This window comes from Enterobacter soli (assembly GCF_964208575.1).
Lineage (GTDB): Bacteria > Pseudomonadota > Gammaproteobacteria > Enterobacterales > Enterobacteriaceae > Enterobacter > Enterobacter soli_A.
On sequence record NZ_CAXOFU010000019.1, the window covers coordinates 57,672 to 99,630 of the forward strand.

Here is a 41,959-nt window from a genome sequence, read left to right on the forward strand (position 1 = left end):
TGCACGCCTGGGATCACCACGCGTGGCAGGCCTGGGCGGGCGTCTGGGACATCAAGCGTCTGAGCCGCGAGGTTGAGCGCGGGGTGATGGAGCTTGAGGCCATTACCGGCCAGCCCGTGCAGTGTTCGGCGGTGGCCGGGTGGCGGGCGGACCAGCGGGTCGTGAAAGCCAAGCAGCCCTTCGCGTTTCGCTACAACAGCGACTGTCGCGGCTCGGGGCCGTTTTTGCCGCAGCTCAGCGAACGCCAGACCGGGACGGTGCAAATTCCGGTCACGCTGCCCACCTGGGACGAAGTGGTCGGGCGCGAGGTGACCGCAGAGGGCTTTAACCGCTATATTCTGGACTGCATTCACCGCGATACCGGCACGCCGGTTTACACCATTCACGCCGAAGTAGAAGGGATTGCGTATCAGCACGACTTCGACGCGCTGCTGACGATGGCCGCCGAAGAGGGCATTCAGTTCTGCCCGCTCGTTGAGCTGCTGCCCGACGATCTCAGCACCTTGCCCGTCGGCAAGATTGTCCGTAAAGAAATGGCTGGCCGGGAAGGCTGGCTTGGCTATCAACACATTTTGAGCCCGGTATCATGAAAGCAGCCCGTTATGGCTTTGCGCTTTTCGCACTGTTTGTCATTTACTACCTTATTCCCGTCGACCTTCGCCTGCTGTGGCAGCCTGATGAAACGCGCTACGCGGAAATCAGCCGCGAGATGCTGGCATCAGGCGACTGGGTCGTGCCGCACTTCCTCGGACTGCGCTACTTCGAAAAACCGATAGCCGGATACTGGGTCAACAGTATCGGGCAGCTGCTGTTTGGACACACCAACTTTGCCGTGCGCGCGGGGGCGATATTCTCCACCGGGCTGGCGGCGCTGGTGGTGATCTGGCTGGCCTGGCGCATCTGGCGCGACAGGCGCGTGGCGCTGCTCTCCGGCGTGATCTTCCTGACCCTGTTCCTCGTGTACGGCATTGGCACCTATGCGGTGCTGGACCCGATTATCACCCTGTGGCTGGTGGCCGCAATGTGCAGCTTCTGGCTGGCGTCGCAGGCAAAAACCCTCACCGGGAAAGCGGGCGGCTATCTGCTGCTGGGGCTGGCCTGCGGCATGGGGGTGATGACCAAAGGGTTCCTCGCCCTGGCGGTGCCGGTGATTGGCGTGCTGCCGTGGGTGATTGCCCAGAAGCGCTGGAAAGAGGTGCTGCTGTTCGGCTGGCTGGCGGTGCTCAGCTGCGTGCTGATCGTACTGCCCTGGGGGCTGGCGATTGCCCACCGCGAGCCGGACTTCTGGCGCTACTTCTTCTGGGTTGAGCATATTCAGCGCTTTGCCCAGAGCGACGCCCAGCACAAAGCGCCGTTCTGGTACTACCTGCCGTTCCTGATTGCCGGAAGCCTGCCGTGGCTGGCGCTGCTGCCCGGCGCGCTGCGCGAGGGCTGGCGCGGTCGCCAGAACGAGGGCGGCGGCCTGTACCTGCTCGGCTGGGTGGTGATGCCGCTGGTCTTCTTCAGCATTGCTAAAGGCAAGCTGCCTACCTACATCCTGCCGTGCTTTGCGCCGCTGGCGATGCTGATGGCGCACTACGCCTGCACCGTGGCGGAAAAAAGCGGCAAAGCGCTGCGCGTCAACGGCGGGATCAACCTGGCGTTTGGCGTGCTGGGCGTGGTGGCGGCGCTGGTGGTGTCGCCGTGGGGGCTGAGCAAGCATCCGGTCTGGACCTCCGTCGAGCTGTATAAAGTCTTCTGCGCGGTCGTCGCCTTCCTTATCTGGGCGATTGTCGGCTGGGTGACGCTGCAAAAAAGCCAGCAGCGCTGGTGGCTGGCGGCGCTATGCCCGCTCGGCCTGACGCTGCTGATTGGCTTTGCGATCCCGAACCTCGTCGTGGACTCCAAGCAGCCGCAGTCGCTGGTGGACACCGTGCGCGAGCCGCTGAGCGACAGCCGCTATGTGCTGGCGAACAACGTCGGGGTGGCGTCTGGCCTGGCGTGGGAGCTGAACCGTAACGATATCGTGCTGTTCGGGCAGAGCGGCGAGCTGCGCTACGGGCTGGACTACCCGGACGTGAAAGACCGCTTTGTGGGCAAAGAGGATTTCCCGGAGTGGCTTGAAGCGCATCGCCAGCAGGGGCGCATTTCGGTGGTGATTTTGCTGTCGAAGAACGACGATCTCGAGCGCCTGAAGCTGCCAAAACCGGACAGCCTGTATATTCAGGGTCGTCTGGCCTACCTGCAGTATCTGCCGCAATGATGGCCTGGTTCTGGCTGATACTCGCCAGCCTGCTGAGCTGCGCGGGTCAGCTGTGCCAGAAGCAGGCGACCCGCCCGGCGAAATCCGGGCGGCGCGGGGCGCACATCGCGCTCTGGCTGGGGCTGGCGCTGATGGCGCTGGGCCTCGGGATGCTGGTGTGGCTGGTGGTGCTCCAGCGACTGCCGGTGGGGATTGCCTACCCGATGCTGAGCCTGAACTTTGTCTGGGTGACGCTGGCGGCGAAAACCCTCTGGCGTGAAAAGGTCGCGGCGAACCACTGGCTGGGCGTCGGGCTAATCATGGTCGGGATAATCCTGCTGGGAGGCAGCCTGTGAAAGGGACGTTCTGGGCGCTGTGCAGCGTCGGGCTGGTCAGCGCGGCGCAGCTGCTGTTGCGCTACGCGATGGTGACGCTGCCGCCGGTGGGGGAAGACTTCGCCTTCGTTATCGCCCTGTGGCATTTTGCGCCGGGCAGCGGGGCGTTGCTGCTCGGGCTGATGGGCTACGTCGCCTCGATGGGCTGCTGGTATCTGGCGCTGCACCGCATGGCGCTGAGCCGGGCCTATGCGCTGCTCAGCATTAGCTACATTCTGGTGTGGGGCGCGGCGATCGTCCTGCCCGGCTGGGGAGAGCAGTTCTCCTGGACCGGGCTGGCGGGGGTCGGATGCATTATCCTGGGGGTGCTGGTGATTTTCAGGCCTGCTGCATCCCGTGACGGGAAATCGACTCAGCGGTAAGGGTAAACGGCGTGGGGGTACACACGGCGAGGCTCAGCGAACCCAGCCGCAGCTGGCTTACCGAGTGGGCCTGCGCGGTGCTGTCGATGCTGACAATCTGCCAGGCGCTGCCGCCGCGCTGCTTCACGATGGCCTCTTTGCGCGTCCAGATGCGCCAGAAGGCGGCAAGCTGTCGCTCCGGGGATTCGTTTTCCAGCTCCTGATGCTCCGCCACGCTAAACACCGCGTTAGCCAGCGCCTGCCAGTTTTCCCGCGGGCGGATCACTTCGATATCGCAGCCCACTTCCCCTTCATCGCTCACCAGCAGGGCAATATCGTCCCCGCTGTGGCTCAGGTTAAACCAGAAAGGATGCGCGTCGATGAACGCCGGTTTCCCCTGTTCGCCAAAGACGATTTCCGGCAGCGGCGAAGGGGACAAGGTTCTGGCGAGCAGCGTCCGGCCTGCGAGCCAGGAGGCGTTTCGGGCACCCTGAGGTGCCTTGTCAGCGAGCGTTGACGCCAGAGGGTCCGCGCTAAGGGTGGAGATTTTTCCCAGTATAAACTGGTACATAGTTACGCCCAGCGTTTGATGATGATCGAGGTATTGATGCCACCGAAGGCAAAGTTATTGCTTTGCAGGTATTCGCAATCAATCCGGCGTGCTTCCCCCATAATATAATCTAAAGCGCCGCATTGCTCATCCGGTTGTCTTAAATTGAGGGTCGGGGCGAACCAGCCTTCGCGCATCATTTGCAGACTCATCCACGCCTCCAGCGCGCCGCACGCCCCTAAGGTGTGGCCAAAATAGCTTTTCAGCGACGAGATCGGCACGCTGTCGCCGAAAATCGCGGCGGTGGCCTGGCTTTCGGCGAGATCGCCGCGATCCGTGGCCGTACCGTGCGCGGAAATATAGCCGACGTCCGTCGGGCTTAGCCCCGCCAGCGCCAGCGACTGCTCCATGCAAATCTGCATGGTTTCGCGCTGCGGCTGGGTGATGTGCGCCGCATCGCAGTTGGTGGCAAAGCCGACAATCTCGCCGTAAATGGTCGCCCCGCGCGCCTTCGCGTGCTCCAGATCTTCCAGGATCAGCGTGCCCGCGCCTTCGCCAATCACCAGCCCGTCGCGCCCTTTATCGAAGGGGGACGGCGTGGCCTTCGGCGCGTCGTTGCGCTGGCTGGTGGCGAACAGGGTGTCGAAAACCGCCGCTTCCGACGGGCATATCTCCTCCGCGCCCCCGGCGACCATCACCGTTTGATAGCCGTGGCGAATCGCTTCCCAGGCGTAGCCGATCGCCTGGCTGCCGGAGGTACAGGCGCTTGAGGTGGGGATCACGCGCCCGCGCAGCCCGAAAAACAGCCCGGTGTTAACCGCCGTGGTGTGCGGCATCATCTGCACGTAGGTGGTGCCGGTGATGTTGTGGGTGTGCTTTTCGTTGAGCATGGTGGCGAACTCGCTCACCGACGCGGTGCTGCCCGTGGACGAACCGTAGGCAATGCCGGTCTGGCCGTTGGTTAATACCGCGTCGTCGATCAGCCCCGCCTGCTCCAGCGCCAGCTCCGTGGCGCGGGTGGACAGCAGCGACACCCGGCCCATGGCGCGGATACGCTTGCGCGTGTAGTGGGCGGGCAGCGTGAAATCATCAATCGGCGCGCCCAGCAGGGCGTGCAGGCCGTCATAAATCTGCCACTCCGGCATGGCGCGCACCGCGTTTTCATAGCCCAGCAGCCCGCGGGACACGGACTGCCACGTTTCGCCAAAAGCGGTAACGCCGCCCATGCCGGTGATCGCCACGCGACGGGTCATAGCATTCCTCCGTTAATGGAAATCACCTGGCGGGTGACGTACCCCGCAATGTCCGACATCAGGTAGCTGGCAAGCCCGGCGACCTCCTCGGCCTGGCCCATTCGCTTCATCGGGATGAGGGACATGGCCTCTTTCAGCGCGGCCTCTTCCATCTCGATCATTCCGGTATCAATCAGCCCCGGCGCAATGCAGTTGACGGTGATTTTGCGCTTCGCCAGCTCCATCGCCAGCGCCTTGGTGGCGCCGATAATGCCCGCCTTCGCCGCGCTGTAGTTCACCTGGCCGCGATTGCCCATCACGCCCGACACCGACGACAGGGTGATAATGCGCCCGCCCCGGCGGGTGCCGATCATCGGCATAATGCAGGGGTGAATGACGTTGTAAAAGCTGTCGAGGTTGGTGTGGATAACGCTGTCCCAGTCATCTTCGCTGAGCGCCGGAAACGCGCCGTCGCGGGTAATGCCCGCGTTGCTGACCACGCCATACCACGCGCCGTGGGTTTCTATCTCCCGTTCCAGCACCTCCCGGCACTGTTCGCGGTTGCCCACGTCGAATGCCAGCAGGCGGCCGGAGCCGCCTGCGGCGGTAATCGCGTCCAGCGTCTCCTGCGCGCCGGCGGCGTCGCGGTGATAATGCACGCCGACGGTAAACCCGTCAGCCGCCAGTTGACGGGCGATGGCCCGCCCGATGCCTTTGCTGGCCCCGGTGACCAGTACGGAACGACTCATGCGTGAGATCCCTGATTAAAGAGCGAGGTTAATTCTTCCGGGTCCGGCTGGAAGGTGTTGACCCGACCCGTAGCAAGGGTGGCCGCTTCGTCGGCAATTGCGCACTCGAAGCTGGCAAAACGTTCGTCCTGCATCAGCAGCTTAACGGTAATGGTCAAACTGCTGCCCGCGGGGAAACGCCCGGCGGCGCAGACAAGCTCGCGCGCGCCCAGCACCATGCCCAGCGCGATATGGCGCTGTCCCTGCTGATGTCGATGCCAGCCCGACCAGACGCCCACGGTCTGCGCCATTAGCTCCAGCGCGTACCAGCCCGGCAGATCGCCGCTGGCGTCCAGGAAGGGGGCGAGCACGCCCGGCCCGTTCACCGCTACGCGGCACGTCGCGCCGTCGTCGGTGACGCGCTCGACGGACTCCAGCAGCAGCATGGGCGCGTCGTGGGGAAGGTAGTCGACGGGTGATAAATAGCTCATGGCGCTCTCCCGAGCAAAATGCTGGCGTTATTGCCGCCAAACGCGAACGAGTTGGACAAAATCACCGGCTTTTTCAGCGGGACGCTTTCATGCAGCACGCCGCACGGCGGCAGCGCGTCGTCCGGCGCGTAGCGGGAAAAATCCTGCGGCGGCAGCGGCAGGGCGCGGGTCAGGATCAGCCAGCTGAGCGCCGCCTCGGTAACGCCCGCCGCCCCCAGCGTGTGGCCGGTAAGGTGCTTGGTGGAGCTGCACGGCACCCGCTCGCCAAAGAGGTCATGCACCACCTGCGACTCAATCCGGTCGTTCAGCGGCGTGGCGGTGCCGTGCAGGTTGATATAGCCGATATCGTCCGGCGTCAGGCCCGCGTCGTTCAGCGCCTGGGTGATGGCGCGAATGGCGCCTTCTCCCTCCGGGTGCGGGGCCGAAATGTGGTACGCATCGCTCGACTCACCCGCGCCGAGCAGCGCAACGCTGGCGGGCTCGCGGGTCAGCACCATCAGGGCGGCGGCTTCACCAATGGTGATGCCCCGACGGTCGCGGCCAAACGGCTCGCACAGGGTCGGGGAGAGGGATTCCAGGCTGTTAAAGCCGTTGACCGGCATCCGGCTCAGGGTATCCGCCCCGCCAACAAGGGCGATATCCACCAGACCCGCCTCTATCAGGCGGCGTCCGCTGACGATCGCCCTGGCGCTGGACGAGCACGCCGTCGACAGGGTATAGGCCGGGCCGTCAAGCGCCAGCCAGCTGGCGAGGAAGCGGGACGGATCGCCGAGCTCCTGCTGCGGATACTGCCAGCGCGGGCTATCCTCGCCGTTCAGGGTGCGGCGAACGTGCTCGTCACCCTCGTCCAGCCCCGACGTGCTGGTGCCCAGCACCACCGCCACGCGGTCGCGCCCGACGCGGGCAATGGCCTCATCAACCTCGGGCCGGATCTGCGCCAGCGCCGCCAGCAGCAGCTGGTTATTGCGGGTGCGATGCGCCGAATGGCTGTCCGGAATGGTCGGCAGTTCGCCTTCCACGCCGCCCAGCACGGCATCGGGCAGGCCCTGCAGCCAGCCGCTTCTGCGGTGCATCCCGGGGGCTCGCCCTGCGGTCAGGTTGGCGGCTATCTCGTCAGCGGAATTGCCCAGCGCGTTGACCATGCCAACTGCGGAAATGTAGATCATCTCAGTCACCCAGATATTGAATGGTGATGTGGTAGCGGAAGACGTGCTGCTCGATGCTTATCGGCTCGCGTTTGCCCCTGCGCTGCAGGTAGACAATTTCCGTCACCAGCCTGCCGCTGGCGTTACGCAGCTCGCGGCGGTCGGCGATGTCCTTCAGCGTCCAGCCCTTCGGCAGCTGCGGCTGCCAGGCGCTAATCGGCCAGTGGCTTAACATCACGTCCGCCAGCACCTGGCCGGCAGGCGGCAACTGCGGCACCACAATCGACTGCTCGGTATGAATGCCGGAGGCGTCGTAGGTGGCGAGAAACAGTCTGATCCCCACTGAGGATAGCCCGGCCAGCGTCAGTTTGTGTTCATCGGCGTTGAGCATCACCAGCAGCGACTGGGTTTGCCCGTTAAAGCGCCCGGTTAGCAGCTGCTGCGAGCTGAACGCCGGCGTGATGCCCGGCGGCGGAAGCGTCACCCGGGTTCCCGGCTGGAGCCAGGCCTGTGGGCGAGTGCTGTCGCCGCTGTTTGAATGGCTACAGCCTGCCAGCAGCAGGGCGGCAATCAGCGCCGCCGCGCGGTAAAAAGGGGTCATGCGCGTTTTCTCTCTTTTTTAGACGGCATCGCCAGCGGGGCGAGCAGGAAGGCGGTGAAAATACCGCTCACCAGCACAATGCCGAAGCTGCTGATGGCCTGGGTGGCGCTGAACACCAGCATGCCGAGCGTCAGCAGGGTGGTGAGCATCGCGAGGGTAATCGCGAGCATCGACGTCAGCGGCGTACCGCGCGGGTTGCTGAAAAACAGCGTGTAGTTAACGCCGATCCCGAGCACCAGCACCAGCGCCAGCAGCGAAAACAGGTTCACCGGATGCCCGGTCAGCGCCAGCGCCGCCAGCCCGCCGCTCAGGGAGAGCAGCGACGGCACCAGGCTAATCAGCCCCCGGCGCCAGCCCAGGCGCACCGTCGCGCCGCAGGCGATGACCGCCAGCGCCACCAGCAGCAGGCCGGTAAGCAGCGTGCGGTAGAGCGAGAATAAATCGTCGAAGCTGGCCTTGCGATCGACCCACGCCACGCCCTGATGCTTCGCCGCCAGGGCGCCGAGCGCCGCGCTGTTCTTCACGCCGTCCACCGGAACCAGCACGCCGCTCTGGCCGTCTGGCAGGGTCAGCCACAGCAGGCGCCAGCCTTCGCTGGCCGGGCTGGCAAGCCACGCCTCCACGTCAACCGGCATGGGGTTCAGATCCGGCGCAACGTTCGTTAGCCCCGCGGTTTGCAGCACCTTCGTCACCGCCGGAGCGGCGGCGCGCAGCAGCGCCAGATCGCGCGTTTGTTGCGCCAGCGAGTTCAGCGGCAGCGTGCGCCAGCCTGCCAGGTCGCCCGCGTGTTGCGCCCGGGCCAGCGCCGGGGTAAAGGCCTCGAGCCGCGCCAGCGTTTGCTGGGCCGACGCGCCGTAAACCACGAACCATTTCTGATCGAGGCTCTGCCCGGTGAGGGCGGTGATGCGCTTCTCCTGCGCCAGAATATCCTGCGGCAGCGCCTGCAGCTGGGCGATATCGTCGTCCACCCGCAGGGTCGCGATCCCTGCGGCAGACGCCAGCGCCAGCGCGACGGGCAGGCCGACGGAGAGCGTTTTGCCCCGTTGCCACGCGGCGAGCCAGCGCAGCATCAGCCCCTTCGCCGGCACCGGACGCACCGGCAGGCCCCGGCACAGCCACGGATGCCAGAATATCACCGTCAGGCACGAGGCGCTGAGCCCGGCGGCGGCGAAGACCGCCATCTGGCGGATCCCCGGGAAGGGCGCGAGCATCATAATCAGGTACGCCGCCACGGTGGTGAGTAGCGCCAGCAGCAGGGCGGTACGCACTTTGGCGAGGCTTTGCCACGGGGAGTGCTCCGCGCCGTGAACCATCCGCTCGGTCAGGTAGTAGAGCGTATAGTCCGCCGAAATGCCGATGATGCTCATGCTCATCACCAGCGTCATCAGGTGCAGTTCGCCAAACAGCAGCAGCGTAGCCACCGTTCCGGCAAGCGCGCCCACGGCGATCGACAGCAGGCACAGCAGCAGCGGGCGCAGGGAGCGGAACACCGCCACAATCAGCAGGATCACCCCGAGAACGGTGGCTACGCCGAGGGTCGACACATCGCGTTTGGCCTGCTGGCTGGCGTAATCGCTGTAAAACACCGTCCCGCGCGAGAGCAGCTGCGCCTGCGGATAACGGCTTACAAGCTGCGTGTTGAGCGCGTCGAGGGTGGTCACCAGCCGGTGGGTTTGCTGCATATCAAAGGAGGAGCCGCGGGTCTCGCCGTGCAGCAGATACCAGTAGTTGCCTGCCTGGTCCTGAGTGACCAGCCAGCCGTCCATCAGCCGCAGCTTCTGGCCGTTTTGCGCCAGCGCCAGCTGGGAACCGCGCATCAGCATCAGCGGATCGTTTTGCAGCTCCCTGCCGCTCACGCCGGAAAAGGCGGAGTAAAGCTGGGACAAAATCCACTGCGCCTGCGCGTCGCCGCCGTTTTGCAGCCGGGCGCGGGTCGCGGGGTCAATCAGACCGTTGCGATGCTGCCAGAAGAATTCGCCCCAGGCTTTTTGCCCGGCGGCGTCCATCGGACCTTTTACCTCTTTCAGCGCGCTGCTTTTCTGAAGCTGTTCCAGCCACGCCTGCGCCACGCGCGGGTCGGGCGTTTTGCCGGGGCTGACCAGCCAGACGAGCTGGCGGTCGAGGCGCTGCATAAAGCCGTCGTTTAACGCCGGTGGAATCGCCCCCAGCGTCTGCTTTGGCAGCATGGCGAGCACGCTGCTGTTCAGCCGCGCGCCGGGCAGCAGCGAGAGCAGCACGCCCGCGAGGATCGCGCAGGCTAACGCCCACAGCAGCGCCGGGCGCAGCGCGTTACGGTGCGGCAAAGCGTTGGCGTTCGTCATCGGTCAGGCTGGCGGGCGTGAGCTGGTGGCGGGAAAGGGCGATATCCGTGCGGTCGCCCTGCTTATCGTTCAGGCGGATGGACTCCAGATAGGTCGCCCCGCCCAGATCGAGAGAGGCAAAAATCTTGTCCAGCGGCGTGGTCATCGGGGTTAACACCAGCGACCAGCGGCCTTCGCCCAGGTCTTTAAAATCGATGCGGAAGTTCGCCTCCAGCACGCGGCGGTCGGCCTGGAAGAGGGCGCGCAGCAGATGGTTAAACTGGAACATCTGCGGATTATTCTCGGCGGTGACGGTCTGCGGCGGCTGGCCGTTAACCACCTGCACCATCCGTTTGTCGTCCAGCAGCAGCGTCATCGGGAAGGGGGCTTTTTGATCCCACAGCAGGCCGTTGTCCCGGGCGATCAGCATCTCGCCCTGCGAGCGCAGCGGCTGCGGCATCCCCTTGATGGTGCGCGTCTGCTCGAAGTGGGCGCGCACGACGGGCTGTTCGGTAAAGCGCTGCTGCAGTTCGTCCAGCGTGACGGCGCTGGCCAGCGGGCATATCAGCAGGGCAAGCAAAGGCAACCACTTCATGGCGTGACTCCCATACGTTCAAACAAAATCGCCGGGCTGACGAAGCACATTTCGCGCGTGGCTTCCTCCACGGCGACCTGAATGGTGTAGCCGGTGGTGGTGCGTTTGCCCGTCTGCGCGTCAAAGATCTGGTAGGCGATGCGCAGGCGGTTTTCGAACTCCTCGATGTGCGCCCGCACGCGGATGCGCTGCTCAAAGGTCACCGCATCGCGGTATTTCACCCGGGTATCCACCACCGGCCAGACGTAGCCGGAGGCCTTCATCTGGCGATAGCCATAGTTAAACTGGTTGAGCAGCGCCTCGCGGGCAATCTCAAAGTAGCGGAAGTAGTTGCCGTGCCAGACCACGCCCATCATATCGACGTCGTGGAACGGGACGGTGATCTCTACTTCGGTCGTAAAGCGGGGATCGGTCAGCACCCTTTACTCCTTCTCTTTGGCGTCCGGCAGCTGCCAGAAATCGAAAAAATTAAACCAGTCGAGCGGCGACATGAGCGCGTAATGCTCAAGCCGCTCGGCGTAGCGATCGACCGCCTGCTGGAGCGCCCGCTGGCGGTCGCCGCGCGGAAGTTCCAGCGGGTCGGCAAACGGCTCGCAGTAAATTGTGAGCGCCTGCCGCTGGCGCAGGGCGTAAATCAGCACCACCGGGCAGCGCAGAATCGACGCAAGGATAAACGGCCCCTGCGGGAACGGCGCGGGCTGGCCCATAAATTCGCTCCAGATAACCCGCCAGTCGCCGCCGCGCTGCGGGGTCACGGCGATGCGATCGCCGACGATCGCCACCCACTCGCCGCGCTCCAGCTTTTGCTGAATGACGATGGCGGTTTCCGGGCCGATATCGGTGACGGGCATCAGGTTCACGCCCGCCTGCGGCGCCATCTCCTGCATGATCTGCTTGAAGCGCCGGGCGTTGTCGGTAAACACCAGGGCGGTAATCACTTTGCTGCCGTCCTGCTGCGCCAGCGCCCGGCAGGCCTCCACGTCGCCCAGGTGCGAGGCCAGCAGCAGCTTGCCCCGAGGGGCATCGACGTCTAACGCCTCGCGCGCGCCGGGGGCAAACACCACGTCGCGGTTGAGCTTAAACTCCCCGCGCCAGCCGGCGACCTTGTCGAGCATGGCGTTGCCGAAGCGCATAAAGTGGAAAAAGCTGTTCAGCCGCGGCGGCTCGGGCATCTGTTTTTGCGCAAGCTGCTGCTTAACGCGGGCGATCCACCGCTGCGAGGCCTGCCGCGCCGGGCGGGCCGTCAGCCAGTAAACGCCAATCACCGGCCACAGCAGCGCGCTAAAGGCCTTGCGCCCGAGAAGCTGCCAGACGCGCAGCATCAGGCGCATTCCCCACAGTCCCTTTACCTCCTCCTGCTGCGCCCAGTGCCGGGTGCGGCGGCGGAAAAGCAGGGCCGGAATGCGCGGCAGCATGCCGAAGAACAGGCGGGTGTGCATCAGCGAGATCCGCACGTTGTCCTTCAGCGCATCAAAATGGGATATACCGTCCGGCGGGTAGGTGACGCGGGTCGGCAGGAAATAGCTGGTATTGCCCTGCCAGTAGAGGCGCACCATCACCTCGGTGTCGAAGTCCATCCGCTTGCCGAGCGGGGCGCGTGCCGCCAGGTGCAGCGTGGGCGCCACCGGATAGACGCGAAAGCCACACATGCTGTCTTTGAGCTGGAGGGACAGGGTTTCAATCCACACCCAGACGTGGGTGATCCAGCGCCCGTACAGGCGCGCGCGGGGAATGGAGTCGTCATAGATGGGCTGGCCGGAAATAAGCGCCTCCGGGTGGCGTTCGGCCAGCGCCAGCAGCTTCGGGATATCCTCAATGGCGTGCTGACCGTCGGCGTCCACCTGCACGGCGTGGGTGAAGCCCGCGCGGGCGCACGCTTCCAGACCGCGGATCACCGCCGCGCCTTTCCCGGCGTTGTGCGCCAGGCGCACCAGCGTAACCTGCGGATGCTCTGCCGCCAGGCGTTCAAGCTCCAGCCGCGTGGCCGCTTCGCTGCCGTCATCAACCACCAGACAGGGCAGGGCGAACGGCGCCAGGCGCGACAGCACCTTTGCCATCATCGGGCCGTGGTTGTAGCACGGGATCAGCACGCAGGGGCGGAACGTCACTGACATAGCCGGATTTTCCCGCTGCTGGCCGTGTGGCGTTCTTCCCCCGCATGGCGCAGGAAGCTGAAGGTCAGCACGCTGCGCTCGGCGTTCCACATCAGGCTCAGCGTGACCGTGCTTTCGGGCAGCAGCGGCGCCTGAAACTTCACGTTCTGCACGCTGTGAAAGCGAAAGCCCGGCGCCAGCAGCGCGGTAGCGTAGTGCATCACCCACTCAAGCTGGGCGACTCCCGGCAGCAGGGGCTGCACGGCGAAATGCCCCTGAAACCAGAACAGGGACGGGTCGAGGTAAAGCACCACCTCGAGGCTTTCTGGCCGTGCCTGATGGCGCTCGATTTCATGAATTTTCATGAAACAACTCCTGTAACTGCGCATAGACACGCTTGTTCATACTGTTCACCGGGATCTCATCGACGATGCGCCAGTAGCGCGGCACGGCGACCGGCTCCAGCCACGGCAGCAGGGCGCGACGCCAGGCAAACTCCTGCGCCTTTTTTCCCTGCTGCTGCCAGCGCCTGCGGGCATCTTCGCTGAGCACCAGCAGCGCGCCGATCCCCTGACGACCGCCGCGCGACATCGGCAGGGCCACGGCGTCACACACGCCGTCCAGCTCCAGCAGGCGGCGCTCGATTTCGGTCAGCGAGACGCGTTTTTCTTCAATTTTAACCACCCGACCGCGACGCCCGGCAATGTGAAAGCCGCCGTCCGGGTCGAAGACCAGCAGGTCGTCCAGCGGCAGACCGTCCGCGTCGGGAATGAGCGGCGAGGTTGCCCACAGGGCGTCCTCTTCGGCGCGAAACGCCACGCCGGGGAACGGCCGCCACGGCAGGGCATCGTCGTGACGATGGCGCCAGGCCATGATCCCGGTTTCCGTGCTGCCATAGATTTCATCGGGCCAGACGCCGAGCCAGCCGCGCGCGGCAATCGCATCCTCCCACGGCAGCACGCCGCCCGCGGAAACCAGCAGCGCGACGTCGGGCGGCGCGAGTTCGGTATCCAGCCGTTTTAAAAACGCCGGGCTGCTGATGAACAGGTAGCGTCGGTCGTGCGCCAGCGCGGCAAGCTGTTCCGCGTAGCTGAGCATGGCGGCGTGCAGCGGCAGGCCGAGCGACATCGGTAAAAAAATGCGAAACGTCAGGCCGTACAGGTGGTGCGGCACCACCGAAGCCACCACCGTACAGCCGCTCAGGCGATCGCCGAAACGTTCATGCAGCAGGCCGGCTTCGCGCTCCAGGCTGGCGATGGGCTTCACCACCCGGCGCGGCGCGCCCGTGGAGCCGGACGTAAACAGCTCAACGTAGCGCGACCCGTCAACGTCGGGCAGCGGCGAGAACGGGCCGGTGCGGTGCGCGGAGTCGACCACCATCACCCTGCCCTTAAGCCGGAGCGCCCTGTCGCTCAGCACGCCGCTGAACAGCGTTTGCTGCTCCTCCAGCAGCGACACCCGGCTGTGGCCGGGGATCACCGGCGTTTTACCCGCGTGGAGCGTGGCCAGCAGGGCGACAATAAACAGATAGCTGTTTTCGAAGCACAGCGCCCAGCGCTCGCCCTCCTGCTGGCGCAGCGTGTTGACCAGCCGCGTCACGTCGTGGCGCAGCTCGCCGAGCGTCCAGGTGCGGTCGTCAAGCCAGGCGACGGGCGTATCGTCAGGGCGCGGCGCGTTTAGCCACTGGGTCAGGGGAAGGGGACTATGCATTGCGCTTCTCTTTTTTGATCGTCCGTTGACGCACCAGCCACTCCGCGGCCATCAGCGTGCCCATCAGGATGTAGGAGACCATGCCGTTCCATAACGTCCACAGCCGCACGTCCCCGTGCAGCACGGTAAACAGCGCGATGGCCCCGTTGCCGATGAAAAAGACGCACCACACTTTAGTCACCCGGCGGGTGTAAGCCACCCCGGCAGGCGAGAGTTCCGGCTCGCGCAGGCGCGCCAGCCGTTCAACCAGCGGCATCGCGGTCCACAGCGAGCCCGCAAACACGGTCAGCATCACCAGATTGACGACCACCGGGTAGAGCAGCAGCCACCGGTGGGCGTTGAGCACGTAGCTCGCCGCGCAAAGCGCCACGCCCGCCACGGCAACGCTCTGGACGACGTAGCGCATCGGCCCGGCGTGACGCCGCGTCTGCCGCAGGCGCAGGAGCAAAACCAGCGCCATCAGCGGCAGCAGCCAGTGCAGGCTGTTGTGCGCCAGGCCATACCCAATCAGGAACGGCCAGGCCAGCAGCATCAGCCCCGTCAGCAGGGGGATAACCGGAACAGAGCGTCCACCGCGCACGGCGCGTTACTCGTCGTTTTGCAGAAGCTGTTCTACGGCGTCCACCACGTCCTGAACGGTGCGTACCGCTTTGAACGTTTCCGGCTTGATTCTTTTCCCCGTTTTCTTTTGCAGGTGAACAACCATGTCGACGGCGTCAATGCTGTCCAGCTCCAGATCTTCGTAGAGCCGCGCCTCGGGGGTAATGTCCGCCGGGTTGAGTTCAAACAGCGTGATAAGAAGCCCGGAGACTTCCTGATAAAGAGTGTCTTTTTCGTTCATAGCGGATCGGTTCTCAGGCGCGTTGGGCGTGGATAAATGAGGCCAGGGTGGCGACGGAAAAGAAGTGCTGACGCATCTCTTCACTTTCGGCCGACAGCACGACGCCGTACTGGTTCTTGACGGCCAGACCCAGCTCCAGAGCATCGATAGAGTCCAGACCCAGCCCGTCGCCAAACAGGGCCGCATCGGTATCGATATCCTCTGGCGTGAGTTCGTCCAGATTCAGCGTGGAGATGATGAGATTCTTAATTTCAAGATAAAGCGCTTGCATCATTAATTCCTGACAAAGATTGAAGGCCTGCTGTTAATCGATGCTGCAAATGCCGGTTAAGCTGCCGCGCTGCCAGCGCCGGTTCTTGTTGGCTCGCATCGTAAAAATCGTGGATGTTGACGCGCTCGCGAACGTCCACGGTAAAAACGGGTTTGTGCGCAGGTACGTCGTACCAGCGGCTATTTTTATCCAGCAAATGTTCGCTGCAGTGGATAAGCACCACGCGCAGATCGCGCTGGCAGCGCACGGCGATGTTCGCCGCCCCGCGCTGAAGAGAGAGGGGCTCTCCGGCGCGCGTGCGGGTGCCTTCCGGAAAAATCAGCAGGGTATCGCCCTGCGCCAGACGCTGCTGGCTGGCGCCAAGCAGCGCCTCGGCTTCGCTGTTAATCAGGTAATCCGCCGCGCGGATCGCGCCGCTGACGAACGGGTTACGCAGCAGGGCGCTTTTCACCAGGCAGTCGGTTTCGGGCATCACCGAGGCCAGCAGCACGTAATCGATCAGCGTGGGATGGTTCGCCACCACCAGACAGCCTTTATCCGCACGCAGCGCCTCCAGATTGTTGAAGCGGTAGTCCAGCACGCCGGTGAACCGCGCCACGTTTAAAAAGAGGCGAAAGCTGGCGGAAATGCTGCGGCGCGACAGGCTGCGGCGTTTGGCGCGGTCGCGCTGGAAAATCAGCAGCAGGTTAAACCACACCAGCGAGAGCAGCAGGCCGCCTGCGCCAAACAGCGCAAAGCAGAATCCGGTCGCGATCAGGCGCCAGAGCCAGCCGAGGCGGGAAGCAATGCGGCTCATCGGCGCGTCCACTGCCATAACAACCGCTCGCCCGCGATCGTAAACTGCGGTTCGTCGCGCAGATAGCGTTGCAGGAACATCAGGCTTTGCGGGAGCGGTGGCTCGCTGCCGTCGCTGCCGCTGCGGGTTTCGCAGGTCAGGGCGTCACCGGCTTCGATAACCAGCGCCAGGGCGAACGGCCAGACGGGCATCTGCGGCGGCAGGGCCGGGTGGTAAAACTCGGGCAGCGCGCCGTCAAAATCGACCAGCAAAATGCGGCTGTAACCCGCATGGAGCAGGCTCAGCGCTTCGCATAAACCCTGCTGGAAGGTGTCCAGCCCGGCGGACACCGACGAAGAGACAATCGGCTGTCGCGCGGTGATGGTGAGATTGCCCACGGCAGAGTTATGCACGGACATGGCGAAGTCAGTCGGGGAGACGGCCTGTTCCGTCGCCAGCGCCTGCAAAATGCGGTAGTTGCGCTCCAGCTCGCCGTGGCGGCTGCAGTAGACCACCGCATCAATGCGGTGCTTGCGCAGCATCGACAGCCCGAGATCCACCGCCAGCTTGCTGCCTGAGTTAAGGCGGCGGGCGGTCATCATCGGCAGCTCGGACAGCGTTGCCAGCGGCGCGGCAGGGTCGATGCTCAAAGACTGGCGTGACCATGCCTGCCACGCTTCGGCATCGCTAAGTCCAGGCGCTCTGGCCTGCCAGTCGAGAATGTTTAGTGTAAATTTCATCTGCGCGCGTTCGCGATAAACTCGTAACCCGCGGCGAGCGAACCCGCCGCTTCGAATTTCTGGGCATCCCAGAAAACTCCATGATGCACAGCCGTGCGCCAGGCTTCATGACCTGCGTAACGCGGGCCAGGGTGGCGACGTCTGCCCCGGAGAAAAACAGTCCAGGAACTGGCTCAACCCCCGGAGATCGGCGCCACCTGACAGCGCCGCGGTGCTAAGCATATCGACAGGATAGAACCCAATGCGATGAGAAAAACCTTCATTTGCGATATTTTCCGTCGCAAGCGCAATTTGTTCTGGTAAATCAAGGAGGGTGATGGCGACATTTTCGTCATGGCGACGGCAGCGTCGCGCCCATTCCCCGCATTGCCGCCGACATCGTACAATTTTGTCGGCCCGGTAGCGAATATATGTGGCGGCGCGGCGCTGTTATGTGTTTTAAGTCAAAAGCTATCCCATTGATATTCGACCAGTCGTTACCCGGGAAGCCGACTTTTTGGTCGCCCAGGCCCCAGCAGAATGGCCAGCTTGCTGCCGCCTTTGGTGGTTTCCATCCAGATTTTACAGACGCTGGTGAGCGGCACCGACAGCAGCATCCCGACCGGCCCCAGCAGCCATCCCCAGACAAGCAGGGACAGGAACACCACCAGCGTCGACATGCCCAGGCGGTGGCCCATCATGCGCGGCTCGAGAATATTCCCCAGCACCATATGCACGACCAGGAACAGCGCCCCCACCAGCATACATTCGTAGAAGCCGTTAAACAGGAACGCCTGGATCATCGGCGGCACGGCGGAGAGCACCGCGCCAATATTCGGCACGTAGTTGAGCAGAAACGCCAGCACGCCCCACATCAGGGCAAACTGCACGTCCATCAGCACCAGCCCCAGCCAGACGATGACCCCGGTCCACAGGCTTAGCAGCGTTTTCAGCGCCAGATATTTGGACACGCCCTTCAGCGCGCGGTGCAGCCCGGCGATGTGGATCTGCGGATTGTTCAGCGCGAAACGCAGCTTGTAGGGGACGTGGCGCACCTCGAAAAGCATAAACACCACCGTCATCACCAGCAGCAGAATGCTCGCCATCGCCCCGGAAAGCCCGGTCATCAGCGTGGTTGCGTAGGTCATCACTTTCTCGGAGTCCATGCGGCGCAACATCCGCTCCGGCGAGATATGCAGGTTGATGAACGGCATCATTCGCTGCAGATCGACGATTTTACGCGTCAGCTCTTTGTTGTACTGCGGGAGCATCGTGGAGAACTCGCTCAGCGATGCCGCCAGCACGCCGAACAGGGCGGTGAGCACAATTAACATCACGATGACCACGATGGTGATGGCGACCGGGCGGCTGATGCCCCGGCGTAAAAACCAGGTCACCAGCGGGTTGAGCACGATGGCGAAAAAGAGCGCCAGTAGAAGCTGAACAATAATGTCGGCGGCGGCGTGGATACCTGCGAGGATAACCACCAGGCAGGCGAGTTTTAATAAAATGTGGAGTCCTGCTTTATCGGGCTGGCTGGATGTCATACGAATTCCTTTTTCCGGGGGCTTGTTAAGTGTAGTGCGGCGCACCCGCTGCGCCTGGTGAGTTACTCTGAAAGTCGCTGCTGATTTTATTCGCGCATCGTGGTAATAGTGAAACACTGTTGCAAAAATCCAGGTAAAACCCATGCCCGAACCGGCCGCCGAACCGGCACTCAGCGGATTACGTCTTAATCTGCGCATTGTCTCCGTCGTCATTTTTAACTTTGCCAGCTACCTCACCATTGGCCTGCCGCTGGCGGTGCTGCCGGGCTATGTCCATGACGTCATGGGCTTTAGCGCCTTCTGGGCGGGGCTGGTCATTAGCCTGCAATATTTCGCCACCCTGATGAGCCGCCCGCACTCGGGGCGCTACGCCGATCTCTTTGGGCCGAAAAGCATCGTAGTGGTTGGGCTGTGCGGCTGTTTCCTCAGCGGTCTGAGCTATTTCCTGGCCGCCTCCACCAGCCAGTGGCCGCTGTTGAGCCTCGCGCTGCTGTGCCTGGGAAGGGTGATCCTCGGCATCGGCCAGAGCCTGGCGGGCACCGGTTCCACCCTGTGGGGCGTGGGCGTTGTCGGCGCGCCTCACATCGGGCGCGTGATTTCGTGGAACGGCATCGTCACCTACGGCGCAATGGCGGTGGGCGCCCCGCTTGGGGTGGTGTGTTACGCCTACGGCGGATTGTACGGGCTGGCGGGCACCATTATGGCGGTGGCGCTGCTGGCGATTTTACTGGCGCTGCCGCGCCCGAAGGTGAAGGCGAGCAAAGGCAAACCGCTGCCGTTTCGCGCCGTGCTGGGGCGCGTGTGGCCCTACGGCATGGCGCTGGCGCTTGCGTCGGCGGGGTTCGGGGTCATCGCGACCTTCATCACGCTGTTTTATGACGCCAAAGGCTGGGACGGCGCGGCCTTCGCCCTGACTCTGTTTAGCTGCGCGTTCGTTGGCGCGCGCCTGATGTTCCCGAACGGCATCAACCGCCTGGGCGGGCTGAACGTGGCGATGATCTGCTTTAGCATTGAGATTGTCGGGCTGCTGCTGACCGGGATCGCCACCGCGCCGTGGATGGCAAAAATAGGCGTATTTCTCGCGGGGGCGGGCTTCTCGCTGGTCTTCCCGGCGCTGGGCGTGGTGGCGGTGAAGGCCGTGCCGCAGCAAAACCAGGGCTCCGCGCTGGCAACCTATACGGTGTTTATGGATATGTCTTTGGGCATCACCGGGCCGCTGGCGGGGCTGGTCATGGCGTGGGCGGGCGTACCGGTTATCTATCTGGCGGCGGCGGGGCTGGTGGCAGTGGCGCTGCTGCTGACGTGGCGGCTAAAAAAATGGCCCCCGGTGCAGGCACCGGAGGCCACGTCATCATCGTAATGGGTTACTGGATCACGATGGTATTAATGATGTTTTCAGCGGCGGTCTGCGCTTTCTGCTGGTCGTCCGCTGGCAGGGTGATTTGCAGGGTCAACAGCTTGTTGTCAACCTTGCCCAGCACCACGGAAGAGTAAGCCGTCTGGCCTTTCGCGGAGATGATGCTGTCGAGTTGCTGCATGGTATGGCCTTTCAGCTCGATGGATTTGTTGGTCACCACCTGCAGCTGCGGGTCGCGGCTGCGCTGCTGATCTTCCAGACGTTTGGACAGCACGGCCAGATCTTCGCTGGTGTCGTCGCCCACAATCACAATCACCGCTTTCTGCCCGGTTGCGTCGGAGTACACGTGCATATTGTTGGCCTGCGTCCCCAGCTTACCGCTCTGATCGGTCATATCCGCCGGCAGAGAGAAACTCAGCTTGCCGTCCAGCAGGTTCACCGGCTGACCGGTCGCATTGCTCTCTGCTGACGCGCCCTGAGCAGGTGCTTTCGTGTCGCTGTTATCACAGGCGGCAAGACCTACAACCAGCAGGCCAATCCCGACATATTTAACCAGATTGCGCATTGACTTCTTCCTTTCGATAAACGGCCATAACGGCTCATCCGAGCATCTTATCACAACTGATAAAGCGAACCTTTAACCAGCCTGCAATGCGGTGATTTCAGATTTATCTGCCAGCCTTTTCAGCAGCATATTGAGCAGTACGCCGTACATCGGCAGGAAGAACACGATGCTGATAAGCACCTTGAAGCAGTAGTCCACCAGCGCGATTTCCATCCAGTGTTCCGCCATAAAGGCATCCGGGCTGCGCCAGAAGGCGATAAAGAAGAAGGCCAGGGTGTCGCTGACGTTACCGAACAGCGTGGAGGCGGTCGGCGCCATCCACCAGCGGTGGTTCTGACGCAGGCGGTTGAACACGTGGATGTCGAGGATCTGCCCCAGGGCGTAAGCCATAAAGCTCGCGGCGGCGATACGGGCGACGAACAGGTTGAAGTGGGTCAGCGCCTCAAAGCCCTGCCAGCTTCCCATGTAGAACAGGGAAGAGATGACGTACGAAATGAACAGCGCCGGAAGCATGACCGCAAAGATAATGCGGCGGGCAAGCGGTGCGCCAAAAATGCGCACGGTCAAATCGGTGGCAAGGAAGATAAACGGAAAACTGAACGCGCCCCAGGTGGTATGGAAACCCAAAATGGAGATCGGGAGCTGCACCAGATAGTTGCTGGAGGTGATCACCAGCAGATGAAAAAGCGATAGCCAGAACAACGCTTTTACGCGCTGCGATTGAGAAAACTGCGTCATATTGTGACCTTTTTATAAGTTGGGGTGAGGGAACCCAATAAAAACGGCTGCATCATACTGCTTTCATTACGCTTTGCAATGGCTAATTTTCGCGCAATCGTTAACCTGGTTTGCATTGGCGGCAACCGGGCGTAAACTACAGCCGTTTTTAAAATGAACGAGAAGAAAATGACCGACCTGTTTTCCACCCCAGACCACACCCTTGATGCTCAGGGCCTTCGCTGCCCGGAGCCGGTGATGATGGTGCGCAAAACCGTGCGTAACATGCAGACCGGCGAAACGCTGCTGATCGTTGCCGACGATCCGGCCACCACCCGCGACATCCCCGGCTTTTGTACCTTTATGGAACACGAGCTGGTGGCGCAAGCGACCGACGCGCTGCCGTATCGCTATTTAATTCGTAAGGGTTGAGTGCGTCCCGACCCTCTCCCACGGGGAGAGGGAGAACATCTTTCTAAACCATCGTTTCAATATTTGGCGCTTTTTGTGAGGCGCTTCACCTCCGCTTTTCCAGCCGTAGTCTAATTTTTAAGCGTATAAAAATAAAACACCGTTTTAACGCTTACCTCACTACCCTGGAGTTGACTCGATGAAAACGACCCTCAAGCCGTTACTGGCCGCTCTGAGTCTGTCTGCTTTTGCCTGCTCCGTTTCCGCCCAAACGATTAAAGCCGCCGACGTTCACCCTGAAGGCTACCCGAACGTGGTGGCGGTGCAGCACATGGGCGAAAAGCTCAAACAACAAACTGACGGCAAGCTGGAGATCAAGGTCTTTCCCGGCGGCGTGCTCGGGGATGAAAAGCAGATGATCGAGCAGGCGCAAATGGGCGCGATCGACATGATCCGCGTATCCATGGCGCCCGTAGCCGCCATCCTGCCGGATATCGAAGTCTTTACGCTGCCCTACGTGTTCCGCGATGAAGACCATATGCACAAGGTGATCGACGGCGATATCGGCAAGCAGATCGGCGACAAGCTGACCGCCAACCCGAAATCGAAGCTGGTGTTCCTCGGCTGGATGGACTCCGGCACTCGCAACCTGATCACCAAAGAGCCGATTGTTAAGCCGGAAGATCTGAAAGGGAAGAAAATCCGCGTGCAGGGCAGCCCGGTGGCGCTCGCCACGCTGAAGGACATGGGAGCCAACTCGGTGGCGATGGGGGTCAGCGAGGTCTATAGCGGAATGCAGACCGGCGTGATTGACGGCGCAGAGAACAACCCGCCAACCTTTATCGCCCACAACTACATGCCGGTCGCCAAAAATTACACCCTAAGCGGCCACTTTATCACCCCTGAAATGCTGCTCTACTCCAAAGTGAAGTGGGACAAACTCAGCCCCGACGAGCAGCAAAAAGTCCTGACCCTGGCCCGTGAGGCGCAGTTTGAACAGCGCAAGCTGTGGAATGACTACAACGCCCAGGCGCTGGAGAAAATGAAGGCGGGCGGGGTGCAGTTCCACGACATCGACAAAACGGTGTTCATCAAAGCCACAGAGCCGGTGCGCGCGCAGTATGGCGACAAGCATCAGGATCTGATGAAAGCCATCGCTGACGTCCAGTAACCCGGAGCGCGTATGTCCGAACTCTACCTGAAGTGGATGGACCGGCTGTACCTGCTCGCCATGACCGTGGCGGGCATCTCGCTGCTGGTGATGACGATTGTGATCCCGATTGGCATCTTCTCGCGCTACGTGCTCAACCGCGGCGAGTCCTGGCCGGAGCCCATCGCCATTATCTGCATGGTGACCTTTACCTTTATTGGCGCGGCGGTGGGCTATCGCGCCGGGTCGCATATCGCGGTCAACATGCTGACCGACCGCCTGCCCGAGGTGCTGAAAAACCTGTGCGCCCGGGTGGTGGATCTGCTGATGCTGCTGATCGCCGGGCTGATGTGCTGGTACAGCTTCTGGCTGTGCGTCGATCTCTGGGAGCAGCCGGTGGCGGAATTCCCGATCCTGACCTCGGGCGAGAGCTATCTGCCGCTGCCGGTCGGGTCGGCGATCCTGATCCTGTTCGTGATTGAACGTCTGCTGTTTGGCTCGCAGGAAAATCGTCCTGTCGTGCTGATCGGCAACCACAGTTAAGGGGTGAACGATGGATGCTTTTGTTTTGTTATTCACCCTCGCCATTCTGCTGGCGCTGGGGATGCCGGTGGCCTTTGCCGTCGGATTGAGCGCCGTGGCGGGGGCGCTGTGGATTGACCTGCCGCTGGAGGCGCTGATGATCCAGATCACCAGCGGGGTAAACAAATTCACCCTGCTGGCGATCCCGTTCTTCATCCTCGCCGGGGCGATCATGGCGGAGGGCGGCATTGCCCGACGGCTGGTTAATTTCGCCTACGTGTTCGTCGGCTTTATTCGCGGCGGCTTATCGCTGGTGAATATCGTGGCCTCCACCTTCTTCGGCGCGATTTCCGGCTCGTCGGTGGCAGATACGGCGTCCATCGGCAGCGTGATGATCCCGGAGATGGAGAAGAAGGGCTACCCGCGCGAGTACGCGGCGGCGGTGACCGCCAGCGGATCGGTGCAGGCGATTTTGATCCCGCCGAGCCACAACTCGGTGATCTACTCCCTGGCGGCGGGCGGGACGGTGTCCATCGCCACGCTGTTTATCGCGGGCGTGCTGCCGGGGCTGCTGCTGGGGCTGTGTCTGATGATCCTGTGCCTGGGCTTTGCCCACAAGCGCGGCTACCCGAAGGGCGAAAAAATTCCGTTTAAGCAGGCGCTGAAGATACTGCTCGACGCCCTGTGGGGGCTGATGACGGTGGTGATCATCCTCGGCGGGATTTTGTCGGGCATCTTCACCGCAACGGAATCCGCGGCGGTGGCCTGCCTGTGGGCGTTTTTCGTCACCATGTTTATCTACCGCGACTACAGGTGGAGCGAGCTGCCGAAGCTGATGTGCCGGACGGTCAAAACGGTCACCATCGTGATGATCCTGATTGGCTTTGCGGCGGCGTTTGGCGCGGTGATGACCTACATGCAGCTGCCGACGCGCATCACCGAGTTCTTCACCTCGCTGTCGGATAACAAGTACGTGATCCTGATGTATCTCAACATCATGCTGCTGCTGATCGGCACGTTAATGGACATGGCGCCGATCATCCTGATCCTGACCCCGGTGCTGCTGCCGGTGACCAACTCGCTGGGGATCGACCCGGTGCACTTCGGGATGATCATGATGGTGAACCTGGGGATCGGGCTTATCACGCCGCCGGTGGGATCGGTGCTGTTCGTGGCGAGCGCGGTGAGCAAGCAGCGGATCGAAACGGTGGTGCGCGCAATGCTGCCGTTCTACGGGATGCTGCTGGTGGTGCTGGGAATGGTGACGTATATCCCGGCGATATCATTATGGTTGCCGAGGATGTTAGGAATGCAGTGACGCCGCTCTTCTCCCTCTCCCCGTGGGAGAGGGCTGGGGTGAGGGCATCCGGCCGCACCCCGACCGAACCTGTTGCCGGGTGGCGGCTGCGCCTTACCCGGCCTACGGTTCGATAACGATTTTATTTGCGACGCAACAGCCGCAGCGCGTTCGCCGTTACCAGCACCGTCGCCCCGGTATCCGCCAGCACCGCCAGCCACAGGCCGGTGATGCCGAGCAGGGTGGTGACCAGGAAAATCCCCTTCAGCCCCAGCGCGATCCCGATGTTCTGACGAATGTTGGCGCGGGTGGCGCGCGCCAGGCTAATCATCTGCGCCAGCCCGGTCAGGCGGTTGTGCGTCAGCGCCGCGTCGGCGGTTTCCAGCGCCACGTCCGTGCCGCTGCCCATCGCAATCCCGATCGTGGAGGCCTTCATCGCCGGGGCATCGTTGATGCCGTCGCCCACCATCGCCAGCGGCGCGCTATCGTTGAGCGCGGTCACCGCCTTCACCTTATCGGCGGGCAGCAGTCCGGCCTGAAACTCCATGCCCAGCTCCGCGGCAATCGCCGCCGCCGCGCGCGGGTTATCCCCGGTCAGGATCACCCCCTGAACGCCAATGCTGTGCAGGTCTGCCATCGCTTGTTTAGCATCGTCACGCAGGGTGTCGCGCAGCGCCAGCACCCCCAGCGGCGTGCCGTCCTGCACCACGATAATCACCGTTTGCCCGGCCTTCTCCAGCGCCTGAACGCGCTGGCTAAACCCGGCTGCCGGGACTTTATCGGCGGCGCTAATCAGCACCTTTTTGCCGTCGACGCTGGCTTCAATGCCCGAACCTACCAGCGCGCGCTGGGCGGCGGCGGCCGGAATAGTGAGATCCCGCGCCTGCGCCTCACGCACAATGGCCTGCGCCAGCGGGTGCGTCGAGCCTTGCTCCACCGCGGCGGCCAGCGCCAGCAGCGCATCTTCGCTGATATCCTGCGGATAAATGCCGGTCATCTGCGGTTTACCCACGGTCAGCGTGCCGGTTTTGTCGAAGGCGATATGCTGGACCTGGCTCAGCTGCTCCAGCGCGGCGCCGCCTTTAATCAGCGCTCCGCGCCGTGCGGCGGCGGCAAGACCCGAGGTAATGGCCGCAGGGGTGGAGATCACCAGCGCACACGGACAGCCAATCAGCAGCAGCGTCAGGCCTTTGTAGATCCAGCCTTCCCACGGCGCGCCAAATAGCAGCGGCGGCACGAGGGTCACCAGCAGCGCCACCAGCATGATGGCAGGGGTGTAAATCCGGCTGAAGCGGTCGATAAATCGCTCGACGTGCGCGCGGCGCTCCTCGGCTTCTTCAATCAGCTTCAGAATGCGGTCGATGGCGCTATCGCCCGGCCCGGAAAGCACCGTCAGCTGCACCAGGCGGTCAACGCTGGTCGCCCCCGCAGGCACCTTTTCCCCCGCCGCGCGTTCAACCGGAATCGACTCCCCGGTCAGGGCGCTTTCATCAAAACTTGCGGTGGCGGTGAGCAGCGCGCCGTCGGCAGGCAGACGCCCGCCCGCGGAAACTTCAATCACGTCGCCGGGGCGCAGGGTGCTGATGGCGACGGTTTTACGCTCGCCGTTAATCAGCAGGGTGGCGGTTTCGGGCTTCAGCGCCATCAGCGCGCTCACGCCCTTGCGCGCCCGGCTCGCGGCCCAGCCTTCAAGACGTTCGCCGATTAAGAACAGCAGCAGCACCATCGCCGCCTCGGCGGTGGCGCCGATAAACAGCGCGCCGACGGCGGCCACGCTCATCAGGGTTTCAATGGCAAACCAGCTTCCGCTTTTCATCAGGCGCAGCGCCTGGCGCGCAATCGGGTACAGCCCGACCAGGGTGGTGGCGATAAAGGCCAGATTGCCGAAAGGATGGTTAAACTGCTCCAGCGTCCAGCTGATTGCCATCATCACGATGAGGGCGATTAAGGGAAGATTTTCCCGCAGCGGGCTGCTTTTCTCCGCGGGGGCGGATTCGCTGCGCAGGGAGTATCCGGCGCTGATGACCGCGGCCTCAACCTGGGCGCTGATATCGGTGGCGGCGCTGACCAGCAGCTTTTCGGTGGCGAAGACCACCTGAACCTGCCCGACGCCGCTCACCTGCCTGACGGCATTTTCAACTTTACGCGCGCAGGCGGCGCAGTCCATCCCGTTCACCACCCATGTGTAGCGGTTGCCGCTATCGGGCAGCGTTGGGGCAGCAGGGGATTCGCAGGTGCCTTCGCAGCAGCAGTCGTCTTTCGCGGGCAGAGGATTGAGCTTAAGTGCCGCAAACTGCGGCACTTTTTTGGTGTTCTCTGGCGTCGACATGGCATTCTCCGGTAATGATAATTTTCTCATTAGCCGCAGCATACACTCTGGAGTCGACTCCAGAGTCAAGGCTTATTTAGATGTACAGTGAACGCACGATCAGGAAGTGTCCGGCAAAGTAGCAGGCCGCCGCAATGGCGTTATCGGCGCGGAAGCGGCGGCGATAATGGCTGCCCAGCCAGACAATATTGCCGATAAGCAGCAGCGCGGCGCCAAAGAAGGCGGACATCGCCGTCGACGTCGGACGGAAGAACCACAGCTCACCCGCCAGCCACACCATCACCAGCGTCATGGCGATAAAGGTGCAGATGGGCCAGCGCATCTCTTCGAGGCGCGTCCAGATCACCGCCACCAGCAGCGCGCCAATCACCAGCAGGGCCAGCGGCAGCGGCCAGAAGAACGAGAGCGTCATCTGGCTGGCAAAATAGAGGGTATACAGCAGGTGCGACAGGAAAAACGCGCCCACGGCGTAGAGCAATCGCTGGCGCGGAAGCAGAGTCAGGGCATCACCAATCAGCGACGCGCACAGCCCCGCGAGCACCAGATAGCTGATGGCATTAAACATCGGCGCCTGCCAGGCAAGCAGCAGCAGGAGGAGAAGGGTAACGGGTTTAAACAACCAGCGCTGCCACGCGGGCCCGCGATACGACGCATCAACGAAAAGCCACGCGGACAAACAGACAGCGATAAATGACCAAAGCATATTAACTCCCTGTATCTGTTATGACTGAATAATCAGTTTCTGATTCAGTGTAGTGACGCGGGCGGGCGTTTGGCAATGACGGATAAGGCAAGGTATCCTTATTTCCGCCTAATCTGATGGGATAATCCAATGAGCAAGATGCCGCTTTTTTTCATTATTGTGGTGGCAATAATTGTTATCGCCGCCTCGTTTCGCTTTGTCCAGCAGCGCCGGGAAAAAGCCGATAACGACGCCGCGCCGCTGCTGCAAAAACGCGTGGTGGTGAGCAACAAGCGCGAAAAACCGATCAACGATCGCCGTTCGCGCCAGCAGCAGGTGACGCCTGCCGGAACGGCCATGCGCTATGAGGCGAGCTTTAAGCCGCAAAGCGGCGGGCTGGAAATGACCTTTCGCCTGGAGGCGCAGCAGTACCATCAGCTGACGGTGGGGGAAAAGGGAACGCTGAGCTACAAAGGGACGCGGTTTGAAGGGTTTGAACCGGAGCGGTAATTTTCCCCTCACCCCGGCCCTCTCCCACAGGGAGAGGGGTGTAATCGTCCCCTCTCCCTGTGGGAGAGGGTTAGGGTGAGGGCATCAGACCGCACCTTACTTCTTCGTCTGCGCCTGCGCCTTAAACTTCTTCATCCACACCAGCAGCTCAAACACGCCAAAAATAAACACTCTTAGCTGCTGCCAGCCGGTCATCTGCGGGCCGTCTTTCGGCAGGCCGTTTTTCAGCATCACCATCTGGAGCGCGTGCATAAACGAGGTAAAAATCAGCGCCACGTTAACGAAAATATTCATCGGGCGCGGGAACGGATGCACCAGGTTCAGGAGAAGAAACGCCCAAACGCCCAGCATCAGTAAACGGCCCAGATTAATCAGTACCGGCATCGGATTCTCCTTGTGCGTGTCGGTGATACAGACGATAGGCGACCTGACCGGCCACCTTCTCACGGTGCAGATCCCAGTGTACGGGCACGGGCGGTAACCCGTTTTCGACTTCGCTTTCTACATAAATAAGCGCGCCATCCGCCAGCCAGCCGTTGTTTTCAAGCAGCGCGAGCGTCTCCTCAAGCAGCCCCTTGCGAAACGGCGGGTCGACAAACACCACGTCGTGCGGTGTGCCCGGCTGCGCCAGGAACGCGAGCGAGTTGGTGTTCACCACCTTCGCGTTAGCCGCTTTCAGGGTAGCCAGATTTTGCTGAAGCTGCTGCGACACGCTGCGATCCATCTCCAGCAGCGTGGCGCTGCCGGCGTAGCGGGACAGTGCTTCCAGGCCCAGCGCGCCGCTGCCGGCAAAACAGTCGAGACAGCGGGCATCCACCATCGACGGCGCCAGCCAGTTAAACAGCGTTTCTCTTACGCGGTCGGTCGTTGGGCGTAAGCCGGGGCTGTCCGGCACCGGCAATTTCCGGCCTCGCCACTGGCCGCCGATAATACGAATTTGTCCGGCCTGGCGGTTCGTTTTCTTCATTTCAGGAAAGCTCTGTTAACAATTGGCCTGCGATTGCGGGCGGTGATGTCATTTAAGTAAAGTGTTAGACTATTTCATCATTTTTTTAGCTTCCATGTATATAGCGCCGCGAGGAGTGTAGTCGCAGATGGCAAAACAAAAAAAACGTGGCTTCTTTTCCTGGCTGGGCTTCGGTGAAAAAGAGCAAGAAACAGAACAGAAAACCGAAGAACAACAAGCCGTTGAAGAGCAAACGCCACCTGAAACGCCTGTTGAAACCGCTGCGCTCGTAGAGGCGGAAGAACACGCGCACAGCAAAGAAGAGACCGAAGCCTTTGCTGAAGAGATTGTTGAGGTAACCGAGCAGGTTCAGGAGAGCGAAAAGCCAGAACCGGTTGTGGTTGAAGAGGTTACCGAGGTTGTTGAAACACCGCAGGCCGTTATCGAGCACGAAGAGCTGCCGCTGCCGGAAGAGGTAAAAGCCGAAGAGGTTTCTGCCGAAGAGTGGCAGGCCGAAGCGGAAACCGTTGAAATTGTTGAAGCGGTAGAAGAAGAGGCTGCGCACGAGCCGGTGCTTACCGACGACGAGCTGGAAGCGCAGGCGCTGGCGGCAGAAGCCGCAGAAGAAGCTGAAATCGTGGTTCCGGTGGCAGAAGAAGACGAGCCGGTCGAAGAGATCGCGCAGGAGCAGGAAAAGCCGACCAAAGAGGGCTTCTTCGCGCGCCTGAAACGCAGCCTGCTTAAAACCAAAGAGAACTTAGGTTCCGGATTTATCAGTCTTTTCCGCGGCAAAAAGATCGACGATGATCTCTTTGAAGAGCTGGAAGAGCAGCTGCTGATCGCCGACGTTGGCGTAGAGACGACCCGTAAAATCATCGCCAGCCTGACCGAAGGCGCCAGCCGAAAACAGCTTCGCGACGCCGAAGCGCTGTACGGCCTGCTGAAAGATGAGATGGGCGAAATTCTCGCAAAAGTTGACGAACCGCTTAATATTGAAGGCAAAACGCCATTTGTTATTCTGATGGTTGGCGTGAATGGCGTGGGTAAAACCACCACCATCGGCAAGCTGGCGCGTCAGTTCGAGCAGCAGGGCAAATCGGTGATGCTGGCGGCGGGCGATACCTTCCGTGCGGCAGCGGTTGAACAGCTGCAGGTCTGGGGCCAGCGCAACGACATTCCGGTGATTGCGCAGCATACCGGCGCGGATTCCGCGTCCGTTATCTTTGACGCAATCCAGGCGGCCAAAGCGCGTAACGTCGACGTGCTGATTGCCGATACCGCAGGGCGCTTGCAGAACAAATCGCACCTGATGGAAGAACTGAAAAAAATCGTCCGCGTGATGAAGAAGCTGGACGAAGATGCACCGCATGAAATTATGCTGACTATCGACGCCAGCACCGGGCAGAACGCCATTAGCCAGGCGAAGCTGTTCCATGAAGCGGTAGGACTGACGGGCATTACGCTGACCAAGCTGGACGGCACAGCCAAAGGCGGGGTGATCTTCTCCGTGGCCGATCAGTTCGGCATTCCTATCCGCTACATCGGTGTGGGCGAGCGTATTGAGGATTTACGTCCGTTTAAATCGGACGACTTTATTGAGGCACTATTTGCCCGAGAGGATTAACAATGATTCGCTTTGAACACGTCAGCAAGGCCTATCTCGGTGGGAGACAAGCGCTGCAAGGGGTTACGTTCCACCTGCAGCCAGGCGAGATGGCATTCCTGACCGGCCATTCCGGCGCGGGGAAAAGTACCCTGCTCAAGCTTATCTGTGGGATCGAACGGCCAAGCGCCGGGAAAATCTTTTTCAGCGGCCATGACATCAGCCGCCTGAAAAACCGCGAGGTGCCGTTCCTGCGTCGCCAGATCGGCATGATTTTCCAGGATCACCATTTGCTGATGGATCGCACCGTCTTCGATAACGTGGCGATCCCGCTGATTATCGCCGGTGCCAGCTACGATGATATTCGCCGTCGCGTGTCGGCGGCGCTGGATAAGGTCGGGCTGCTGGACAAAGCGAAGAACTTCCCGATCCAGCTTTCCGGCGGTGAGCAGCAGCGCGTGGGTATCGCCCGCGCGGTGGTGAACAAGCCTGCCGTTCTGCTGGCGGACGAACCGACCGGTAACCTTGACGATGCGTTGTCCGAAGGCATTCTGCGTCTGTTTGAGGAGTTCAACCGCGTAGGGGTGACGGTATTAATGGCAACGCACGATATCGGGCTTATCTCCCGTCGTTCGTACCGTATGCTGACGCTGAGCGACGGTCATTTGCACGGAGGCCAGGGTGAATAAGCGTGACGCAATGAACCAAATCCGGCAGTTCGGAAACCGCTTCGACCGGTTCCGTAAACCGCAGGGTGGCGGCGGCGACAACCGCAATACGCCAAAGCGCGCGAAGGCCGCGCCAAAACCAAATTCGCGTAAAACCAACGTCTTTAACGAGCAGGTGCGCTACGCCTTTAGTGGCGCGTTGCAGGATCTGAAAAGCAAACCGCTGGCCACCTTCCTGACGGTGATGGTGATCGCCATCTCCCTGACGCTGCCAAGCGTCTGCTACATGGTTTACAAGAACGTGAACCAGGCGGCGTCGCAGTATTATCCTTCGCCGCAAATCACGGTGTATCTGGATAAAGCGCTCGACGATGACGCGGCGGCGCAGGTCGTGGGGCAGCTTCAGGCCGAGCAGGGGGTCGATAAGGTCAACTATCTCTCCCGTGAAGAGGCGCTGGGCGAGTTCCGCAACTGGTCCGGGTTCGGCGGTGCGCTGGATATGCTCGAAGAGAACCCGCTGCCCGCCGTGGCGGTGGTGAATCCGAAGCTTGATTTCCAGGGCACCGACGCGCTCAACACGCTGCGCGACCGTATTTCCCGCATTAAGGGCATCGATGAAGTGCGCATGGACGACAGCTGGTTTGCGCGTCTCGCGGCGCTGACCGGGCTGGTAGGGCGCGTATCGGCAATGATTGGCGTGCTGATGGTAGCGGCGGTCTTCCTCGTCATCGGCAACAGCGTGCGTCTGAGCATTTTTGCCCGCCGGGACACCATCAACGTTCAGAAACTCATTGGCGCAACGGATGGATTTATCCTGCGTCCGTTCCTTTACGGCGGCGCGTTACTGGGTTTTTCTGGCGCATTTCTTTCATTGATTCTGTCAGAAATTTTGGTGTTGCGGCTCTCTTCTGCCGTCACCGACGTGGCCCAGGTTTTTGGAACGAAGTTTGATATCAGCGGCTTAGGGTTCGATGAGTGCCTGTTGCTGCTGCTGGTCTGCTCGATGATCGGGTGGGTGGCAGCGTGGCTGGCGACGGTGCAACATTTACGTCACTTTACTCCCGAATAATAAAAGCGTGATATAATCTTTCCCTGCACCGAGCTGTTCGCTTGCAGGGAAAGAGTCCCTGTTTTCTCTTCCCCGCATATCATCTCTATGTCACATTTTGTGCGTAATTTATTCAACGTTGCACCCGGAACTTGTGGATAAAATCACTGTCTGATAAAAGAGTGAATGCTATTCTCGTTGCTCAAACGCTTTGGCATGGTTGTTGCCTGATGGGGATAACCTGGACCAGAAGAGACCAAATTGAGAGGAATGAATGACCAAAGAAATGCAAACTTTAGCTTTAGCCCCTGTTGGTAACCTGGAGTCTTACATCCGGGCTGCGAACACCTGGCCGATGTTAACGGCCGAGGAAGAAAAGGAGCTTGCTGAAAAGCTGCATTACCAGGGCGATCTGGAAGCAGCTAAGACGCTGATCCTGTCTCACCTGCGCTTTGTTGTTCACGTTGCTCGTAATTATGCGGGCTACGGCCTGCCGCAGGCAGACTTGATTCAGGAAGGTAACATCGGTCTGATGAAGGCTGTACGTCGCTTTAACCCGGAAGTGGGTGTGCGACTGGTCTCCTTCGCCGTTCACTGGATCAAAGCCGAAATTCATGAATACGTTTTGCGTAACTGGCGTATCGTGAAGGTCGCCACGACAAAAGCGCAACGCAAATTGTTCTTCAACCTGCGTAAAACCAAGCAGCGTCTGGGCTGGTTCAATCAGGATGAAGTTGAAATGGTGGCGCGCGAGCTGGGTGTAACCAGCAAAGACGTGCGTGAGATGGAATCCCGTATGGCGGCGCAGGACATGACCTTTGACATGTCTTCAGACGACGATGCGTCTGACAGCCAGCCGATGGCGCCGGTTCTGTATCTCCAGGATAAAACCTCCAACTTTGCCGACGGCATTGAAGAGGACAACTGGGAAGATCAGGCCGCTAACAAGCTGACCCATGCGATGGAAGGCCTCGACGAGCGTAGCCAGGATATTATCCGCGCCCGCTGGCTGGACGAAGACAACAAGTCCACCCTGCAAGAACTGGCCGACCGCTACGGCGTGTCCGCTGAGCGCGTTCGTCAGCTTGAAAAGAACGCCATGAAAAAACTTCGCGCCGCTATCGAAGCGTAATTTTCGCGAAGTATACCTTCAGCCGAAATAGAGCAGCCAACGCACCTGCGGCTTGAAATATGAAGGATAAAAACCCCTGGATGTGAATCCGGGGGTTTTGTTTTTTTATCGCCCGCTCTGGCGAATTCCCACCCCCTGGCAAACACTTACAGATGCGCTAAGCATGTGAATGTCTCAGGGGGAAAGGGTGAAAAACAAAGAACTGAATGACCGGCGTTTGCAGGCAACGCCGCGCGGTATCGGCGTGATGTGTAACTTCTATGCCGACAAAGCCGAAAACGCCACGCTTTGGGACGTTGAAGGCAATGAGGTTATCGACTTCGCCGCCGGGATCGCCGTGCTGAACACCGGCCACCGCCATCCAAAAGTCATCGCCGCCGTCGAAAAGCAACTCCACGCATTTACCCATACGGCCTACCAGATTGTCCCGTACGAAAGCTATGTCGCGCTTGCCGAGCGCATTAACGCCCGCGTGCCGATTGAGGGGCCGGCCAAAACCGCCTTCTTCTCAACGGGCGCGGAAGCGGTGGAAAACGCGGTGAAAATTGCCCGCGCGTACACCAAACGTCCCGGCATTATCACCTTTGGCGGCGCTTTCCACGGGCGCACCTTTATGACCATGGCGCTCACCGGCAAGGTTGCCCCGTACAAAATCGGCTTCGGCCCGTTCCCCGGCTCGGTTTATCACGGGCAATTCCCCAACGCGCTGCACGGCGTGAGCTCGCAGGACGCCATCAAGAGCGTGGAGCGGATCTTCAAAGCGGACATTGCCCCTGACCAGGTCGCGGCGATTATTCTTGAGCCGGTTCAGGGCGAGGGCGGGTTTAACGTCGCGCCCGCGGATTTCATGCAGGCGCTGCGCGCCCTGTGCGATACCCACGGCATTCTGCTGATCGCCGATGAGGTGCAGTCCGGCTTCGCCCGCACCGGCAAGCTGTTCTCGATGGAACACCACTGCGTGAAGCCCGATTTGATCACCATGGCTAAAAGCCTCGCGGGCGGGATGCCGCTCTCGGCGGTGTCCGGCCGGGCCGAGGTGATGGATGCGCCGGCGCCCGGCGGGCTGGGCGGCACCTACGCCGGTAACCCGCTGGCGATTGCCGCGGCTCACGCGGTGCTGGACGTGATCGACGAAGAAGATCTCTGCACCCGCTCGGCGCACCTTGGGCATCACCTGGTGGAAGTGCTGAACAAAGCGAAGGCGGACTGCCCGTACATCGCCGATATTCGCGCCCAGGGCTCGATGGTGGCGGTGGAGTTTAACGACCCGGAAACCGGGCAGCCGTCACCGGAATTCACCCGTCAGGTACAGGAGCGCGCGCTCCAGGAGGGGCTGTTGCTTCTGAGCTGCGGCGTGTACGGCAACGTGATTCGCTTCCTTTATCCGCTCACCATTCCTGAAGCGCAGTTCCGGCAGGCGCTGGATATCATCTCTGCGGCGCTGACTCGTTAAAGCCAAAAGCCCGGCGTAAATCCCTGCCGGGCTTCTCATATATTCATTTCAATTTTGCTATTCCAAAATCATAAAAATGGGGTATGTTTTAGCAGAGTGTGCTGAAAAAGCGCGGGCGGCATACCTATAATTGAAACAAAGCGCTGCACAACAACATCACAACAATCGTTATAACCAGAACAATGGGGATTCTCAGGATGAACATGAAGGGTAAAGCGTTACTGGCAGGATGTATCGCGTTGGCATTCAGCACCATGGCACAGGCCGATATCAAAGTGGCCGTTGTCGGCGCAATGTCCGGCCCGGTAGCCCAGTACGGCGACCAGGAATTTACGGGTGCAGAACAGGCGGTTGCCGACATTAATGCCAAGGGCGGTATCAAAGGCGAAAAGCTGCAGATCGTAAAATATGACGACGCCTGCGACCCGAAACAAGCGGTTGCGGTAGCGAACAAAGTGGTTAACGACGGCATCAAATACGTTATCGGCCATCTGTGCTCCTCTTCTACTCAGCCAGCGTCCGACATCTATGAAGACGAAGGCATTCTGATGATCACGCCAGCCGCTACCGCGCCAGAACTGACCGCGCGTGGCTACAAGCTGATCCTGCGCACCACCGGTCTGGACTCCGATCAGGGCCCAACCGCGGCGAAATACATCGTCGAAAAAGTGAAGCCGAAGCGCATTGCTATCGTTCACGACAAGCAGCAGTACGGCGAAGGCCTGGCGCGCTCCGTGCAGGACAACCTCAAGAAAGCCAATGCTGACGTGGTGTTCTTCGACGGGATTACCGCCGGTGAGAAAGATTTCTCCACGCTGGTGGCGCGTCTGAAGAAAGAGAATATCGACTTCGTTTACTACGGTGGCTATCACCCGGAAATGGGGCAGATCCTGCGCCAGGCGCGCGCAGCTGGCCTGAAAACGCAGTTCATGGGCCCGGAAGGCGTGGCGAACGTTTCCCTGTCTAACATCGCCGGTGAATCCGCTGAAGGCCTGCTGGTGACCAAGCCGAAGAACTACGATCAGGTGCCTGCGAACAAACCTATCGTAGACGCCATCAAGGCGAAGAAACAGGATCCAAGCGGCGCGTTCGTCTGGACCACCTACGCTGCGCTGCAGTCTCTGCAGGCGGGCCTGAACCAGTCAGCCGATCCGGCTGAGATCGCGAAATACCTGAAAGCGAACTCCGTTGAAACCGTCATGGGGCCGCTGTCCTGGGATGAGAAGGGCGATTTGAAAGGCTTCGAGTTTGGCGTGTTTGACTGGCATGCGAACGGTACGGCTACTGACGCGAAATGATAGTGGTGCGGGCTGATGCCCGCACACCTTTACCGTTTTTCCCACCCATTTTCCTGCGCCGTAAACCCTAACGCCTGCATAAATGCCGCCATCACGCCGCGGTCTTCTACGCCCACGTCCGCCATCCACCATGAGGTGACGCTCGGGTTTTCACGGATCACTTCTTCAATCAAATATTGCCCCACGCCGCGACGGCGGGTGACGTCACGCACGCGAAGGGAGTCCAGCGCGCCCTGCGTCCCGCTCAGCGTGACGCGAACGGCGGCCAGCAGACGCTCGTTAAAGCGGGCGGCGTAAATGCGGTGAGTCTCGTCGACGCTCAGGGACGAAGAGGAGTATTCCGGCCAGATCTTGCCAAGGTCGATGTGATCCTGGTCGCTAAAGGTCACGAGACGGACGATAGTCAGTTTCATTCGCTATGAGTCCAAATCAAAAAGAGTAGGGGCAGTGTACTCAATTTAGTCTGCCAGCGGCTTTCTCTTTTTAATCCATTTGCCAGGTGATTAGTTTTTTGAGCCCGTAATGTGCAGTTCAAAAACACATGGATCGAAAAATAAGCAGGATTTTAACCTAAATGGTAGTGATTTATTCCGCGCTTTGTACCGTTATTTTATGCTGCAAACCTGACTTTTATTTGTTTATCTCTGCCTGAATTCAGAATATTATCTTTGCTTAATCGCCTGAAAAATAGAGATTTTAGTCAGGTTTTTGTAAAAAACCTGCGCTAAACCATTAAAGGCACTGGTAAAAATAGCGTTGTTCATTAAAAGTTCAGAATGCTTTTTAACCATAATAAAACAAAATATAAACATCACGTCATGAATGGGGATTCACAGATGAAAAGGAACGCGAAAGCATTGATCGCGGGGATGGTTGCACTGGCGATTTCGCAGGCAGCCATGGCGGAAGAGATAAAAGTTGCGGTTGTAGGCGCGATGTCCGGCCCGGTCGCCCAGTGGGGTGATATGGAGTTCAACGGCGCGCGTCAGGCAATCAAAGACATCAACGCCAAAGGCGGTATCAAAGGCGACAAGCTGGTGGGCGTGGAATATGACGACGCCTGCGATCCTAAACAGGCCGTCGCGGTCGCTAACAAAATTGTGAACGATGGCATTCAGTATGTGATTGGCCACCTCTGTTCATCCTCCACACAGCCTGCGTCTGACATCTACGAAGATGAAGGCATTCTGATGATCACCCCGGGCGCCACCAACCCTGAGCTGACCCAGCGCGGCTATCAGCACATCATGCGTACCGCCGGGCTGGACTCCTCCCAGGGGCCGACCGCGGCCAAATTTATCCTTGAAACCGTGAAGCCACAGCGCATCGCCATTATTCACGACAAGCAGCAGTACGGTGAAGGCCTGGCGCGCTCCGTGCAGGACGGGCTGAAAAAAGGCGGCGCGAATATCGTCTTCTTTGACGGTATCACCGCGGGCGAAAAAGACTTCTCCGCGCTGATTGCCCGTCTGCAAAAAGAGAACATCGACTTCGTTTACTACGGCGGTTACTACCCTGAAATGGGCCAGATGCTGCGCCAGGCGCGCGCGACCGGCCTGAAAACCCAGTTTATGGGGCCGGAAGGCGTGGGTAACGCGTCCCTGTCCAACATCGCGGGCGATGCGGCGGAAGGTATGCTGGTGACGATGCCAAAACGCTATGACCAGGATCCGGCGAACAAGGCTATCGTTGATGCGCTGAAGGCGCAGAAGAAAGATCCGAGCGGCCCGTACGTGTGGATCACCTATGCCGCCGTGCAGTCTCTGGCAACCGCGCTGGATCGTACCGGCAGCAAAGAGCCGCTGGATCTGGTGAAAGATTTAAAAGCACACGGGGCGAACACCGTGATTGGGCCGCTGAACTGGGATGAGAAAGGCGATCTGAAGGGATTTGAATTTGGTGTCTTTAAGTGGCACGCCGACGGCTCGTCCTCGGTCGCCAAATAATTATCCCACCGCCCGGCTCACCGGGCGGGTTTAAAAAGGTTTGCATATGTCCGAGCAGTTTCTCTATTTCTTGCAGCAGATGTTTAACGGCGTCACGCTGGGAAGCACCTACGCGCTGATCGCCATCGGCTATACGATGGTTTACGGCATTATCGGCATGATCAACTTCGCCCACGGCGAGGTGTACATGATCGGCAGCTATGTCTCCTTTATGATCATCGCCGCGCTCATGATGATGGGCATCGACAGCAGCTGGCTGCTGGTTGCCGCCGGGTTTGTCGGCGCGATTGTGATTGCCAGCGCCTACGGCTGGAGCATTGAACGCGTGGCCTACCGGCCCGTGCGCAGCTCCAAGCGCCTGATTGCGCTTATCTCCGCCATCGGGATGTCTATTTTCCTGCAAAACTACGTCAGCCTGACCGAAGGCTCGCGCGACGTGGCGCTGCCAAGCCTGTTTAACGGCCAGTGGATTGTGGGCGCGAGCGAGAACTTCTCTGCTTCCATTACCACCATGCAGCTGGTTATCTGGGTAGTGACCTTTATTGCGATGCTGGCGCTGACCCTGTTCATTCGCTACTCCCGCATGGGGCGCGCCTGCCGTGCCTGCGCCGAAGACCTGAAAATGGCGAGCCTGCTTGGGATTAACACCGACCGCGTGATTGCGCTGACCTTTGTGATCGGCGCGGCGATGGCGGCGGTGGCGGGCGTGCTGCTCGGCCAGTTCTACGGCGTAATCAACCCGTACATCGGCTTTATGGCCGGGATGAAGGCCTTCACCGCGGCGGTACTGGGCGGTATCGGCAGCATTCCGGGCGCGATGATTGGCGGCCTGATCCTCGGCGTGGCGGAAGCCCTCTCCTCGGCGTATCTGAGCACCGAGTATAAAGACGTGGTGTCGTTCGCCCTGCTGATTCTGGTTCTGCTGGTGATGCCTACCGGTATTCTGGGTCGTCCGGAGGTAGAGAAAGTATGAAACCGATGCATTTTGCGATGGCGCTGCTCTCTGCCGCCATGTTCTTCGTCCTGGCGGGCGTCTTTATGGGCGTCCAATTGCAGTTAGATGGCACGAAGCTGGTCGTGGATACCGCGCCGGACATCCGCTGGCAGTGGGTGTTTATCGGCACCGCGGTGGTGTTCCTGTTCCAGCTGCTGCGCCCGATGTTCCAGAAGACGTTCAAAAACGTCTCCGGGCCAAAGTTTGTCTTACCGGCTATCGACGGCTCAACCGTTAAGCAGAAGCTGTTCCTCGTGGCGCTGCTGGTCGCGGCGGTCGCCTGGCCGTTCGTGGTGTCGCGCGGCACGGTGGACATCGCTACCCTGACGATGATCTACGTGATTCTGGGTCTGGGTCTGAACGTGGTGGTGGGCCTTTCCGGCCTGCTGGTGCTGGGCTACGGCGGTTTCTACGCCATCGGCGCCTACACCTTTGCGCTGCTGAACCACTATTACGGCCTCGGCTTCTGGACCTGCCTGCCGCTGGCGGGACTGGTCTCTGCCGCCGCGGGCTTCCTGCTCGGCTTCCCGGTGCTGCGCCTGCGCGGCGACTATCTGGCGATTGTGACCTTAGGCTTCGGCGAAATCGTCCGTATCCTGCTGCTTAACAATACCGAAGTCACCGGCGGCCCGAACGGCATCAGCCAGATCCCGAAACCGACCTTCTTCGGCCTGGAGTTCAGCCGCTCCGCGCGTGAAGGCGGCTGGGACACCTTCAGCAACTTCTTCGGCGTGAAGTATGACGCGTCCGACCGCGTGATCTGGCTCTACCTGGTGGCGCTGCTGCTGGTGGTGATTACCCTGTTCGTGATCAACCGTCTGCTGCGCATGCCGCTCGGCCGCGCGTGGGAGGCGCTGCGTGAAGACGAGATCGCCTGCCGCTCCCTGGGCCTGAACCCGACCCGCATCAAGCTGACCGCGTTTACCATCAGCGCCGCGTTTGCCGGTTTCGCCGGAACGCTGTTCGCCGCGCGCCAGGGCTTCGTTAGCCCGGAATCCTTCACCTTTGCCGAATCCGCCTTTGTGCTGGCGATTGTGGTGCTGGGCGGGATGGGCTCGCAGTTCGCCGTTATCCTCGCGGCTATCCTGCTGGTGGTGTCCCGCGAGCTGATGCGCGACTTTAACGAGTACAGCATGCTGATGCTCGGTGGTTTGATGGTGCTGATGATGATCTGGCGTCCGCAGGGCTTGCTGCCGATGACCCGTCCACAGCTGAAGCTGAAGAACGGGCAAGCGAAAGGAGAGCAGGCATGAGTCAGCCATTATTATCCGTTAACGGCCTGATGATGCGTTTTGGCGGCCTGCTGGCGGTCAACAACGTCAATCTGGACCTGCACAAGAAAGAGATTGTCTCCCTGATTGGGCCGAACGGCGCGGGGAAAACCACGGTCTTTAACTGCCTGACCGGGTTCTATAAGCCGACGGGCGGCACCATTATGCTGCGCGACCAGCACCTTGAAGGCCTGCCGGGCCAGCAGATTGCGCGCATGGGCGTGGTGCGTACCTTCCAGCACGTGCGCCTGTTCCGCGAGATGACGGTGATTGAGAACCTGCTGGTGGCACAGCACCAGCAGCTCAAAACCGGCCTGTTCTCCGGCCTGCTGAAAACACCGGCCTTCCGCCGGGCGCAGGATGAAGCGCTGGATCGCGCCGCCACCTGGCTCGACCGTATCGGCCTGCTCCAGCACGCCAACCGTCAGGCGAGCAACCTGGCCTATGGCGACCAGCGTCGTCTGGAGATCGTCCGCTGCATGGTCACCCAGCCGGAGATCCTGATGCTCGACGAACCCGCCGCCGGTCTTAACCCGAAAGAGACCAAAGAGCTGGACGAGCTGATTGCCGAGCTGCGCGATCATCACGACACCACCATTCTGCTGATTGAGCACGACATGAAGCTGGTGATGGGCATTTCTGACCGTATCTACGTGGTAAACCAGGGCACGCCGCTGGCAAACGGGACGCCGGAAGAGATCCGCAACAACCCGGACGTGATCCGCGCATACCTTGGTGAGGCATAAGATGGAAAAAGCGATGTTAACGTTCGACAAGGTCAACGCGCATTACGGCAAAATCCAGGCGCTGCATGACGTGAGCCTGCATATCAATCAGGGGGAAATTGTGACCCTGATTGGCGCCAACGGTGCGGGTAAGACCACGCTGCTCGGCACGCTGTGCGGCGACCCGCGCGCCACCAGCGGGCGAATTGTGTTTGATGGCAAAGATATTACCGACTGGCAGACCGCGAAAATCATGCGCGAAGCGGTGGCGATTGTCCCGGAAGGGCGTCGCGTCTTCTCGCGCATGACGGTGGAAGAGAACCTGGCGATGGGCGGCTTCTTCGCGCACCGCGATGAATACCAGACCCGCATCAAGTGGGTGTATGAGCTCTTCCCGCGCCTGTGGGAGCGCCGCATTCAGCGTGCGGGCACCATGTCCGGCGGTGAACAGCAGATGCTGGCGATTGGCCGCGCGCTGATGAGTCAGCCGCGTCTGCTGCTGCTTGATGAACCGTCGCTCGGCCTGGCGCCGATCATCATCCAGCAGATTTTCGACACCATCGAACAGCTTCGTAAAGAGGGGATGACCATCTTCCTCGTGGAGCAGAACGCCAACCAGGCGCTGAAGCTCGCCGACCGCGGCTACGTGCTGGAAAACGGCCGCGTGGTGCTGGAGGATACCGGCGACGCGCTGCTGGCGAACGAAGCGGTGCGGAGCGCGTATTTAGGCGGATAGGTAAAAGCAAAAAGGCAACGTAAGTTGCCTTTTTTAATGTTTGC

At 60.9% G+C, this 41,959-nt stretch carries 46 protein-coding genes and 1 pseudogene (1 of these 47 running past the window's edge); 21 read left to right on the forward strand and 26 right to left on the reverse strand.

Annotated features, from left to right (window positions below):
• The 4 genes in view from arnD to arnF are tightly spaced (each overlapping or abutting the next) and all read left to right on the forward strand, a layout consistent with a single transcriptional unit that may run on beyond the window.
• On the forward strand, positions 1-590 hold the 3' portion of the coding sequence (gene arnD / locus AB6V08_RS17875; RefSeq protein WP_368544151.1) for a 4-deoxy-4-formamido-L-arabinose-phosphoundecaprenol deformylase. The gene continues 313 nt to the left of window position 1, outside the view; 590 of the gene's 903 nt are visible here — the last part of the coding sequence; the start codon falls outside the window, past its left edge; it ends in the stop codon at positions 588-590.
• Positions 587-2,242: a lipid IV(A) 4-amino-4-deoxy-L-arabinosyltransferase gene (gene arnT / locus AB6V08_RS17880; RefSeq protein ID WP_368544152.1), complete on the forward strand. Its 1,656-nt coding sequence runs from the start codon at positions 587-589 to the stop codon at positions 2,240-2,242. The genes arnD and arnT overlap by 4 nt, the downstream gene beginning before the upstream one ends.
• A complete protein-coding gene (arnE, locus tag AB6V08_RS17885; protein WP_368544153.1) occupies positions 2,239-2,577 on the forward strand; it encodes a 4-amino-4-deoxy-L-arabinose-phosphoundecaprenol flippase subunit ArnE in 339 nt (112 codons plus the stop codon). The genes arnT and arnE overlap by 4 nt, the downstream gene beginning before the upstream one ends.
• The gene (gene arnF / locus AB6V08_RS17890; RefSeq protein ID WP_368544154.1) at positions 2,574-2,978 is read left to right on the forward strand and encodes a 4-amino-4-deoxy-L-arabinose-phosphoundecaprenol flippase subunit ArnF; all 405 of its coding nucleotides are present in this window, start codon (positions 2,574-2,576) and stop codon (positions 2,976-2,978) included. Before arnE ends, arnF begins: the two co-directional genes overlap by 4 nt.
• On the opposite strand, the gene acpT is transcribed toward arnF, so the two are convergent.
• From acpT to AB6V08_RS17985, 19 genes and pseudogenes are all read right to left on the reverse strand, one after another.
• The gene (acpT, locus tag AB6V08_RS17895; protein ID WP_368544155.1) at positions 2,935-3,528 is read right to left on the reverse strand and encodes a 4'-phosphopantetheinyl transferase AcpT; all 594 of its coding nucleotides are present in this window, start codon (positions 3,526-3,528) and stop codon (positions 2,935-2,937) included. The two genes, arnF and acpT, sit on opposite strands and share 44 nt — an antisense overlap.
• A gap of 2 nt (positions 3,529-3,530) precedes the next feature.
• Entirely contained in the window at positions 3,531-4,760 is a 1,230-nt protein-coding gene (locus tag AB6V08_RS17900) for a beta-ketoacyl-ACP synthase (protein ID WP_368544156.1), read from the reverse strand.
• Positions 4,757-5,488: a 3-ketoacyl-ACP reductase FabG2 gene (locus AB6V08_RS17905; protein ID WP_368544157.1), complete on the reverse strand. Its 732-nt coding sequence runs from the start codon at positions 5,486-5,488 to the stop codon at positions 4,757-4,759. Before AB6V08_RS17905 ends, AB6V08_RS17900 begins: the two co-directional genes overlap by 4 nt.
• A complete protein-coding gene (locus AB6V08_RS17910) occupies positions 5,485-5,958 on the reverse strand; it encodes an ApeP family dehydratase (protein WP_368544158.1) in 474 nt (157 codons plus the stop codon). Before AB6V08_RS17910 ends, AB6V08_RS17905 begins: the two co-directional genes overlap by 4 nt.
• The gene (locus AB6V08_RS17915) at positions 5,955-7,124 is read right to left on the reverse strand and encodes a beta-ketoacyl-[acyl-carrier-protein] synthase family protein (protein WP_368544159.1); all 1,170 of its coding nucleotides are present in this window, start codon (positions 7,122-7,124) and stop codon (positions 5,955-5,957) included. Before AB6V08_RS17915 ends, AB6V08_RS17910 begins: the two co-directional genes overlap by 4 nt.
• A 1-nt stretch (position 7,125) precedes the next feature.
• On the reverse strand, positions 7,126-7,704 hold the full coding sequence (locus AB6V08_RS17920; protein WP_368544160.1) for a DUF3261 domain-containing protein: 579 nt from the start codon (positions 7,702-7,704) through the stop codon (positions 7,126-7,128).
• On the reverse strand, positions 7,701-10,025 hold the full coding sequence (locus AB6V08_RS17925; RefSeq protein WP_368544161.1) for an MMPL family transporter: 2,325 nt from the start codon (positions 10,023-10,025) through the stop codon (positions 7,701-7,703). The genes AB6V08_RS17920 and AB6V08_RS17925 overlap by 4 nt, the downstream gene beginning before the upstream one ends.
• Complete coding sequence (locus AB6V08_RS17930) at positions 9,994-10,599, reverse strand: outer membrane lipoprotein carrier protein LolA (RefSeq protein ID WP_368544162.1); 606 nt, start codon at positions 10,597-10,599, stop codon at positions 9,994-9,996. The genes AB6V08_RS17925 and AB6V08_RS17930 overlap by 32 nt, the downstream gene beginning before the upstream one ends.
• Positions 10,596-11,018 carry an acyl-CoA thioesterase gene (locus AB6V08_RS17935; protein WP_368544164.1) on the reverse strand — a complete coding sequence of 141 codons (423 nt, stop codon included), beginning with the start codon at positions 11,016-11,018 and terminating at the stop codon, positions 10,596-10,598. The genes AB6V08_RS17930 and AB6V08_RS17935 overlap by 4 nt, the downstream gene beginning before the upstream one ends.
• 3 nt (positions 11,019-11,021) lie before the next feature.
• On the reverse strand, positions 11,022-12,713 hold the full coding sequence (locus AB6V08_RS17940) for a glycosyltransferase family 2 protein (protein WP_368544165.1): 1,692 nt from the start codon (positions 12,711-12,713) through the stop codon (positions 11,022-11,024).
• Complete coding sequence (locus AB6V08_RS17945; RefSeq protein WP_368544166.1) at positions 12,704-13,057, reverse strand: ApeI family dehydratase; 354 nt, start codon at positions 13,055-13,057, stop codon at positions 12,704-12,706. The genes AB6V08_RS17940 and AB6V08_RS17945 overlap by 10 nt, the downstream gene beginning before the upstream one ends.
• Complete coding sequence (locus AB6V08_RS17950; protein WP_368544167.1) at positions 13,044-14,402, reverse strand: AMP-binding protein; 1,359 nt, start codon at positions 14,400-14,402, stop codon at positions 13,044-13,046. Before AB6V08_RS17950 ends, AB6V08_RS17945 begins: the two co-directional genes overlap by 14 nt.
• Complete coding sequence (locus AB6V08_RS17955) at positions 14,395-14,982, reverse strand: hypothetical protein (RefSeq protein ID WP_368544168.1); 588 nt, start codon at positions 14,980-14,982, stop codon at positions 14,395-14,397. The genes AB6V08_RS17950 and AB6V08_RS17955 overlap by 8 nt, the downstream gene beginning before the upstream one ends.
• 6 nt (positions 14,983-14,988) lie before the next feature.
• Complete coding sequence (locus AB6V08_RS17960; RefSeq protein WP_368544169.1) at positions 14,989-15,243, reverse strand: acyl carrier protein; 255 nt, start codon at positions 15,241-15,243, stop codon at positions 14,989-14,991.
• 13 nt (positions 15,244-15,256) lie between these two features.
• The gene (locus tag AB6V08_RS17965) at positions 15,257-15,514 is read right to left on the reverse strand and encodes a phosphopantetheine-binding protein (RefSeq protein WP_368544198.1); all 258 of its coding nucleotides are present in this window, start codon (positions 15,512-15,514) and stop codon (positions 15,257-15,259) included.
• Positions 15,495-16,310 (reverse strand): lysophospholipid acyltransferase family protein, encoded by an 816-nt coding sequence (locus AB6V08_RS17970; RefSeq protein WP_368544200.1) that lies wholly within the window; start codon positions 16,308-16,310, stop codon positions 15,495-15,497. Before AB6V08_RS17970 ends, AB6V08_RS17965 begins: the two co-directional genes overlap by 20 nt.
• Complete coding sequence (locus tag AB6V08_RS17975; protein ID WP_368544170.1) at positions 16,307-17,029, reverse strand: beta-ketoacyl synthase chain length factor; 723 nt, start codon at positions 17,027-17,029, stop codon at positions 16,307-16,309. Before AB6V08_RS17975 ends, AB6V08_RS17970 begins: the two co-directional genes overlap by 4 nt.
• A gap of 44 nt (positions 17,030-17,073) precedes the next feature.
• Positions 17,074-17,454 (reverse strand): annotated as a pseudogene (locus AB6V08_RS17980) (methyltransferase); the annotation flags it as partial.
• Between the two features lie 51 nt (positions 17,455-17,505).
• A complete protein-coding gene (locus tag AB6V08_RS17985; RefSeq protein ID WP_368544171.1) occupies positions 17,506-18,555 on the reverse strand; it encodes an AI-2E family transporter in 1,050 nt (349 codons plus the stop codon).
• A 142-nt stretch (positions 18,556-18,697) separates the two neighbouring features.
• Here AB6V08_RS17985 and AB6V08_RS17990 point away from each other — a divergent pair, with 142 nt between their 5' ends.
• On the forward strand, positions 18,698-19,915 hold the full coding sequence (locus tag AB6V08_RS17990) for an MFS transporter (protein WP_368544172.1): 1,218 nt from the start codon (positions 18,698-18,700) through the stop codon (positions 19,913-19,915).
• A 4-nt stretch (positions 19,916-19,919) separates the two neighbouring features.
• Here the strand turns inward: AB6V08_RS17990 and AB6V08_RS17995 are convergent, their stop codons facing one another.
• Both AB6V08_RS17995 and AB6V08_RS18000 read right to left on the reverse strand, forming a co-directional pair.
• Positions 19,920-20,477, reverse strand: coding sequence for a DcrB family lipoprotein (locus tag AB6V08_RS17995; protein WP_368544173.1), 558 nt, complete (start codon positions 20,475-20,477; stop codon positions 19,920-19,922).
• Between the two features lie 72 nt (positions 20,478-20,549).
• Positions 20,550-21,215 (reverse strand): 7-cyano-7-deazaguanine/7-aminomethyl-7-deazaguanine transporter, encoded by a 666-nt coding sequence (locus tag AB6V08_RS18000; protein WP_368544175.1) that lies wholly within the window; start codon positions 21,213-21,215, stop codon positions 20,550-20,552.
• 168 nt (positions 21,216-21,383) lie between these two features.
• Between AB6V08_RS18000 and tusA the strand changes: the two genes are divergently transcribed.
• The 4 genes from tusA to AB6V08_RS18020 all read left to right on the forward strand — a co-directional run bounded on the left by tusA (position 21,384) and on the right by AB6V08_RS18020 (position 24,595).
• Entirely contained in the window at positions 21,384-21,626 is a 243-nt protein-coding gene (tusA, locus tag AB6V08_RS18005) for a sulfurtransferase TusA (protein ID WP_368544176.1), read from the forward strand.
• Positions 21,627-21,804: 178 nt separating this feature from the next.
• The gene (locus AB6V08_RS18010) at positions 21,805-22,776 is read left to right on the forward strand and encodes a TRAP transporter substrate-binding protein (protein WP_368544177.1); all 972 of its coding nucleotides are present in this window, start codon (positions 21,805-21,807) and stop codon (positions 22,774-22,776) included.
• A 12-nt stretch (positions 22,777-22,788) separates the two neighbouring features.
• Entirely contained in the window at positions 22,789-23,298 is a 510-nt protein-coding gene (locus AB6V08_RS18015) for a TRAP transporter small permease (RefSeq protein ID WP_368544178.1), read from the forward strand.
• 10 nt (positions 23,299-23,308) lie between these two features.
• Positions 23,309-24,595 (forward strand): TRAP transporter large permease, encoded by a 1,287-nt coding sequence (locus AB6V08_RS18020; protein ID WP_368544179.1) that lies wholly within the window; start codon positions 23,309-23,311, stop codon positions 24,593-24,595.
• A 121-nt stretch (positions 24,596-24,716) separates the two neighbouring features.
• Here the strand turns inward: AB6V08_RS18020 and zntA are convergent, their stop codons facing one another.
• Together zntA and AB6V08_RS18030 are read right to left on the reverse strand one after the other, a co-directional pair.
• The gene (gene zntA, locus AB6V08_RS18025) at positions 24,717-26,903 is read right to left on the reverse strand and encodes a Zn(II)/Cd(II)/Pb(II) translocating P-type ATPase ZntA (protein ID WP_368544180.1); all 2,187 of its coding nucleotides are present in this window, start codon (positions 26,901-26,903) and stop codon (positions 24,717-24,719) included.
• Positions 26,904-26,979: 76 nt separating this feature from the next.
• Positions 26,980-27,606 (reverse strand): lysoplasmalogenase, encoded by a 627-nt coding sequence (locus AB6V08_RS18030; RefSeq protein ID WP_368544181.1) that lies wholly within the window; start codon positions 27,604-27,606, stop codon positions 26,980-26,982.
• A 129-nt stretch (positions 27,607-27,735) separates the two neighbouring features.
• Between AB6V08_RS18030 and AB6V08_RS18035 the strand changes: the two genes are divergently transcribed.
• Positions 27,736-28,095 carry a DUF2500 domain-containing protein gene (locus AB6V08_RS18035; protein WP_368544182.1) on the forward strand — a complete coding sequence of 120 codons (360 nt, stop codon included), beginning with the start codon at positions 27,736-27,738 and terminating at the stop codon, positions 28,093-28,095.
• A 96-nt stretch (positions 28,096-28,191) separates the two neighbouring features.
• Here AB6V08_RS18035 and AB6V08_RS18040 read toward each other — a convergent pair whose 3' ends face one another.
• On the reverse strand, positions 28,192-28,479 hold the full coding sequence (locus tag AB6V08_RS18040) for a DUF1145 family protein (RefSeq protein ID WP_368544183.1): 288 nt from the start codon (positions 28,477-28,479) through the stop codon (positions 28,192-28,194).
• The gene (gene rsmD, locus AB6V08_RS18045; RefSeq protein WP_368544184.1) at positions 28,463-29,062 is read right to left on the reverse strand and encodes a 16S rRNA (guanine(966)-N(2))-methyltransferase; all 600 of its coding nucleotides are present in this window, start codon (positions 29,060-29,062) and stop codon (positions 28,463-28,465) included. Before rsmD ends, AB6V08_RS18040 begins: the two co-directional genes overlap by 17 nt.
• A gap of 127 nt (positions 29,063-29,189) precedes the next feature.
• Here rsmD and ftsY point away from each other — a divergent pair, with 127 nt between their 5' ends.
• The 6 genes from ftsY to livJ all read left to right on the forward strand — a co-directional run bounded on the left by ftsY (position 29,190) and on the right by livJ (position 36,243).
• Positions 29,190-30,665: a signal recognition particle-docking protein FtsY gene (ftsY, locus tag AB6V08_RS18050; RefSeq protein WP_368544185.1), complete on the forward strand. Its 1,476-nt coding sequence runs from the start codon at positions 29,190-29,192 to the stop codon at positions 30,663-30,665.
• A gap of 2 nt (positions 30,666-30,667) precedes the next feature.
• Positions 30,668-31,333, forward strand: coding sequence for a cell division ATP-binding protein FtsE (ftsE, locus tag AB6V08_RS18055; protein WP_368544187.1), 666 nt, complete (start codon positions 30,668-30,670; stop codon positions 31,331-31,333).
• A complete protein-coding gene (gene ftsX, locus AB6V08_RS18060; protein ID WP_368544188.1) occupies positions 31,326-32,381 on the forward strand; it encodes a permease-like cell division protein FtsX in 1,056 nt (351 codons plus the stop codon). Before ftsE ends, ftsX begins: the two co-directional genes overlap by 8 nt.
• A gap of 253 nt (positions 32,382-32,634) precedes the next feature.
• Positions 32,635-33,492 carry an RNA polymerase sigma factor RpoH gene (gene rpoH / locus AB6V08_RS18065; RefSeq protein ID WP_024906692.1) on the forward strand — a complete coding sequence of 286 codons (858 nt, stop codon included), beginning with the start codon at positions 32,635-32,637 and terminating at the stop codon, positions 33,490-33,492.
• A gap of 187 nt (positions 33,493-33,679) precedes the next feature.
• Positions 33,680-34,945 (forward strand): 4-aminobutyrate--2-oxoglutarate transaminase, encoded by a 1,266-nt coding sequence (locus AB6V08_RS18070; protein ID WP_368544190.1) that lies wholly within the window; start codon positions 33,680-33,682, stop codon positions 34,943-34,945.
• Positions 34,946-35,142: 197 nt separating this feature from the next.
• Complete coding sequence (gene livJ / locus AB6V08_RS18075; RefSeq protein WP_368544191.1) at positions 35,143-36,243, forward strand: branched chain amino acid ABC transporter substrate-binding protein LivJ; 1,101 nt, start codon at positions 35,143-35,145, stop codon at positions 36,241-36,243.
• Positions 36,244-36,272: 29 nt separating this feature from the next.
• Here the strand turns inward: livJ and panM are convergent, their stop codons facing one another.
• Positions 36,273-36,656 (reverse strand): aspartate 1-decarboxylase autocleavage activator PanM, encoded by a 384-nt coding sequence (gene panM / locus AB6V08_RS18080; protein WP_368544192.1) that lies wholly within the window; start codon positions 36,654-36,656, stop codon positions 36,273-36,275.
• A 423-nt stretch (positions 36,657-37,079) separates the two neighbouring features.
• Here panM and livK point away from each other — a divergent pair, with 423 nt between their 5' ends.
• The 5 genes from livK to livF are packed head-to-tail and all read left to right on the forward strand — an operon-like array spanning position 37,080 to position 41,915.
• Entirely contained in the window at positions 37,080-38,189 is a 1,110-nt protein-coding gene (gene livK / locus AB6V08_RS18085) for a high-affinity branched-chain amino acid ABC transporter substrate-binding protein LivK (protein ID WP_368544193.1), read from the forward strand.
• Between the two features lie 46 nt (positions 38,190-38,235).
• The gene (gene livH / locus AB6V08_RS18090) at positions 38,236-39,162 is read left to right on the forward strand and encodes a high-affinity branched-chain amino acid ABC transporter permease LivH (protein ID WP_013099131.1); all 927 of its coding nucleotides are present in this window, start codon (positions 38,236-38,238) and stop codon (positions 39,160-39,162) included.
• On the forward strand, positions 39,159-40,436 hold the full coding sequence (locus AB6V08_RS18095) for a high-affinity branched-chain amino acid ABC transporter permease LivM (protein WP_368544194.1): 1,278 nt from the start codon (positions 39,159-39,161) through the stop codon (positions 40,434-40,436). The genes livH and AB6V08_RS18095 overlap by 4 nt, the downstream gene beginning before the upstream one ends.
• Positions 40,433-41,200 (forward strand): high-affinity branched-chain amino acid ABC transporter ATP-binding protein LivG, encoded by a 768-nt coding sequence (gene livG / locus AB6V08_RS18100; RefSeq protein ID WP_008500101.1) that lies wholly within the window; start codon positions 40,433-40,435, stop codon positions 41,198-41,200. The genes AB6V08_RS18095 and livG overlap by 4 nt, the downstream gene beginning before the upstream one ends.
• Before the next feature lies 1 nt (position 41,201).
• Complete coding sequence (gene livF, locus AB6V08_RS18105; protein WP_006812273.1) at positions 41,202-41,915, forward strand: high-affinity branched-chain amino acid ABC transporter ATP-binding protein LivF; 714 nt, start codon at positions 41,202-41,204, stop codon at positions 41,913-41,915.
• The last annotated feature ends 44 nt before the right edge of the window (positions 41,916-41,959 follow it).

Excerpts from the sequence above, each read along its gene's own strand:
- arnT (WP_368544152.1), top strand. The coding sequence starts at position 587 with ATGAAAGCAGCCCGTTATGGCTTTGCGCTTTTCGCACTGTTTGTCATT.
- arnE (WP_368544153.1), top strand. The coding sequence starts at position 2,239 with ATGATGGCCTGGTTCTGGCTGATACTCGCCAGCCTGCTGAGCTGCGCG.
- acpT (WP_368544155.1), bottom strand. The coding sequence starts at position 3,528 with ATGTACCAGTTTATACTGGGAAAAATCTCCACCCTTAGCGCGGACCCT.
- AB6V08_RS17900 (WP_368544156.1), bottom strand. The coding sequence starts at position 4,760 with ATGACCCGTCGCGTGGCGATCACCGGCATGGGCGGCGTTACCGCTTTT.
- AB6V08_RS17905 (WP_368544157.1), bottom strand. The coding sequence starts at position 5,488 with ATGAGTCGTTCCGTACTGGTCACCGGGGCCAGCAAAGGCATCGGGCGG.
- AB6V08_RS17910 (WP_368544158.1), bottom strand. The coding sequence starts at position 5,958 with ATGAGCTATTTATCACCCGTCGACTACCTTCCCCACGACGCGCCCATG.
- AB6V08_RS17915 (WP_368544159.1), bottom strand. The coding sequence starts at position 7,124 with ATGATCTACATTTCCGCAGTTGGCATGGTCAACGCGCTGGGCAATTCC.
- AB6V08_RS17920 (WP_368544160.1), bottom strand. The coding sequence starts at position 7,704 with ATGACCCCTTTTTACCGCGCGGCGGCGCTGATTGCCGCCCTGCTGCTG.
- AB6V08_RS17925 (WP_368544161.1), bottom strand. The coding sequence starts at position 10,025 with ATGACGAACGCCAACGCTTTGCCGCACCGTAACGCGCTGCGCCCGGCG.
- AB6V08_RS17930 (WP_368544162.1), bottom strand. The coding sequence starts at position 10,599 with ATGAAGTGGTTGCCTTTGCTTGCCCTGCTGATATGCCCGCTGGCCAGC.
- AB6V08_RS17940 (WP_368544165.1), bottom strand. The coding sequence starts at position 12,713 with ATGTCAGTGACGTTCCGCCCCTGCGTGCTGATCCCGTGCTACAACCAC.
- AB6V08_RS17945 (WP_368544166.1), bottom strand. The coding sequence starts at position 13,057 with ATGAAAATTCATGAAATCGAGCGCCATCAGGCACGGCCAGAAAGCCTC.
- AB6V08_RS17950 (WP_368544167.1), bottom strand. The coding sequence starts at position 14,402 with ATGCATAGTCCCCTTCCCCTGACCCAGTGGCTAAACGCGCCGCGCCCT.
- AB6V08_RS17960 (WP_368544169.1), bottom strand. The coding sequence starts at position 15,243 with ATGAACGAAAAAGACACTCTTTATCAGGAAGTCTCCGGGCTTCTTATC.
- AB6V08_RS17965 (WP_368544198.1), bottom strand. The coding sequence starts at position 15,514 with ATGCAAGCGCTTTATCTTGAAATTAAGAATCTCATCATCTCCACGCTG.
- AB6V08_RS17970 (WP_368544200.1), bottom strand. The coding sequence starts at position 16,310 with ATGAGCCGCATTGCTTCCCGCCTCGGCTGGCTCTGGCGCCTGATCGCG.
- AB6V08_RS17975 (WP_368544170.1), bottom strand. The coding sequence starts at position 17,029 with ATGAAATTTACACTAAACATTCTCGACTGGCAGGCCAGAGCGCCTGGA.
- AB6V08_RS17985 (WP_368544171.1), bottom strand. The coding sequence starts at position 18,555 with ATGACATCCAGCCAGCCCGATAAAGCAGGACTCCACATTTTATTAAAA.
- AB6V08_RS17990 (WP_368544172.1), top strand. The coding sequence starts at position 18,698 with ATGCCCGAACCGGCCGCCGAACCGGCACTCAGCGGATTACGTCTTAAT.
- AB6V08_RS17995 (WP_368544173.1), bottom strand. The coding sequence starts at position 20,477 with ATGCGCAATCTGGTTAAATATGTCGGGATTGGCCTGCTGGTTGTAGGT.
- AB6V08_RS18000 (WP_368544175.1), bottom strand. The coding sequence starts at position 21,215 with ATGACGCAGTTTTCTCAATCGCAGCGCGTAAAAGCGTTGTTCTGGCTA.
- tusA (WP_368544176.1), top strand. The coding sequence starts at position 21,384 with ATGACCGACCTGTTTTCCACCCCAGACCACACCCTTGATGCTCAGGGC.
- AB6V08_RS18010 (WP_368544177.1), top strand. The coding sequence starts at position 21,805 with ATGAAAACGACCCTCAAGCCGTTACTGGCCGCTCTGAGTCTGTCTGCT.
- AB6V08_RS18015 (WP_368544178.1), top strand. The coding sequence starts at position 22,789 with ATGTCCGAACTCTACCTGAAGTGGATGGACCGGCTGTACCTGCTCGCC.
- AB6V08_RS18020 (WP_368544179.1), top strand. The coding sequence starts at position 23,309 with ATGGATGCTTTTGTTTTGTTATTCACCCTCGCCATTCTGCTGGCGCTG.
- zntA (WP_368544180.1), bottom strand. The coding sequence starts at position 26,903 with ATGTCGACGCCAGAGAACACCAAAAAAGTGCCGCAGTTTGCGGCACTT.
- AB6V08_RS18030 (WP_368544181.1), bottom strand. The coding sequence starts at position 27,606 with ATGCTTTGGTCATTTATCGCTGTCTGTTTGTCCGCGTGGCTTTTCGTT.
- AB6V08_RS18035 (WP_368544182.1), top strand. The coding sequence starts at position 27,736 with ATGAGCAAGATGCCGCTTTTTTTCATTATTGTGGTGGCAATAATTGTT.
- AB6V08_RS18040 (WP_368544183.1), bottom strand. The coding sequence starts at position 28,479 with ATGCCGGTACTGATTAATCTGGGCCGTTTACTGATGCTGGGCGTTTGG.
- rsmD (WP_368544184.1), bottom strand. The coding sequence starts at position 29,062 with ATGAAGAAAACGAACCGCCAGGCCGGACAAATTCGTATTATCGGCGGC.
- ftsY (WP_368544185.1), top strand. The coding sequence starts at position 29,190 with ATGGCAAAACAAAAAAAACGTGGCTTCTTTTCCTGGCTGGGCTTCGGT.
- ftsE (WP_368544187.1), top strand. The coding sequence starts at position 30,668 with ATGATTCGCTTTGAACACGTCAGCAAGGCCTATCTCGGTGGGAGACAA.
- rpoH (WP_024906692.1), top strand. The coding sequence starts at position 32,635 with ATGACCAAAGAAATGCAAACTTTAGCTTTAGCCCCTGTTGGTAACCTG.
- livJ (WP_368544191.1), top strand. The coding sequence starts at position 35,143 with ATGAACATGAAGGGTAAAGCGTTACTGGCAGGATGTATCGCGTTGGCA.
- panM (WP_368544192.1), bottom strand. The coding sequence starts at position 36,656 with ATGAAACTGACTATCGTCCGTCTCGTGACCTTTAGCGACCAGGATCAC.
- livK (WP_368544193.1), top strand. The coding sequence starts at position 37,080 with ATGAAAAGGAACGCGAAAGCATTGATCGCGGGGATGGTTGCACTGGCG.
- livH (WP_013099131.1), top strand. The coding sequence starts at position 38,236 with ATGTCCGAGCAGTTTCTCTATTTCTTGCAGCAGATGTTTAACGGCGTC.
- AB6V08_RS18095 (WP_368544194.1), top strand. The coding sequence starts at position 39,159 with ATGAAACCGATGCATTTTGCGATGGCGCTGCTCTCTGCCGCCATGTTC.
- livG (WP_008500101.1), top strand. The coding sequence starts at position 40,433 with ATGAGTCAGCCATTATTATCCGTTAACGGCCTGATGATGCGTTTTGGC.
- livF (WP_006812273.1), top strand. The coding sequence starts at position 41,202 with ATGGAAAAAGCGATGTTAACGTTCGACAAGGTCAACGCGCATTACGGC.